At 60.5% G+C, this 57671-nt stretch carries 49 protein-coding genes and 1 tRNA gene (1 of these 50 running past the window's edge); 25 read left to right on the top strand and 25 right to left on the bottom strand.

The annotated features are described in order from the left end of the window. Positions 1-518, top strand: partial view of a phosphoribosylamine--glycine ligase gene (gene purD, locus FNU79_RS12060; RefSeq protein WP_143721081.1) — the 3' end only. 742 nt of this gene lie to the left of the window's left edge; 518 of the gene's 1260 nt are visible here — the last part of the coding sequence; its start codon lies off the left edge, out of view; its stop codon occupies positions 516-518. Positions 519-529: 11 nt separating this feature from the next. On the opposite strand, the gene FNU79_RS12055 is transcribed toward purD, so the two are convergent. Beyond that, positions 530-1003, bottom strand: coding sequence for a hypothetical protein (locus tag FNU79_RS12055; protein ID WP_143721080.1), 474 nt, complete (start codon positions 1001-1003; stop codon positions 530-532). A 119-nt stretch (positions 1004-1122) separates the two neighbouring features. On the opposite strand from FNU79_RS12055, the gene FNU79_RS12050 reads away from it, so the two are divergent. The 8 genes from FNU79_RS12050 (at position 1123) to FNU79_RS12015 (ending at position 9504) form a co-directional block, all read left to right on the top strand. Further along, positions 1123-1204, top strand: a tRNA-Leu gene (locus tag FNU79_RS12050). 46 nt (positions 1205-1250) lie between these two features. Continuing rightward, positions 1251-1481 carry a preprotein translocase subunit SecG gene (secG, locus tag FNU79_RS12045; protein WP_124869383.1) on the top strand — a complete coding sequence of 77 codons (231 nt, stop codon included), beginning with the start codon at positions 1251-1253 and terminating at the stop codon, positions 1479-1481. A gap of 282 nt (positions 1482-1763) precedes the next feature. Continuing rightward, on the top strand, positions 1764-3521 hold the full coding sequence (locus FNU79_RS12040; RefSeq protein ID WP_143721079.1) for an ABC transporter substrate-binding protein: 1758 nt from the start codon (positions 1764-1766) through the stop codon (positions 3519-3521). A 94-nt stretch (positions 3522-3615) separates the two neighbouring features. After that, positions 3616-4596 (top strand): ABC transporter permease, encoded by a 981-nt coding sequence (locus FNU79_RS12035; protein WP_143721078.1) that lies wholly within the window; start codon positions 3616-3618, stop codon positions 4594-4596. Positions 4597-4650: 54 nt separating this feature from the next. After that, entirely contained in the window at positions 4651-5772 is a 1122-nt protein-coding gene (locus FNU79_RS12030; protein WP_143721077.1) for an ABC transporter permease, read from the top strand. Between the two features lie 151 nt (positions 5773-5923). After that, positions 5924-7060: an ABC transporter ATP-binding protein gene (locus tag FNU79_RS12025; protein ID WP_143721076.1), complete on the top strand. Its 1137-nt coding sequence runs from the start codon at positions 5924-5926 to the stop codon at positions 7058-7060. Between the two features lie 26 nt (positions 7061-7086). Beyond that, the gene (locus tag FNU79_RS12020) at positions 7087-8085 is read left to right on the top strand and encodes an ABC transporter ATP-binding protein (RefSeq protein ID WP_185974701.1); all 999 of its coding nucleotides are present in this window, start codon (positions 7087-7089) and stop codon (positions 8083-8085) included. A gap of 138 nt (positions 8086-8223) precedes the next feature. After that, entirely contained in the window at positions 8224-9504 is a 1281-nt protein-coding gene (locus FNU79_RS12015; protein WP_143721074.1) for a DUF4139 domain-containing protein, read from the top strand. 81 nt (positions 9505-9585) lie between these two features. On the opposite strand, the gene FNU79_RS12010 is transcribed toward FNU79_RS12015, so the two are convergent. From FNU79_RS12010 to FNU79_RS11980, 7 genes are all read right to left on the bottom strand, one after another. Beyond that, complete coding sequence (locus tag FNU79_RS12010; RefSeq protein WP_143721073.1) at positions 9586-10431, bottom strand: SDR family oxidoreductase; 846 nt, start codon at positions 10429-10431, stop codon at positions 9586-9588. A 258-nt stretch (positions 10432-10689) separates the two neighbouring features. Beyond that, positions 10690-13050, bottom strand: coding sequence for an ATP-dependent DNA helicase RecG (gene recG, locus FNU79_RS12005; RefSeq protein WP_143721072.1), 2361 nt, complete (start codon positions 13048-13050; stop codon positions 10690-10692). Between the two features lie 65 nt (positions 13051-13115). Further along, positions 13116-13475: a hypothetical protein gene (locus FNU79_RS12000; RefSeq protein ID WP_143721071.1), complete on the bottom strand. Its 360-nt coding sequence runs from the start codon at positions 13473-13475 to the stop codon at positions 13116-13118. Between the two features lie 108 nt (positions 13476-13583). Next, positions 13584-13769, bottom strand: a complete 186-nt coding sequence (locus tag FNU79_RS11995; RefSeq protein ID WP_143721070.1) for a hypothetical protein — start codon at positions 13767-13769, stop codon at positions 13584-13586. A 7-nt stretch (positions 13770-13776) separates the two neighbouring features. After that, complete coding sequence (locus tag FNU79_RS11990) at positions 13777-14091, bottom strand: hypothetical protein (RefSeq protein ID WP_143721069.1); 315 nt, start codon at positions 14089-14091, stop codon at positions 13777-13779. A gap of 10 nt (positions 14092-14101) precedes the next feature. Then, the gene (locus tag FNU79_RS11985; protein WP_143721110.1) at positions 14102-15904 is read right to left on the bottom strand and encodes an ATP-binding protein; all 1803 of its coding nucleotides are present in this window, start codon (positions 15902-15904) and stop codon (positions 14102-14104) included. 56 nt (positions 15905-15960) lie between these two features. Next, entirely contained in the window at positions 15961-17010 is a 1050-nt protein-coding gene (locus tag FNU79_RS11980) for a DNA double-strand break repair nuclease NurA (protein ID WP_143721068.1), read from the bottom strand. Between the two features lie 94 nt (positions 17011-17104). On the opposite strand from FNU79_RS11980, the gene FNU79_RS11975 reads away from it, so the two are divergent. Both FNU79_RS11975 and aroA read left to right on the top strand, forming a co-directional pair. Continuing rightward, positions 17105-17689 (top strand): DUF1572 family protein, encoded by a 585-nt coding sequence (locus tag FNU79_RS11975; protein ID WP_225430040.1) that lies wholly within the window; start codon positions 17105-17107, stop codon positions 17687-17689. A gap of 52 nt (positions 17690-17741) precedes the next feature. Further along, positions 17742-19100, top strand: coding sequence for a 3-phosphoshikimate 1-carboxyvinyltransferase (gene aroA / locus FNU79_RS11970; protein WP_143721067.1), 1359 nt, complete (start codon positions 17742-17744; stop codon positions 19098-19100). Positions 19101-19117: 17 nt separating this feature from the next. On the opposite strand, the gene glmM is transcribed toward aroA, so the two are convergent. From glmM to FNU79_RS11955, 3 genes are all read right to left on the bottom strand, one after another. Then, on the bottom strand, positions 19118-20443 hold the full coding sequence (gene glmM / locus FNU79_RS11965; protein ID WP_143721066.1) for a phosphoglucosamine mutase: 1326 nt from the start codon (positions 20441-20443) through the stop codon (positions 19118-19120). Between the two features lie 116 nt (positions 20444-20559). Then, positions 20560-24120 (bottom strand): hypothetical protein, encoded by a 3561-nt coding sequence (locus FNU79_RS11960; RefSeq protein ID WP_143721065.1) that lies wholly within the window; start codon positions 24118-24120, stop codon positions 20560-20562. 397 nt (positions 24121-24517) lie between these two features. Next, positions 24518-25801 carry a replication-associated recombination protein A gene (locus FNU79_RS11955; RefSeq protein ID WP_143721064.1) on the bottom strand — a complete coding sequence of 428 codons (1284 nt, stop codon included), beginning with the start codon at positions 25799-25801 and terminating at the stop codon, positions 24518-24520. Positions 25802-25863: 62 nt separating this feature from the next. Here FNU79_RS11955 and FNU79_RS11950 point away from each other — a divergent pair, with 62 nt between their 5' ends. Then, positions 25864-27042 (top strand): DUF885 domain-containing protein, encoded by a 1179-nt coding sequence (locus FNU79_RS11950; protein WP_143721063.1) that lies wholly within the window; start codon positions 25864-25866, stop codon positions 27040-27042. Positions 27043-27125: 83 nt separating this feature from the next. Further along, positions 27126-28019 carry a 1,4-dihydroxy-6-naphthoate synthase gene (locus tag FNU79_RS11945; RefSeq protein ID WP_143721062.1) on the top strand — a complete coding sequence of 298 codons (894 nt, stop codon included), beginning with the start codon at positions 27126-27128 and terminating at the stop codon, positions 28017-28019. A 122-nt stretch (positions 28020-28141) separates the two neighbouring features. Here FNU79_RS11945 and FNU79_RS11940 read toward each other — a convergent pair whose 3' ends face one another. From FNU79_RS11940 to acnA, 4 genes are all read right to left on the bottom strand, one after another. After that, positions 28142-28492, bottom strand: a complete 351-nt coding sequence (locus FNU79_RS11940) for a type II toxin-antitoxin system PemK/MazF family toxin (protein ID WP_143721061.1) — start codon at positions 28490-28492, stop codon at positions 28142-28144. Next, positions 28489-28737, bottom strand: coding sequence for a hypothetical protein (locus FNU79_RS11935; RefSeq protein ID WP_143721060.1), 249 nt, complete (start codon positions 28735-28737; stop codon positions 28489-28491). The genes FNU79_RS11940 and FNU79_RS11935 overlap by 4 nt, the downstream gene beginning before the upstream one ends. A 121-nt stretch (positions 28738-28858) precedes the next feature. Then, complete coding sequence (locus tag FNU79_RS11930) at positions 28859-29656, bottom strand: DUF3825 domain-containing protein (protein WP_143721059.1); 798 nt, start codon at positions 29654-29656, stop codon at positions 28859-28861. Between the two features lie 69 nt (positions 29657-29725). Then, positions 29726-32437 (bottom strand): aconitate hydratase AcnA, encoded by a 2712-nt coding sequence (gene acnA / locus FNU79_RS11925; protein ID WP_143721058.1) that lies wholly within the window; start codon positions 32435-32437, stop codon positions 29726-29728. A 282-nt stretch (positions 32438-32719) separates the two neighbouring features. Here acnA and FNU79_RS11920 point away from each other — a divergent pair, with 282 nt between their 5' ends. Next, positions 32720-34678, top strand: coding sequence for a heavy metal translocating P-type ATPase (locus FNU79_RS11920; protein ID WP_185974696.1), 1959 nt, complete (start codon positions 32720-32722; stop codon positions 34676-34678). A 153-nt stretch (positions 34679-34831) separates the two neighbouring features. Further along, on the top strand, positions 34832-35134 hold the full coding sequence (locus tag FNU79_RS11910) for a hypothetical protein (protein ID WP_143721057.1): 303 nt from the start codon (positions 34832-34834) through the stop codon (positions 35132-35134). 142 nt (positions 35135-35276) lie between these two features. On the opposite strand, the gene FNU79_RS11905 is transcribed toward FNU79_RS11910, so the two are convergent. Beyond that, positions 35277-35819: a hypothetical protein gene (locus FNU79_RS11905; protein ID WP_225430039.1), complete on the bottom strand. Its 543-nt coding sequence runs from the start codon at positions 35817-35819 to the stop codon at positions 35277-35279. Positions 35820-35918: 99 nt separating this feature from the next. Here FNU79_RS11905 and FNU79_RS11900 point away from each other — a divergent pair, with 99 nt between their 5' ends. Together FNU79_RS11900 and FNU79_RS11895 are read left to right on the top strand one after the other, a co-directional pair. After that, positions 35919-37316 carry an acyl-CoA dehydrogenase family protein gene (locus tag FNU79_RS11900; RefSeq protein ID WP_185974695.1) on the top strand — a complete coding sequence of 466 codons (1398 nt, stop codon included), beginning with the start codon at positions 35919-35921 and terminating at the stop codon, positions 37314-37316. A gap of 403 nt (positions 37317-37719) precedes the next feature. After that, positions 37720-40536 carry an EAL domain-containing protein gene (locus tag FNU79_RS11895; protein ID WP_143721056.1) on the top strand — a complete coding sequence of 939 codons (2817 nt, stop codon included), beginning with the start codon at positions 37720-37722 and terminating at the stop codon, positions 40534-40536. Here the strand turns inward: FNU79_RS11895 and FNU79_RS11890 are convergent. Beyond that, on the bottom strand, positions 40533-41444 hold the full coding sequence (locus tag FNU79_RS11890) for an ABC transporter permease (RefSeq protein WP_143721055.1): 912 nt from the start codon (positions 41442-41444) through the stop codon (positions 40533-40535). The genes FNU79_RS11895 and FNU79_RS11890 overlap by 4 nt on opposite strands. After that, positions 41441-43444: an ABC transporter permease gene (locus tag FNU79_RS11885; protein WP_143721054.1), complete on the bottom strand. Its 2004-nt coding sequence runs from the start codon at positions 43442-43444 to the stop codon at positions 41441-41443. Before FNU79_RS11885 ends, FNU79_RS11890 begins: the two co-directional genes overlap by 4 nt. A gap of 88 nt (positions 43445-43532) precedes the next feature. Here FNU79_RS11885 and ndk point away from each other — a divergent pair, with 88 nt between their 5' ends. After that, positions 43533-43949 carry a nucleoside-diphosphate kinase gene (gene ndk, locus FNU79_RS11880; RefSeq protein ID WP_143721053.1) on the top strand — a complete coding sequence of 139 codons (417 nt, stop codon included), beginning with the start codon at positions 43533-43535 and terminating at the stop codon, positions 43947-43949. A gap of 89 nt (positions 43950-44038) precedes the next feature. Here ndk and FNU79_RS11875 read toward each other — a convergent pair whose 3' ends face one another. Then, positions 44039-44557, bottom strand: a complete 519-nt coding sequence (locus tag FNU79_RS11875; RefSeq protein WP_143721052.1) for a P-loop NTPase family protein — start codon at positions 44555-44557, stop codon at positions 44039-44041. A 49-nt stretch (positions 44558-44606) separates the two neighbouring features. On the opposite strand from FNU79_RS11875, the gene pyrE reads away from it, so the two are divergent. From pyrE to FNU79_RS11855, 4 genes are all read left to right on the top strand, one after another. Next, entirely contained in the window at positions 44607-45188 is a 582-nt protein-coding gene (pyrE, locus tag FNU79_RS11870) for an orotate phosphoribosyltransferase (RefSeq protein WP_143721051.1), read from the top strand. Between the two features lie 83 nt (positions 45189-45271). Continuing rightward, entirely contained in the window at positions 45272-46993 is a 1722-nt protein-coding gene (locus FNU79_RS11865) for a sensor histidine kinase (protein WP_143721050.1), read from the top strand. Further along, positions 46990-47916, top strand: a complete 927-nt coding sequence (locus FNU79_RS11860; RefSeq protein ID WP_143721049.1) for a hypothetical protein — start codon at positions 46990-46992, stop codon at positions 47914-47916. The genes FNU79_RS11865 and FNU79_RS11860 overlap by 4 nt, the downstream gene beginning before the upstream one ends. Then, a complete protein-coding gene (locus FNU79_RS11855; protein WP_143721048.1) occupies positions 47913-48569 on the top strand; it encodes a response regulator in 657 nt (218 codons plus the stop codon). The genes FNU79_RS11860 and FNU79_RS11855 overlap by 4 nt, the downstream gene beginning before the upstream one ends. Before the next feature lie 19 nt (positions 48570-48588). Here FNU79_RS11855 and FNU79_RS11850 read toward each other — a convergent pair whose 3' ends face one another. The 4 genes from FNU79_RS11850 to FNU79_RS11835 form a co-directional block, all read right to left on the bottom strand. Beyond that, the gene (locus tag FNU79_RS11850; protein ID WP_225430038.1) at positions 48589-49830 is read right to left on the bottom strand and encodes an acyl-CoA dehydrogenase family protein; all 1242 of its coding nucleotides are present in this window, start codon (positions 49828-49830) and stop codon (positions 48589-48591) included. A gap of 131 nt (positions 49831-49961) precedes the next feature. Beyond that, positions 49962-50447: a GreA/GreB family elongation factor gene (locus FNU79_RS11845; protein ID WP_124869484.1), complete on the bottom strand. Its 486-nt coding sequence runs from the start codon at positions 50445-50447 to the stop codon at positions 49962-49964. A gap of 219 nt (positions 50448-50666) precedes the next feature. Beyond that, entirely contained in the window at positions 50667-51446 is a 780-nt protein-coding gene (gene lepB / locus FNU79_RS11840; protein ID WP_404825790.1) for a signal peptidase I, read from the bottom strand. Positions 51447-51513: 67 nt separating this feature from the next. Beyond that, positions 51514-52626 carry an MFS transporter gene (locus FNU79_RS11835; RefSeq protein ID WP_143721047.1) on the bottom strand — a complete coding sequence of 371 codons (1113 nt, stop codon included), beginning with the start codon at positions 52624-52626 and terminating at the stop codon, positions 51514-51516. 93 nt (positions 52627-52719) lie between these two features. Here FNU79_RS11835 and FNU79_RS11830 point away from each other — a divergent pair, with 93 nt between their 5' ends. Further along, complete coding sequence (locus FNU79_RS11830; protein WP_124869490.1) at positions 52720-53052, top strand: hypothetical protein; 333 nt, start codon at positions 52720-52722, stop codon at positions 53050-53052. A gap of 130 nt (positions 53053-53182) precedes the next feature. Next, positions 53183-53560: a VOC family protein gene (locus FNU79_RS11825; protein WP_143721046.1), complete on the top strand. Its 378-nt coding sequence runs from the start codon at positions 53183-53185 to the stop codon at positions 53558-53560. Positions 53561-53641: 81 nt separating this feature from the next. Here the strand turns inward: FNU79_RS11825 and FNU79_RS11820 are convergent, their stop codons facing one another. Then, on the bottom strand, positions 53642-54778 hold the full coding sequence (locus tag FNU79_RS11820) for an AI-2E family transporter (protein ID WP_143721045.1): 1137 nt from the start codon (positions 54776-54778) through the stop codon (positions 53642-53644). Positions 54779-54913: 135 nt separating this feature from the next. On the opposite strand from FNU79_RS11820, the gene FNU79_RS11815 reads away from it, so the two are divergent. Next, the gene (locus FNU79_RS11815) at positions 54914-55669 is read left to right on the top strand and encodes a ribonuclease HI (RefSeq protein ID WP_143721044.1); all 756 of its coding nucleotides are present in this window, start codon (positions 54914-54916) and stop codon (positions 55667-55669) included. Between the two features lie 81 nt (positions 55670-55750). On the opposite strand, the gene lysS is transcribed toward FNU79_RS11815, so the two are convergent. Continuing rightward, entirely contained in the window at positions 55751-57325 is a 1575-nt protein-coding gene (lysS, locus tag FNU79_RS11810) for a lysine--tRNA ligase (RefSeq protein WP_143721043.1), read from the bottom strand. Positions 57326-57671: the final 346 nt, after the last annotated feature.

Genomic DNA, 57671 nt, shown 5'->3' with positions numbered 1-57671 from the left:
TGGGCATGGCAAAGGAAGGACGGCCTTACATCGGCGTGCTGTACGCGGGCCTGATGCTGACCGAGAGCGGCCCCAAGGTGGTCGAATTTAATGCCCGCTTTGGCGACCCCGAAGCCGAGGCCGTTTTGCCGCTGCTGCGCGGCGACCTCGCCCAGATCGCGCTGGCCTGCACGCGGGGCGAGCTGAGCGCCGAGCAGGTCACCTTTAGCTCAGACGCCAGCGCCGTGATCATCCTGGCCGCGCCGAACTACCCTGGCGAGCCGGAAAAAGGAATCGCGCTGAGCTTGCCCACTCCCTCTGAAGGCGAGCACCTCTTTCAGGCGGGTACAGCTATGCGGGGTGGGCAGCTCGTCAGCAGCGGGGGGCGGGTGCTGGCTGCCCAGGCCTGTGCGCCGACGCTGAATGCCGCGCTGGGAAAAGCCTACCGCTTGGCTGAGGCGGCTGCCTTTGAGGGCGCTCAGCTGCGGCGCGATATCGGTGCCCGCATTGGAGCCAAGCCCGACACGCTCTCCGAATAAAGCGGCCAACCCTATTTGAGCTTGAAGGCAATCAGGAAATACGGCTGCTTGGCTTTGCCGGTGAAGCCCGCGTTGGAGTCGTCGGCAGCGCTGATCATCACCCTCCAAGTGATTTGACCTTTGCTGAACGTCGCGTCAGCCCGCTGCTTACCGAATAGGGGCGCGAGTCTGAAAGGCTGCATATCGTCAAGGTAGCCTTTGGCCTTGAGACCAGCTTTGATGTCTTTTTCTAAGGTCTTGAGGTTTTTTTCGGCCACCCAGTACAGCTCATAGGTGCTGATGGTGCCCATGCCTTCGGCCAGCTTGACTTGCTGCTGGCGCATGGCCGCGTAATCTGCGCCGCACTCGGCGCTGAGATAAGTCGGAAGGGGCATCAAGCCGCCCAACAGTTTGCCCGGAGCCGTGTCGCATTTGGCCGTTGCCAGACCCAGTGCGGCGAAGACGCTCAGCGCGAAGGCCGTTTTAGAAATCATCAAATGATTCACGCCGCCCAGTTTACTTCTAACGCCTGGGCCGCCAACCCCCCTCAGCAGTTGATTTTTGGCCGCTGCACTGCTAGCATCACGCTTGCCTTGCTGAGACGCTCTCAGGTAGGCAAAGAGTCGCCGGAGTGGCGGAATGGCAGACGCACTTGACTCAAAATCAAGCGGGAAACCGTGTGGGTTCGACTCCCATCTCCGGCACCAACAGGTTTGAGAATTCTCTGAAATCAGTTTTATCCCAAGGAACCAAATGACCGCACTGCTCTCCATTTTTATTGCCCTGTTCGCGCTGATCTGCATTGGCCTCGTTTTCTTTGTGCTGCTGCAAGTGCCCAAGCAAGCCGGTTTGTCGGCCAGTCTCGCCTCGGGCGGCGATTTGTTCGGCGGACGCGGTGTAGAAGGTGGTTTGATCCGCATTACCAGCATCTTGGGCGGCTTTTTCATGCTGCTGGCGCTCTTGATCTCCATCTTGTCGCACTGAGCTACAATTCACCCAAACTTTACATCCGGTTTCCGCAAGGGGGCTGGATGTTTCGTTTGTTAGCTTTGTATGCTGCATGACTTTACATAAGTCATTTTGCTTAGCGCTTATAAGCCATTTGCTTGACCTGAGTCAAAATTCGCGCCTATAGTACGGGCGCTACCGTTCCTTGCCTTTGTCAGCCCGCGTTCCCGGTCTTGACATTCACAACGCGTGCTTGCGGCAAGGCCAACCAACCACGGAGCACTCGGCCCCGACCTCACTTTCCCAAGGAGAACTCCAATGAAGAAATTTCTGATGTTTGCCGCACTCACCTTAGGTGCCGCCAGCGCTGCTCCGTTTGTCTACCCTGCTGCCTGGTTCGCTGACCCGGTCTCACAGGCTAAGTCGGGCGGCGAGGTGAGGGGTACCACCCTCAGCGATTACAAAACGCTCAATCCGTTTACTTCCGCTGAAGCGAACAGCCTGCCTCAACTTATGGGCGATTTGACTGCGGGCCTCTTTCAGCAAGACCCCACCAGCGGCGAATTCATTCCGTTTATGGCCGCCGCCATGCCGACGGTCAGCAACGGTGGCAAGCGCTTTACAGTCAAGATACGGCCCGACATGAAATTCAGCGACGGTCAGGCAATCACTGCCGACGACTGGGTAACGACTTACAAGATCGACGTTGACGACAAAGTGGGCAGCAACGCCCGCGACAGCTTTTTCCTCAACGAAAAGCCGATCACCGTCAAGAAGATCGACGCCACCACCTTGCAGTTTGATTTCCCAGCGGTGAGCGCCAGCGCTTACTCGATCATGAGCTACGCGCCCTGGCCCGACCACGTGTTTGGGCCGGTCTACGCCAAGAGCGGCGCGGAAGGCATCAAGGCGATGTGGGGCATCAGCGCCGATCCCAAGACGATTGTTGCGCCGGGGGCCTGGATCATCACCAGCTATCAGCCGGGCCAGCGGGTCGTGCTGAAGAAAAATACTTACTATGGCCAGTGGGTTCACGACAGCGCCGGGAAGCCCCTTCCGTATCTCGATACGTACAGCATCCGCATCGTCAAGGACTTGAATGCCGATCTGGCGGCTTACCTGTCGGGACAGACCGACGTCTACGCTCCCACCAAAGCCGACGACCTCGCGCAGATCAAGAAGGCCATTGACGGCGGCAACCTCAAGTCAGTACTGGTTCCCAATGTCGGCCCCAACTCGACCAGTTCTTGGATTGTCTTTAACTGGAACAAGTCGGATGATCTCTTCAAGCAAAAAATTTTCCGCGAAGCCAAGTTCAGGCAGGCCATGAGCCACATCGCCAACCGTGAGGGCATGATTCAACTGGCGCTGGGCGGCCTCGGTACCCCGGTGTATACCAGCACCTATCCGGTGTTCAAGAATTACCAATTCGCCGATACGCCCAAGTTCGAGTACAATCTGGCGGCGGCCAGCAAGCTGCTCTCGGACATCGGCTTCAAGAAGAAGAACGCGGCCGGCTACTTGGTGGACGCCAGCGGCAAGGAACTGTCGTTTACCCTCGCCACCAACTCCGGTAACACAGTGCGCGAGCAGCTCGGCAGTATCTTCCGCGACGAAGCCAAGAAGGTGGGCGTCAAGGTCAACTTCACGCCGATTGATTTTAACAACTTGGTTGATCAGCTCACCTCCAAAGGTGCCAACCGCCCCTTCGACGCCATCTTGCTGGGTCTGTCTGGCGGCACCAACATCTGGCCCTACGGTACAAATGTCGTGCCCTGCGGCACCAACCTCCACTCGTACAATGCCCCTGCCAACGGAGCTTGCCTGACGCCGCAGGAAACCTTGATGACCAAGCTGTACTACCAAGGCGACCAGACCTTGGACGTGGCAGCCCGCCAGAAGATCGGCCAGCAGCTCTCTAAGGTCGAAGGCCAGTTGCAGCCGGTGATCTACTTGGTCGGCACCAACTACCACGTCAGTTACACCAGCCGCCTGGGCGGTGAGTACAAGCGCAACCTGTGGGATGCTTACTACGGCACACGCCCTGGTGTGTTTGTCACCACCTACATCAAGTAATCCGTAACGAGCTGTGACCTCCGGGGGCCGTTCGCATCCGCGAATAGCCCCCACTGCATATCGAACCGCACCCTAAAGTAAGAAGGAGCCGCCATTGTTAGTTTTCCTGCTTCGCCGCTTTCTCAACTCCATTCCCACTTTGATTTTGGCCAGTATGCTGATTTTCTTTGTCATTCAGCTCGCTCCCGGCGATTTCTTGACGCCTGCCCGGCTCAATCCGGCCATCTCACCCCAGCAGCTTGAAAATCTGAGACGGAGCTTTGGCCTAGATCAGCCGCCTATCATTCAGTACTTCACTTGGATCAAAAATGTGGTGCAGGGCGATCTGGGACTTTCCTTTCAGTACCAGCAGCCGGTGCTGGCCATCGCTTGGCCGCGTATTCTCAACTCGCTGTACTTGGTGGCGCTGTATTTGGTGCTCTTTTACGCCATCGCTATTCCGCTGGGCGTTTACGGAGCGGTCAAGCAGTACACCCTGGGCGACAAAATCAGCAGCGGCGTGATGTATTTCTTGCTGGGCTTCCCCAGCTTTTTTCTGGCACTGATCGTGCTTTACGGCATCGTGCAGCTTCGCTTTGCCACCGGCTGGGCTATTCCTACCGGCGGCATGACCAGCGACAACTACAGCACGCTCGGCGCGTTCGGGCGGTTCTGGGACATCTTCAAACATATTCTCTTGCCCGCTCTGGTGGTTGCGGTGGGCGACGTAGCAGGTTTTACCCGCATCCTGCGCGGACAGATGCTCGAATACCTGCGGGCCGATTTTGTCAGAACGGCCCGTTCTAAAGGCGCGAGCGAGTTCATAGTGATTTACAAGCACACGCTCCGCAACGCCATTATCCCGTTCGTGGCCGGACTCGGCGGCCAGCTGCCTGCACTGATCAGCGGCGCAGGATTCGTCGAAGTGGTGTTCGCTTATCCCGGCATCACACCGATGCTGCTCGACTCGATCAATGCCCGCGATCTTTATCTGATTGCCGGGTTTAATATTTTGACAGTGGCCCTGCTGATCATCGGCAACGCCGTCAGCGACATCTTACTCAGCGTGGTCGATCCGCGCATTCGCTATTCGTGAGGGCGGGTTTTAAGAAATGACACACGTTTTTTCAATCACTTCAGGGAGCCAGCGATGACCACCGCCGCCACGCCCACCAAGGCGATCAACAAGAATCAGGGTCAATTTGCCATTGCTAAGGAGCAGTTCAGAAAAAACGCCACCGCCAAATTCGGCGGCGTCGTGCTGATCTTGCTGTATCTGATGGCCTTGTTCGGTGGTTTTTTGGCTCCCGACGGTCTGTCAAATTACAGCACCACCAATCTGACGCCATTTCATCCGCCCACGCCCATTCATTTCACTTCAAACGGCGGCCTCTCCCGGCCATACGTTAACAACTACACCCAGCAGCTCAACATGAACACCTTTGTCAATGAGTATAAAGCGACCAAAGAAAAATGCCCCATTTATTTTGGGGTGCGGGGCGAAACTTACAAGATCTTGGGCTTCATACCGTCCAATTTGCACCTTTTTGGCACTGGCAATCCGGTTTGCAAAGTGTATTTATTTGGCGGCGACGCACTGGGCCGCGATCTGCTTTCCAGGACGCTCTACGCCTCGCAAGTCTCTTTAACGATTGGCGTCCTCGCCGTTTTGATCGCTACCGTGATCGGCATGGCAATGGGGGCTATTTCCGCTTATTTCGGCGGCGTGGTCGATAACTTGATTCAGCGCTTGATTGAGGTCATCGCTTCTATTCCTTACCTTTTTCTGGTGATCTTGCTGCGCTCCATTTTTCCATCAGACCTCAATCCTATCTTGGTCCTTTACGTCATTTTAGGAATTCTGGCATTCATCAGTTGGGGGGGCCTGGCCCGCGTGGTGCGTGGTCAACTGCTCAGCGTCCGGGAGCAGGATTATGTCTCGGCGGCGACGGCATTGGGTTCATCGAATGGCCGGATCATGTTCCGCCATATGCTGCCGTCCATGACCAGTTACCTGATTATCAGCTTGAGTCTGGCGATTCCCGGTTACATCCTGCTGGAATCTGGCCTTAGCTTCTTAGGCATCGGCGCAGTAGAGCCATATGCGTCTTGGGGCAGCCTACTCAGTCAGGCCCAGGAAGGCGGCTTCGCGTCGATTACCCAGCGGCCCTGGGTGCTTATTCCCGGCTATTTCATCGTGGCGACAGTGATGTGCTTCCAACTGCTCGGTGATGGCCTGCGCGACGCCCTAGATCCCCGCAAGCGCCAGTAAGGCGTAGATTGCCGCCGATGTTACGGAGTCTCGCCATTTAGCGCTATGATGCCTTCCACCTCTTTCTCCTTGTAGCCGAGGAAATCCAAGAAATTTGACGCCAGCTGTTGTTCGGTTTACGGCCTTTTCCCTTCCTTGCCAAGGAGCCTGCATGACCCTGACCAAAAACACCTCCGCGTCCCACAAACACGCCGACACACTGCTTTCGGTAACAAACCTCAAGACGTACTTTTTTACCGACGACGGCGTGGTCAAATCGGTCGACGGCGTGACTTTTCATATCGCTAAAGGCGAGACGCTGGCCGTCGTCGGCGAGTCCGGCTCCGGCAAAAGTGTGACGAGCCTGAGTGTCATGCGCCTTATTCCTGTGCCGCCCGGCAAGATCGTCGAGGGCGAGATGCTGTTTACCGGCAAGGATGGCCGCACCACTGACATTGCCAACATGAGCGAAGCCGAGATGCGCAAGATTCGCGGCAACGACATCTCGATGATCTTTCAAGAACCGATGACCTCGCTCAACCCGGTCTACACGGTGGGCGACCAGATTGCTGAAGCCGTCAGCCTGCACCAAAACAAGAACCGCAAGGAAGCCATGCTGGTGGCCACTGACATGCTGCGCCTTGTCGGCATTCCGGCCCCTGAAAAGCGGGTCAATGAGTACCCCCACCAGATGTCCGGCGGGATGAGGCAGCGCGTCATGATCGCCATGGCGCTGTCGTGCAATCCGGCGCTGCTGATTGCCGATGAGCCGACCACCGCCCTCGACGTGACGATTCAGGCTCAGATTCTGGATTTGATGCGCAAGCTGCAAAAAGAAATCGGTATGAGCATCCTCTTTATCACCCACAACCTCGGCGTGGTGGCGGAAATGGCGGACCGCGTGGTGGTGATGTACGGCGGGCGCGTGGTCGAAGAAGCCGATGTCAACGACATTTTCCACGCGCCGCGCCACCCCTACACCATGGGGCTGCTCAACTCGATTCCCCGCGTGGATCACGAAGCCGAGTACCACCCCGCCGCAGGCCAGAAAAAAGAGCGGTTGGAGGCCATTCCCGGTAACGTGCCCAATCCGCTGAACTTGCCGCCCGGCTGCGCTTTCGAGCCGAGGTGCAAGTTTGCCATTCCCGATTGCAGCAAAGCCGTGCCTGCTCTAGAAGACACGGGCGGCGGCCACATGTCGCGCTGCATCCGCTGGAAAGAATTTGATTCCTTGATCACCACCGGACAGGCCCAAACGATGGACATCAGCGCCGACGGTACGGCGACCCGCACCGGAGGCATGCTGTGACCGCTAACTTAAATAAACCCGCTAGCATCCCCGGAGCCGTTGTCGGTGCTGCCGCCGCACCGCTCTTGAGCGTGCAGAACCTGGAGAAATACTTCCCCATTCGCGGCGGGCTGCTCTCGCGGGTGGTTGCCAACGTCAAGGCCGTCAACGACGTGTCGTTTCAGCTCGCCAAAGGCGAAGTGGTGGGCCTCGTCGGCGAGTCGGGGTCCGGCAAGACCACGGCCGGGCGCGCCATCTTGCGCCTCATCGAGCCGACCGGCGGACAGGTCATCTTCAACGGCACCGACATCACCAAGCTCGGCAAATCCGAGATGCGCGATTACCGCCGCCAGATGCAGATCATCTTCCAAGATCCGTTTGCCAGTCTCAACCCGCGCATGACCGTCAGCGACATCATCGGCGAGGCGCTGGATATTCACAAGCTGCATCAAGGATCGGCCCGCGCCGACCGAATTTCCAGCTTGCTGCAAAAAGTGGGGCTGCGGCCCGAGCACATGCGCCGCTACCCGCACGAGTTTTCCGGCGGCCAGCGCCAGCGCATCGGCATTGCCCGCGCTCTGGCGGTTGATCCCAGCTTCATCGTGGCCGACGAGCCGGTGTCGGCGCTCGACGTGTCGATTCAGGCGCAGGTCGTCAATCTGATGCAGGACCTTCAGGAAGAGCTGGGCCTGACCGTTCTGTTCATCGCCCACGATTTGGCTGTCGTGGAATACATCTGTGACCGGATTATCGTGATGTATCTGGGCCGGATCATGGAGATTGCCACCAGCCGCGAACTCAACCGCAACCCCAAGCACCCCTACACCGAGGCGCTGCTCTCCGCCGCTCCGGTGCCGGATCCGACCATCAAGCGCCAGCGCATCATCTTGGAAGGCGACATTCCCAGCCCGATCAACCCGCCGAGCGGCTGCGTCTTCCGTACCCGTTGCCGCTACGCCATTGCCGAGTGCGCCAACGTGATCCCGGAGCTGCGCGAAGTCTCGCCGGGTCACTTCAAAGCCTGTATTCGGGACGACGTGCTGTAAGACCCTTTCAAACAGCACAGGGAACGTCAAGTCAAAACAGCAGAGGCTGAGCGAGAAAAAAGCGCTCAGCCCTTTTTTGTGGCTTGCCCGTCAGCTCTTCTCACGCCTCATCAGGAAAAGTATCGCAAAGTACAAGCTATGAATACGATCAGCAAAGCCGTAACTGTCATAGGCGCTCTCGCGCTGAGCAGCGCCCATGCCACCGACCTGCGAATTTACCAAAACTTCGGCGAAGTTCGCACGCCAGTCACGGCCAGCGCCACGGCCTTTCAAGTCGACTTGCCCGACAGCGCTTGGAGCAACCTGATTCCCGGCACGCTCGACTTGGAGGGCCTGCCCTACACCCAAGCGGTGCAGATGCGCGGCGTGAGCTGGCTGACGAGCTTGGAAGGCAAGACTGTGACCCTGCGCGAAGCGAATTTTGCTGGCCCAGACAAAACCCAGACCGTGACCCTGGTTCGCGCCGCCGATTTGCTGATCAAAGACGCCAGCGGCCAGTACCGCAACGTGGCCTACAGCCAGCTCAGCTTTCCCACACTGCCGCCGCTGAACGCCCAGCAGCCGCGCCAGAGCTTGGTCTATACCCTGACCCAGACCGGCAAGGGGACGCTCAGCTACCTGACCCGCGCCCTGAGCTGGACGCCGCGCTACACCCTCAAAACGTCGGGCAGCAGCGCTTCGCTCTCGGCTCTGGCCGACATTCGCAACAACGCCGACCAGGTTTACAACGTGACCGCCACCGAGCTGCTGGCAGGGCAAGTGGACGTTCAGGACGCCCGGCCAGTCATGTACGAATCGCGGGTGGCGGATATGGCCGGCGCATCCGCGCCTATGCCCGCGCCCAAAGTCGGAGCGCTCGGCACCGTCAATGGCCTTTACCGCTACGGCCTGGACTCGGCCTTCACTTTGCCGGCCAACAGCACCTACACCTTGCCGTTCTTAGCGCCCAAACTGAGCACCTTTGAGCGCTACGCCAGCTTGAGCATGTACTTCGACACCCAGAAAAGCGCCGGCACGCTCAACCGTTCGTACCGCTTCAAGGCCGACCAGAACTTGCCGGGCGGCCAACTGACCGTGCGCGAAGACGGGCGCATCTCGGGCCAAACCAGCCTCGACGAAACGGCCAAAGGTGAGAATGTGGAGTTCAGTCTGGGCCGCGACCCGGATGTCCGCTACACCCGCAGCGTGCAGACCGTCAGCAGCACCAAAAACGGCGGCACCTATAAAGTCACCTACACCTTCGAGAGCAGCAAAAACCGCCAAGTCCGCGCCGAAATCAGCGAGCAAATCGGCGGGCGCAAAGTCGTCATCGACGGCGTGACCAAGGCCAATCAGAGCGTTGCCGAGCTGCGGGTAGACGTTCCGGCGGGCGGCAAGGCCAGCAAGAGCTTTACCGTGGTGATCGACAACACGCAATAAAACCAAGATGAAAAGAAGAACGGAAGAAGCGGGGATTGCCCCAGTTCTTCCGTTCTTCTTTGCTTACAGGCCAAACTGGCTTTACAAATAGCTCTCCGACAAGGCCCACAGCCGTTTTCCTGCCGCGTCGTCGAGCGCCTGAGCAGCGGGCTGAGCGATTTGGCTTTTGTTGAAATACAAGCCCGATTTGCCGGCCACGTCAGGGCTGGAGGCCAGATAAATACTGGTCTGTGCGCCCTGTTCATCGTTGATGGCCAGCGCCGAGGTCATGTTGAGCAGTTTGCCCATACCGGAATTGTTGCGGCCAAATCCCGACGCCACGAAGCCGGGGTGCAGAGCGTTGACGGTGACGCCAGATTCACGCTCGCGGTAAGCCAGCTCGCGGGTAAACAGTACATTGGCCAACTTGCTTTGGTTGTAGGCTCCCCAAGCGCTGTATCCAGTTTTGAATTCAGGGTCTTGCCAGCGGATTTTGCCGCCCGCGTGCGCCGAGCTGGAGACGTTGACAATGCGCCCCCGACTAGCCCGCAGCAGCGGCAGCAGCTCACGCGTGACGATGAAGTAAGCGAGGTGGTTTAAGGCCCACGTCATCTCGATGCCTTCTTTGCTTTCTTGCCTGCGGTCATAAATCGCACCGGCATTGTTGATCAGCACGTCCAGCTTGCCCACCCGCTCGGTAAATTCACGGGCCATCCGGGCGGCTTCGGGGCGAAGGCTCAGATCGGCCAGCAAGTGCCCCGCCGCGCCGATTTCCTGCGCCACGGCGGCAGTTTTCTGGGCGTCGCGCCCCACGATCCACACTTCAGCGCCCTGCTGAATCAGGTCGGCGGCTGTCGCTTTGCCCACACCGTTGGTCGCGCCAGTGATTAGCACCGTTTTGCCGTGCATGGGTTTGGATGAAGTTGGCTGCACTTGAGAAGAAGTCATGTCGCTTATGGTACGGCCTGAGCACCCCGCAAACCTTCGCCGTTCACACACGCGCCGCGAAATTCTCAAACCAAAAAGGAGGAGCCGCGTCCAACCTCTCGGCTGAACACGGCTCCCACTGCGCGGCAGACTTCACTCGGCCCACACTTCTGCGCTGTTGAGAACAGTGTATTAACAAAACGTCACAGCCGCGTCACGGCCTGATGAAGGACAGCGGAGCCAGTGCTCACGCAACCTCAATGAAAGTGAGCAACCAACTCAAATGACCTCGCGGTAGGCCACCTGATTGCTGCGGGCCTGCAGCTCCTCGCGCAGCCCGCTCAGGCGCGGGTGCTTGAGCGCCGGATCGTGGCTGAGAATGTGTTTGGCCAGTTCACGCGCCCGCTCGATGATTTCTACGTCGCTCGCTAAGTCGCCCAGCTTAAGATCGGGAATGCCACTCTGCCGGGTACCACGAATTTCGCCGGGGCCACGCAGCTTTAAATCCGCTTCAGCGATCACGAAGCCGTCGGTGCTGCCCTCGATGATCTTGAGGCGCTTGCGGGTTTTTTGGGAATATTCGCCCGCCACCAGCAGGCAGTAACTCTTGGCACTGCCCCGCCCGACGCGCCCGCGAAGCTGATGAAGCTGTGACAGCCCGAAGCGCTCGGCATTTTCGATGACCATGACCGAGGCGTTGGGCACGTCCACGCCGACTTCAATCACGGTGGTGGACACCAGAATGTCAAACGCCTGCGCCCGGAAGCGCTCCATGATGGCGTCCTTTTCAGCAGCGGGCATTTTGCCGTGAAGCAGGTCAATTCGGGCTTCCGGCAAGATCACCCGTAGGTCGTCAGCAAGTTGGGTGGCGGCCAGCAGCTCCAGGTTTTCGTTTTCTTCAATGAGTGCCGTGACCACGAAAGCCTGTCTACCCTCACGGAGCTGGGTCATCACGAAGCCGTAAGCCTGCGTGCGGTGGGTGTCTTGTAGGAGTTTGGTTTCGACGGGAGTGCGGCCCGGCGGCAGCTCATCGATGATGCTCAGCTCCAAGTCGCCGTAAGCGGTCAGCGCCAAGCTGCGCGGAATCGGGGTGGCCGACATCACCAGCACGTCGGGGCGGCCCGCCAGCAACTTGCGGCGCTGGGCTACGCCGAAGCGGTGTTCCTCGTCCACCACAGCGAGGCCCAGATTGGCCCAGGTCACGTTTTCCTGAATCAGCGCCTGAGTGCCCACCACGATGTCCACCAGACCATTGGCAATGGTGGCCTGCATCTCGGCTTTTTGCTTGGGAGTCAGCGCTCCGATCAGCAGGCCCACCCGCACGCCCAGCGGCGCGAGATACGCCTGCATGTTGACGTAGTGCTGCCGCGCCAGAATCTCGGTGGGGGCCATCAGTGCGCCCTGGTAGCCGTCCTTGAAGGCCAAATACAGGGCGCAGGCGGCCACCGCCGTTTTGCCGCTGCCCACATCACCCTGCACCAAGCGGGCCATCTGCTGCTCGCTGCGCATATCGTCGGCAATTTCGTAGAGGACTCGCCGCTGCGCTCCGGTGAACTGGAACGGCAGGCCCGCTTCAAAGTCCTGCATATCGCGGTCGGTGGCGGTAAAGCGCTTGCCCAGCAGCACCGCGTCTTCGCCTTGCAGCAGCATTCGGAGTTCCAAAAACAGGTATTCGTCAAAACGCAGACGGTAATCGGCCCGCGAGAGGTGGGCCTCGTCGCTCGGGAAATGGATACCTTGCAGGGCGTCGGTGAGGTCAGTCAGGTTGCACTGCTTGCGCCAGTGGCCCGGCAAATAATCACCGTCGTCGCTGCGGCTGAGCGCCATTTGCGCCGACTTGCGTAAAAAGTCTTGGCTGATCCCGTCTTTGCCGTCGTAGACGCCCACGATGCGGCCAATGCTGATGCTGCCGGAAGCTGAGTTGCCGGAAGAACTGTCCAGCGTCTCCATGTATTCCACGCCGAGTTGCGCCGACTTGCCGAAGCGCTTGACCCGCCCGGTCAGAATCAGCTTGGCTCCCTCGCGCAGGTTCTTTTCGACCCACGGCTGATTAAACCAGGTCGCTTTGATGCGCTCGCCGCTAGAGGTCTGCAGCACCGCGTTCAAGATTTGCATGCCGGGGCGGGGGCTGGTGCGGGTTTTGGAGATGAGCACGCCCGACACTGTGGCTTTCTGGCCGTCCTCGATTTCGGCCAGCGAGGGCAGAGCGCGGCGGTCTTCGTGACGGCGCGGGTAATTGTGCAGCACGTCGCGCAGCGTTTGCAGGCCCAGAGCACTCAGCTTCTTGAGGCCGCCGTGTCCCCAATCGAGCTGGGCCAGCGGTGCACTGGGGCCAAGCCGACTTCCCGCAGGCGCGGCGGGCAGTTGAGGGTCCTGGCGGGCCACTTTGGGCAGGCTGGACGGTCTGGGTGGGCCGCCTTGAAGTAAGTTCAGGGCCGCTTCTATAGCCTCCTCACGCTCGGCGAGGCTCAGGTTGTCGTAACCGCGCAGCGCCTCGCGCACTTTAGGAAAGGGGCCAGCCAACGGGCCGTCCATCAGTTTTTCCAGGCCGCCCGCTACCGCTTTGTTCTCAAAGCCGCGTAAGCGCTCCAACTCTAAGGGCCGCCGGAGTTTGTCGCGCAGTTCGGGCAAGGTGGGCATACGAAGCGCAGTCTAGCGGGGAAGAGGCAGGGTAAATGGCAGCCGCGGCGTTAAATTACTCCCACTCAGTCACAGTTGCCAGTAAAGCAAAAATATAGGGATATCCGTTGGGCCAGTTCTGCTTGCAGTTTGTTGACCAGCTTGCCGTCGCCGCCCATTCCCATCACCACCGCTGTCGCGCGGGGCTGAGTGCCGATACACGTCACGGCCACGTATACTCCCGACTTGCTGCCCGACACTTCCACGCCCGGCGTGAACCGAATGCCCTTGTAGCCCAGATCGGAGAAACCGTCTTTAGCAAAACGCAGGCAAGTGCTAATACGTTCGGCCTTGGTTGAGGTAGACGTCCAGTACAAGTAAGAGGCGTCGGCGCTGCTGGTCAGTGAAAGGGTCACAGCAGCGATCAGGATCAGGATTCGGCTCATAGCGCACCTCCGAAGCGGGGCGCATGGTGGAGGTGCGCCTGCCTCGTCCACCATTGAATCCGTTGGGGCGTCAAACGCTCGTCAAAGAGCTGTTAAAGAAAGGCAAACTCAGCTCTCAACCCATGCAATCAAAGCCGAGGAAATCATCCCTCGCTGGTACCGTGGGGGGTGCTCGGCCAACTTCTGCGGCGCAGGCCAGCCGAGTTCGGCGCAGAGGATTTGCAATTTGGCAAGTGAAAGTGGATGCGGCACCCACACCGAACCGCGCTCCAAGTCGTATTCCACTATCAACACCTTGCCGTTAGGGTGCAGCAGCCCGCGCAAGCGCTCCAGCGTGGTGCCTTGGGCTTTGGGCGAGCAGCAGGCCGTCTTGCGGGGGCAGGGGCGGCAGAGCGGTGAAATTGGCTGTCAGGGTTTGAATGGGTGCGCCGCCTACAACAGCTGAAATTTGACTCAGGGCGCGGGCATCGTTGTTTATCGACAGCACCGCACTGCTTGGCCCCAGTAAAACCGAGAGTGCTGCCGCGAAGGTGCCACCGCCTGCACTGAGATCGGCGCACGCTTCGCCTGTCTGCACGGCTTGGCGGATGAGGTTTTGAGCGTCGGCGACGAGCACCCGTTCGGCCTCAGTCCAGCCAGTCCGCGCCGACTTCAGCCACTTCCCTGCCCGCATGCTCGTCGACCTCGTCGCTGCGGGTGGCCCACGCCGGAAACGGGTAATTGATCAGCACCGGGTTGGGAATATCCGGCTGAGACACCAGCATGGTGCCGGGCTGCAAGATGCCGGCGCGGGCGCGAAAGCTCTGCGGCAGGAAGCGGTACTCGGGCCGCTCGGCCTCGGCCAAGTCTAGGCGGCCCACCACCCGGATGGCGGCGTTGGACACGATGCGCCGCTCCACTTCACTGGCGGTTTGCTGAGCGCCGATAAGGATGATGCCGAGGCTGCGGCCACGCTCGGCAATGTCTAGCAGGACGTCTTTAATCGGGCTGGAATCGTCGCGGGGGGCGTACTTGTTGAGTTCGTCCAGCACCACAAACACCGTGTCCTGGCGGCCGTTTTTTTCCTTGTATTCAAAGAGGTCGCGCAGCATCACGCCCACCACGAACATCTGGGCCGGGCCGGAAAGGTTGTGAATGTCCACCACGCTCAGCTGATAACCGCCGCTGATCAGGTTGGGTCGAAACTTCTCGGCTTGCTGGGGGGTCAGGTCGCCGCGCACCAAAGGCGTCAGGTGCTTTTGCACGCCGCGCAGCCGCCGGATAAAAGCACGCAGCGTACCCGGCGACTGCTTGAGTACCCACTTGGGATCGCCCTCGCCGTCATTTTGATCGATCAGTTTGTATTCGAGGTAGGAAATGAGCTGCCCGAAAGTTTGGAGGCTGACTTTGCCCAGCGCGTCAAACTGAATATCGTCGGGAATCTCCTCAGACTGCGCCGGGTCCCAATCGGAAACCAGCAGAGCCGCACCTGTACTGTCAGCCGACAGTCGGGCCAATTTTTCCTCGATATTACCGATGACAAAGCCCAGATTGAGGCTGCTTCCGGCGTCGGAAAACACGTAGGGCAGCATCCGGCGCTGGCAAAACTCGCGCAGAGTAAAGACGAACGGCGTGACTCCCTCGGCGCGTTGATCCACGTGCGGGACGATGGCCGCGCCGACCGCACCGGCACGCGGTGGGGCCAGAAACTGCACGTCGCGGAAGGGTGACATCGGCAAGCCCAACAAGCTGTAGCGGTCGGCAGTCAAGCCTTTGGCGGCGCGGGCTTCAGTCTCTCTTTCTACGACTTCGTTATTGGGTTTATCCAAAAACAGCAAATCTTCGCCCTTGACGTTAAAAATAATTGCCTTGCCGCCTGCCGACCCGGCTTGCCGCCCATTTTTCTTGAGGGCCACTTTGTCCATCACGCCACTGCGGAAAATAGAATGCAGTAAAAACAGCGCGTAAGTGGTTTTGGTCGCCACACCCGAAATGCCGGAAATGTTGATGTGACCGCCAGATTCGCCGTTGATGAAGCGGAAATTGAGCGGCAGAATTTGACCATCGGCCAGCAACCCGGCAGGAAAGGCAGCTTCTTTCATCTTGTCGGCGCTGAGGGCCATCTCTAAAGCTTTGCCGCGTGCGTGCTGCACGATGTCGCCGGGCTGCGGCGGAATGAAGTCTTCGGGACTGACCCGCGTCACCAGCACCCGCGCCGCATAACTTACCGAGGCGGGCAGCACTCCGGCCACGATGTCTTCCACGTCCGATTCGAAGGTAACGCCCTCGTGCCGCTTGCGGACATTGTCCACCAGGCCGTAAAAGTCAACCGGCTGGCCGTTGGGCTTCATGGTCTGCACCACCACCAGATCGTCGAGCTGCACACTCGCGCCCGGCGACACCGAGAACCAGAAAATGGTGGGCGTAGCGTCTTCAGTGCCCAGCACCATGCCGATGCGTTCAGGCGGCGTGGGGGAAATGGGGCCGTCTAGAGAGAGATTGCGGGTCACGCCACCACCCCCAATTCCCGCGCCAAGTGACTTCTAATCCGCCGGGTCACCAAGTCCAGACTGCCCATCGCCCGCCCCATCGCCTGCTCAAGCGCGGCAGTGGGAATCAAGTTTTGCGGAGCGCGGGCGTCTTTGTGCGGCTGGCTGGCGAGGCGGCATAGCAGCGACCCCGACAGGTTGGCAATGTCTTGCACGGCGCGGGGCACGAAGTCGGTGTCTTCGGGCGCGTGCATCTCCAAGCGCATCACTCCGGCCAGCGGGTGCTGATAAAAGGGAGCTTCAGACAGCCGCACGTACCAGGTAAAGCGCTGCTCACGGCCCTGAGACTGCGCCAAGCCGTTGTCACCCACTGCGAAGCGCAAAATCGGGGTGCGCTCGCCGGGTCTGAGTTCGCTCAGCAGGCCAATCCGGTCAGCGCCGAGGTAATCGGTGTGCAGGGTTTTGACGCAGCCCACCACCGCGCTGCCCGCCGTGCCGATCCTGACCGGGCCATCTTGCAGCACCAGCGTATCGGCTAGGGCGTTGACATCGGTTTCATCTAAAGGCAAAGCCGAAGCGAGCTGAGCGGCCAGCGTTTGTTCGCCTGCCAGCATCAAACGCTGCACGGCACTCTTGGGGCCTTCGAGTTGAGAACCGGCGAAGCTGTGGGGCTGATACTCCAATGCGCCCGTGTGCGGGTTGCGCGGCGAGAAACGGGAAATAGGCATCCGGCCCTCAGCTTCGTCGCTGTAGGCCAAAATGCGCTTGGCCTCCACGTTCAGCAGCTCGGCTTGGCGCGTGCCATGCGGACACAAATCCACCGCACCCACCACGTAAGCCCCGAAGCCCGCCACGCTCAGTTTGCCGTCGTCGTCGACCAACAAGCGGGCTTCCATGCGCGGTTTGCCGTCAATGGTCAGCACCCGCTTCAGGCTTTCCGGCACTGGCTTTTGATTGATAGCGGCCCAGCGCGGCGTTTCGGCGTCGTACACCAACCCGGCAAAGGGTTTGAGAGTGAGTTGGCCGTCTAAAGTGTCCACTGGCCAGGGGTCAAGGCGAATCTGCATGAAGGCATTCTAACGGCTGGGGCTTGGGAGGTTCTGTTGGGAGCAGAATAAAGCAACCTGCCTGCTGGCCACTACGGGCCGCTACACTGAACAGGTGAGCCAATCCGACGCCGACTTGCCACTCGCCGAACTCTATCTGACTGATCTGCGTATCCGAATGCGCGGCCTCAAAACGCTGGGCGAAGGAGCCCTACGGCAGCTCGGCGACAATGACTGGCACATAGCTTTGGTCGAAGAAGGCAATTCTGCCGCCGTGTTGGTGCAGCATCTCAGCGGCAATATGCACTCGCGCTGGGCAGCGCTCCGCAGCGGCTACCGCGAAGGGCAAGACGGTGAAAGCGCTGGGCGCAACCGCGACGCCGAATTCGAAGAGAGGACGCTGAGCGCTCCCGAACTTTGGACGCTTTGGAACGCAGGCTGGGCCGCTTTTTTGGACGCCGTCGACCACCTCTCCCCCACCGACTTGATGCGCCCGCTCACCATTCGCGGCGAGGCCCACACGGTCTTGGAAGCCTGTCAGCGGCAAGTCGCGCATTACAGCGGCCACGTCTACCAACTGATCTTCCTGACCAAAACCCTGTGCGGCGCGGGCTGGCAAACCCTATCGGTGGCGCGGGGCCAGTCGGCGGCCTTCAATGCGGCCATGTTCAGCAAAGAGGAGCGGCAAAAGCCCACTTGAACGTCTGCTCAAGCCGCCCAGCCCTGCGCCGCTCAAACGCTACCCTGAAGCCATGACTGCCCCCCTGCCCCACGCCCACGCTGACGGAATGCCCGACACCTTCGACGTGCTGGTGCATCCGGCCTCCGAACTGCGCGGCACCCTCAGCGCCCAACCCAGCAAAAATTACACCACCCGCTACCTGTTGGCCGCCGCCCTGACCGACAGCACCACCAACGGCCCGGTACGCGTCATCGGCGTGGCCACCAGTGAGGACGCTGCCGCCATGTTGCGCTGCCTCGCTGACTGGGGCGCGGGCATAGAACTCGTCGGCGACGACGCCGTGATTCGCGGTTTCGGCGCACATCCCAAAGCGGGCGTGACCCTCAACCCCGGCAACGCGGGCGCAGTGGCCCGTTTCCTGATGGGCGCGGCAGCGCTGACCAGCCACACCACCTTTGTCACCGATTACCCCGACTCGCTGGGCAAGCGGCCCCAGGGCGATTTGCTCGAAGCCCTGGCCCGTTTGGGCGCGGGGGTCAGCAGCGACGCGGGCAAACTGCCTATCACCATCAGCGGCCCGGTGCGCGGCGGGATGGTAGAGGTCAGTGCCGAGCGCAGCAGCCAGTACGCTTCAGCGCTGATGTTTCTGGCTCCCCTGCTGCCCAGCGGCCTAGACTTGAAACTGACCGGCGACATCAAGAGCCGCGCCCCGCTGCGCCAGACCCTAGATACTTTGGCGGCCTACGGCATTCAGGCGTCGGCCAGCCCCGACCTCAGCCGCATCCGCATCGCGGGCAACCAGCCTTACCGCGCCGAGCGGGTCATGGTGCCAGGCGATTATCCGGGATCGGCAGCGATTTTAGTGGCGGCGGCGATTTTGCCTGGCGAAGTGCGGCTGAGCAATTTGCGCGAGCAAGACTTGCAAGGCGAGAAAGAGGCGGTGGCCGTGCTGCGCGAAATGGGCGCGGATATCGAGCGTTCAGGCGACACCCTGACGGTGCGCGGCGGACAACCCCTGAGTGCCGTAACCCGCGACGGAGACGGCTTCACTGACGCAGTACAGGCTCTGAGCGCCGCTGCCGCTTTTGCGGGCGGCACCACCACTTGGGAAAATGTCTTTACCCTGCGCCTCAAAGAATGCGACCGTATCTCGGACACCCGCCGCGAGCTGGAAAAACTGGGCCTGAGTGTCAGCGAAACCGAAAACAGCCTCAGCATCAGCGGCGCAGCGTCGCTGGCGGGCGGCATCACCGTCAACGGGCACGGCGACCACCGGATGATTATGCTGCTGACCTTGCTGGGCCTCCGCGCCGAGAAGCCCCTGCGAATTACCGGAGCGCACCACATCCGCAAAAGCTATCCGCAGTTCTTCAAGCACTTGGAGGAGCTGGGGGCGAAGTTTGAGTACCTCAAAACGGACACGAAATAGAGGATTGCAGACTCAGCTCAATCCCCGATCCCCTCGATCACGCTGACTAGGTGGCGGGCCAATTCATGAATCTCCTCGGCGTCTTGGCCTTCCACCATCACCCGCACCAGGCTTTCAGTGCCGCTGGGCCGCAAGTTGACTCGGCCCCGGCCCGAAAGCTGCACTTCAGCGGCCCGCACAGCGGCTTGCACCTGTGGATCACGGCTGATGGCCTGCTTGTCCTTGACGCGCACATTCAGCAGCGTCTGAGGAAACATCACCAGCTCGTCGTGAAGGGCGTCTAAGGTGGTGCCGAGCTGCCGCATGGCCTTGAGGGTCAGCAGCGCACTCAGCACTCCGTCTCCGGTGGGCGAAACATCGAGGAACAGAATATGGCCGCTTTGCTCGCCGCCGAGGTGCAGCCCTTTGGCCTGCATCCGCTCATGCACGTAGCGGTCGCCCACGGCGGTGCGCTCGAGGGCCACGCCGCTTTCTTGCAACATCACTTCCAGCGCCATATTGCTCATGATGGTGGTCACGACGCTGCGCTCCCCTCTGGCACGCGCCGCCAGCAGCAGCATGTGGTCACCGTGAACCTCATTTCCGCGTGAATCCACGAACAAACAACGGTCAGCGTCCCCGTCAAAGGCCACGCCCAGATCGTAAGCCCCACTCTGAACCAACTGCTTGAGGTGGGCCAGGTGGGTGCTGCCGCAGTTGTGGTTGATGTTGCGCCCGTCGGGGTTGGTATACACCGCAAACACGTCCGCGCCCGCCGCTTGAAAAATGCGCGGGGCAATCCGGTACGCTGCGCCGTTGGCACAGTCCATGGCGATTCGCAGGCCCGATAAATCCGGCGCTTGCGAGCGCAAAAAGCTGGCATACAGCCGTTCGGCCTCGGTGTAGTTGGTGACACTGCCCATCTCCACGCCAGTCACGGGCGATAAGCCTTCAAGCTGGCTCATCTGAGCTTCCATCTGGGCTTCCAGAGCGTCGCTGAGCTTTTCCCCGGTGGCTCCAAAAAATTTGATGCCGTTGTCCTGGTACGGGTTGTGCGAGGCGCTGATGACCACGCCCGCGTCGGCTTGCAGCTCGCGGGTCAGGTAGCTCACGCCCGGAGTGGGAAGCACGCCGAGGTGGGTCACATTGACGCCTCGGCTGGTCAGTCCAGCGGCAAGGGCGGCTTCCAACATGTCACCGCTCTGGCGAGTGTCTTTGCCGATAACTACGCTGGCACGCGGGTTGCGGGCACGCAGCACCTCGCCTGCCGCCGCGCCAAGCTCCATGACCCATAAGGGCGTTAAGGGAAATTCACCGGCTACGGCACGTACTCCGTCGGTGCCAAAGAATTGACGTTGATTCATGAGTGCCATGATAGCGGACGCTCACTCAAAGACTCTCAGCTCGCCGAGACCATACTGAAGGCACAAAAAAACCCCCAATGAAGGGGGCTTTGAAAAAGAGCGGAGCTGAAGTGGGTTTAGCGGCCCGTCTTCTCGCCGTAGAAGTTGTAAGCACCAGCGGTATCAGTGACGATACCGGTGATCTCGTCATATACGGCTTTGAGGGGAACCTGGTTCGCATCAGTAGGATCATTGATCCCATCAACGTTGAGGTAGCTGTAGGTGCTGCTATCGTAACCGCGCGTCCAGAACAAGTTATTCAGCAGATCGCTGTTGACCTTGTAGAACTGATTAGCGGTGCTCAGGTCACCCAGCTTGAGCCAAGGGGCCGCAGTGGGGATACTGTTAGGATTCAAAACCGTGACTGGGGTGGTCGAGGCGGAGTTATCGTTGGCGAAGAAACCGTCGTTCAGGTTACGCGAGTCAGCGCGAATCTGGAACAGATTGCTGTCGAACACGATAGCCTGACTACCGTTCTGGCGCACCAAGCTGGGATCACCGAGCTGGAAGGTATTGATCGTCGCGGTAGAGGGCTTGGAGTTCAGGTAGGTCAGTACCTTGCCCCAGTCGGTACGGTCATAACCGCCGAACCCAGTAACGCTGTTGAGCTTGTCATAACCGGTGCTCGTACCACCACTGGTCGTGACGATAAAGCCGTTATTGGTGGCCGTGCCGTTGACCGCCAACGACAACACTGCGTCTTCGCTCGGCAAGGTCTGGCCGGGGAGAGGGAAGATCAGAGGCTTACCCGCGTCAGCAAGGGTGGTGTTGTTGGTATTGACTGGCGTGATGAAGCGGCCAGAGTTGAGGCCCAGGTTGGCGGCGCGGTCAAAGCGGTAGCCGTCCGACAGACCCAGAGAAGGGATGTTGAAGGGAATGGGCAGGCCCACGCCACCGCCGAAGCCACCGGTGTTGGTGTTGGTGCTCCGGGGAATAACCTGCACGCCGCGCGTCAGTACCGTAGCGTTACCGGCACGGTCAACCACCACAACGTTGATGTTCATGGGCTGGATACCCTGATCGCTTACGGCGGGGTACAGCGCGTTCCAAGTGGCATTGTTGCCCACACCCTGCTGACTGCCGTCGCCAGCTGTCAGTTCAAGGCCCTTGTATACGCGCTGGATCTCAACCGGAGCGCCAACGAAGCCATTGTCGCGGCTGCGATTTGCTTGCTCGCGCCCAATGTTGCTCTTGGTGGTGTAGTCATTCCAGAAGAGGAGGTTGGCATAGACACCCGAGGTTGCATCGCTCGCCAGGGTTTCAATGCTCTGGGGCGAGCCGCTCTCGACGACACCAGTCGCAGTGAAGCGGTTGAAGGTGACCGTAGGGTCGGTGTTGTCGATAATGACACTGGCCGGAGCGCAGTTGAGAGGCAGGTTACCCAGCGCGTCGGTGAACGAGTTGTAATTGACCGTATGAGCGCCATCACCAATCGGGTTAGTGTCGAAGCTGGTCGGCGGGATGGTGATGCTGTTGAGCAAGCCGTTCACAGTCTGAGCACCATTGGTACCAACAGCAATCTTCAGGCTGCCGATATCCACGTGGAACGGCATACCGAGGTCAAAGCCGATGCCTACATCCGTGATCTTACCAGCGTCAGGACCCAAATCCTTGCCACCGATAGCAGCAACGTCACTGATGTACTTGTAGGGATTGGTCGAGGGGAAGGGCAAGGGGGAAACGTCACGTACGGCAATGTTGCTCACGTTGGGACCAACATTGTCGAAGGTGACAACTTGGTACTCGGGGCTGGCCGCTTCGTTGCCAATCTGGTCACGGGTCAACGCGTAAAGGCGGTATTTACCTTCAGCAGCGATGGTTGTGGCTGGATCTGCAGTGATGCTGCCAGCGATCGAGGGAGTGGTGGTTGGTGCACCCGCCGTGCAAGTCGTGGACTTGGTGCTGTTGAAGATCGTGCGGAAGTCTTTTGCCTCGCCGATAGCGAGCTGGGGCGCACTGGCGATGACGCCGAGGTTGCCGGCTTTGAAGGCAAAACGAATCGTTTTAGCCAGACGCACGCCGTCGCTGTCACGCAGGCCGGGAGTCACATCAACCAGTGCCGAAGGCACCAAGAAGTAGCGAATGCTCTCGAAGCCCGAAGGACGCAACTGGGCAACGGTGCTGGTGACCGGTGCGCGACCAAACGGCTGATCCTGAAGGTCGCGGTTGGTGGTGAAGACGTCGATCTTGCCGCGAGCAAAGTTGTTGTTCTGAATGCCACGGAAGTTGCGGATGACATTCGAACCGGCTTGCTTGGCACCCTCGAAATCGGGGCGGGCAGGCTGAGGCGCAGTGTTATCGGCCACAACGCGGCGGAAGAACACCTGGGTGCTGTTGACGCGAACGACCAACCACTCCGGCACGGCCTGGAATTCGCCGAGCTTGGTGCTGTCAAAAGAGGTGGTCACAGTCCTAGCCGTACCGGCAGGGTTGACATCAACATTGAGGACATCAGCGGCCTGAATGTCGTCGTTGGTGGGCACGTCGGTTCCGGTGGTGCGGGCCAAGAGGACTTCCACCTTGGTGGTGCCAGCTGAGGCAGCGTAGTTGACATTTACAGTGCCCTTGACGTAAGTGTAGACGTCAGAGCTGGGGTTGGCGCCCGTCGAGAGACCCTGGCCAATATCGCGCCAGCCGTTGTTGGTGAAGACGCGGGCCGTGATGTCGGTGGCGTCGTTCTTGCTGTCGTCAACCGTACCGTCCGCACCCAGGATGATCTGCTGGGCCGGGTCGAACTGGATCGCGCCAGTGGTCGGGTTGGTGTTGGAGGGAGTAACGTTGACCACGACGCTGTCGCTCACCGCAGCGTTGTTGGCGTCTTTGCCCGACACCGTGATGATGGCAGGGCCGGCAACGTCAGGAAGGGTGATGCTGCAGAGACCGCCGCTCGCTGCGACGTTAGCGTTCACGTTCACACCGTTTACGGTGCAGACAACTCCGGTCAGAGTGCCGGTGACGGCAAAGGTCACCTGAGTTGAGCCGAACGGCACAGTCGCGCCGTTGGCGGGGCTGCTGATCTTGATGCTTCCCAGGGCCGCAGGCGTGCCTACTGCCGTGTAGGTCAGCTTCGCAGTGGCGTCACCGCTGGTCAGGTTGGCCGCCACGCTACCAGTAGGAGCGGTAAAGTTAGCCACATCGCCCGCAATGATGGTGTAAGCATCTTTGGGGAGAGTGATTTTCTCGTTATCGGTAACGACAACGTTGTTGTAACCTGCCACCACAGCGCCCTTGGAATCCTTGATGGTCACGGGGGCTTTAGTCACACCTTCCAAGTCAATGGTCAGAACCGCACTGGTCACCGGCACGACGATAGGACCAGCGTTCTTGGTGCTGGTAAATGTCACAGTCTTGACGCTGGTGGTCAGGTCAACCGACTGGCTGGTCGGGGCGAAGGTATAACCAGTCACAGTAGGTGCAGTGACAGTGTAGGTGCCCTTCTTAAGGTTCGCAGAACCTGTACCGCCAGCAACGTTGATGGTGGTGGTCTCTGTACCTGAAGCGGTAAAGCTACCTGACGACAAATCGCCAGTCAGTTTGACTGTGAGATCGTATGAGCTGACCGTAGGCGTGCTGCCTTGTGAGCAAGATGCCAGAGCAATGATACCGGTGAGGGCCAAAAGGCCAAACTTTTTCTTCATGCTTTCCTCCAGTGGAAAGGGCGGCTTCTCATTGTTGCTCTGTTCGTGCCGAGTGCGTTTGTACGTGAGGAGAGGTTGGAAGCAGTTGCCGAGTTTCCTACTTCTTTCCATATCCCGGTGTACTCACTCACTCCACATCTCCGGCAAGAATGTGAATCCTTAGGAGAGTATAGGCAGGAGGATAGGCAGTGTCAACACAAAAAAACTCGCCGTAGCACGGAATTGAGGCCTACGCAGCTCATGAGATACGAGCAGAAATAGACGTTTGGCGGATAAGAAAGGGCGTCGCCTTCGGTAAAAACATGTCCCAGCTCTAGAGAGCCGTAGCCGCGCCAATCCATCTGAGAGTCACCTGGCCCGCGTATCATAAGCAGATAAAGAATAGTCCAAGCTAATCTCATGTTCTGTCTAGGGCTTCTCCATGTGCTTCCCGCAGCTTGCGCCAGCGCTCGGCCATTCTGTTTTCCCAACCTTCACCATTGGGGCTATACAAGTTCAGCTCTACGCCGTGTGGCAAATAGTTCTGAGCAAAGCTGCCCGACGGATCGTCAAAGTAGTAAGCATAGCTTTGCCCGTAGCCTTGTGAGCGCATCAGAGCGGTGGGGGCGTTACGAAGGTGCAGCGGAACGGCCAAGCTCTCGCCTTCCCGAACGGCGCTCAGAGCGGCTTTCCAAGCCGTATAGACGCTATTGCTTTTGGGAGCCAGCGCCAAATACACCACCGCCTGCGCCAGTGCCAAATCACCCTCGGGGCTGCCCAGAAACTCGGCAGTGTCGCGGGCAGCGACGGCCAAGCGCAGGGCTTGTGGATCAGCGAGGCCGATATCTTCGGCAGCCATCCGCACAATCCTGCGGGCCACGTACAGGGAGTCAGCGCCGCCTTCGATCATGCGGGCCAGCCAGTAAAGCGAGGCGTCTACGTGGCTGGCCCGCACCGATTTGTGCAGCGCTGAAATCAAGTTGTAGAAATCTTCGCCGCCCTTGTCCATCTGCGGCAAGTGGCGGCCAAACGCCTCAGTGACGGCCTCCGGCGTGATCGGTTCGGCCAGCGTGGAAGCCACTTCCAAAGTGCTGAGCGCCCGGCGAGCGTCGCCGTCAGCGAGGCGGGCCAGCAAGTCCAGCGCTTCGGGCTCGGCGGTGACGTTGGGCAGGCCACGCGCATCGCTGAGCGCCCGTTCCAGCAGGCCGCGCACGTCTTCAGGCGTCAGCGCTTCCAGCACCAGCGTTCTGGCGCGCGAGCGCAGAGCCGGATTGACTTCAAAGCTGGGGTTTTCGGTGGTCGCGCCAATGAGGGTCAGCAGACCGGATTCGACGTGCGGCAGCAGGGCGTCTTGCTGGGCCTTGTTAAAGCGGTGAATTTCGTCGAGGAAAAGAATGGTCTTTTGGCCGCGCCCACGCAGCCGCTCGGCCTCCACGGTGGCCTCGCGCACATCCTTGACGCCTGCCGAGACAGCGGAAAGAGCTATGAAATGCGCGTCCACTTCTGCGGCCATGAGACGGGCCAAAGTGGTTTTGCCGACGCCGGGTGGCCCCCAGAGAATGAAGGAACCCAGCCGCTTGGAAGCCAGGGTGCGGGTCAGCGGTTTGCCTGGGCCGAGCAAATGGCGCTGGCCGACGACTTCCGCGAGGGTGCGTGGGCGCAGACGCTCAGCGAGGGGAGCGGGCGGATCAAACAGCGTCATCCATGAATGGTAAAGGAGCCTGCGCTGCTCAAAAGGAGTTAAAGGAAGGCTATCTTTTGCTTATGACTTCTCTACAACCTGACGACCTCGCCCGCCGCTACATTCGACTGGCCCATCATCTGGACGCCCACTCGCCCAGTTTTATTGACGGGTACGGCGGCCCCGCCGAGTTGGCAGACCGCACGCTGCGTCCGGTTGCCGAAGTGAAAGCCGAGTTGGAAGCGCTGCAAGACGACGTTCAGAACGAGCCCGACGCCACGCGCCGCACTTTTTTAGAAGCCCAGACGCGGGCCATGCACACCCTTGCCCGGATCTTGGGCGGCGAGAAGTTGCCTTACGAAAAAGAAGTGCGCGGCTTATACGGTATTGACCCCGTACGGGCCGATCTGAGCGAGTTGGACGCCGCTTTGAGGGAACTCGACGCCGCCTTGCCGGGTACGGGCCGCCTCAGTGAGCGCGAAGAAGCAGTGCGGGCGCGGGTGACGGTTGAACCTGAGAACCTGCTGCGGGTGGCCGAGCCGATTGTGACGGAGTTGCGGCGGCGCACCCAGCAGCAACTCGGCTTGCCGGACGGTGAAAACTTCAGCATTGGCCTGGTCAACAACCAGCCCTGGGGCGGATACAACTGGCCGCTCGGCAACTTGCAAAGCCGAATTGACATCAATACTGACTTGGCGGTAGCGCTGACCAGCTTGCCGGATTTGATGGCCCACGAAGGCTATCCGGGCCACCACACCGAACACGCCACCAAGGAAGCCGAACTGGTGCGCGGGCGCGGTTGGTTCGAACACAGCATTCAACTGATCAACGCGCCGGAATGCGTCGTCAGCGAGGGAATCGCCATGAACGCCCTCACCGCCGTGATGAGTGAGCAAGAAGTCGGCGAGTGGCTGACGGGAGAACTGGCCAGTGTGGCTGGGCTTGAGCCGGAAGCGGTGCAGGCGGCTCTCCATCTGGCGCGGCTCAAGGAAAAATTCAGCAGTGTTTCCGGTCACGCGGCGATGATGCTGCATCAAGACGGAGCGAGCCAGCGCGAGGTTTTGGACTTTTTTCAGCACTACGGCGCAACCGAGGAGCGGGCGCAAAAGAGCTTTGATTTTATTGCCCAGCCGACTTTTCGGGCCTACATCTTTACTTACAGCGTGGGTAGTGGGCTGGTGCGCCAAGCGGTGGAACGCGGCGCGGTGACGTTCAGAGAGCTGCTGAGAGAACCGAAGACGCCGAGTGACTTGCGAGTTTAGAGCGGGTTTGGTGCTTGGACGCTCACTCACGACTGCTCCTCTCCATCCCATTTGCCCTCCCCCACTCGGCGTACTTTAAAGCCATGACTTCTGCTTCCACCGACCCCGCCGCGCTCGACCTCGGCTACTCGTTTTGCCCCAACGACACTTTTATCTTTTATGCTCTCTCGCACGGAAAAGTGCCGACGCCTGCGCCCGTGCGCGAAGTGCTGGAGGACGTGCAGACGCTCAATGACTGGGCGGTGGCGAGCCGCTTGCCGATCACCAAAATCAGCTATCGCGCTTACTTTGAAGTGATGCACGATTACGTGGCTCTCCGCAGCGGCGGAGCGCTGGGACGCGGCGTGGGGCCGCTGGTGGTGGCGCGGGAGGAGTTGGGCGACCTCAACGGCAAAACGGTGCTGTCGCCCGGAGCGCTGACCACCGCCGAGTTGCTGCTCAAAATCGTTTACCCCGAGGTCAAGGTGGTGCGGGTGCGCTACGACGAGGTGATGCCCGCTGTAGAACGGGGTGAGCTGAACGGGCAAGCGGTGGACGCGGGCCTGATCATTCACGAATCGCGCTTTACCTATCATCAGCACGGCCTGACCAAGTTGTTGGACTTGGGCGCGTGGTGGGAAAATGAAACCGGCTTGCCGCTGCCACTCGGCGCAATTTTGGTGCGGCGCGACTTGCTGCCTGAAACCCAGTGGGCGCTGAATCAAGCGGTCAAAGCCAGCCTCGAATACGCTTACCAGCATCCGCAGGAACCCAAAGCCTACATCCGCCAGCACGCCCTGGAAATGGCCGACGAAGTCATGCAGGCGCACATCGATTTGTATGTCAACGACTTCAGCTTGGATGTGGGCGACGAAGGCACGCAGGCAGTCACAGAGCTGCACAGGCGGGCAGTCGCAGCGGGGGCGGTGAAGGCGTGCGACTTGCCTTTGTTCGTGGAGCCTGCCGAAGCTGAGGCCCAAGCAGATACGACACCCTGATTGATCAGGCCGCCCTCAAAGCGAGCGCTGGCGTTTGAGTGACCCTCAACGCCAAACATTTCAAGCGGTGAGGGCCGGATATCACGGGGCTGATGCGTGCGCCGAAGTGAGGTACGCCGTATCTAAAATTCAATCCCCAGCGCCAGCAACACGCCCGCTTCTACTTGCTTGATCTGCGCTTCCGGTACTTCACCCAAACACTGCTCCAACTTGTTGCGGTCAAGGGTGGTGAGTTGGTGACAAAGCGCCACCGAGTTGAGCGCCAGCCCGCCCATGCCAGCGGGCAGTGCCACATTAGTTGGGCCTCGCCCTGCCTGTGTCTGAGAACTGGAAATAGGCACCACCATAATGCTTTGCCAGCGTTCGTTTCGCAAAAAGTTGTCGCGCATCAGCACCAGCACGGGCCGTCTGCCGCGTTGTTCGCTGCCGCTGCGGGGTTCCAGAACCGCTTGCCAGATTTCGCCGCGTTTCATGGTTCCTGACTGAGCAAGAGTTCAACGCCTGCCACTTCCAGTTCGGTGTCCAGATCAAAAGCTGTACCTGCATATTCGGCAATGTAGGCGTCCAGCTCGGCATTGAGGGCGGCTTGGTGCTGCTCGGCCAGAAAATGCTCAACGGCTTCGCGGGCAAGTTGGGTTGCTGTGGTGCCGTTTGCCTGTGCCGCTTGCATCAATCGGGCGTGCAGCGGTTCACTGAGCGGGAGATGGATGTGCTTCATGCCAGTAGTTTATGCCAGTCGAAAGAGAGCAGGAGGGCTGAGCCTTACTTTGCCTGACCCCACCGCCCCCGCACCTCTAGCCCCCCGCAAAAGCTGAGGCTTGGGCATTTGATCAGGAAAATTAAGGGTTCAACCAATCACGATCTGGTTTAGCTATGAGGCGTGCATTGTTATAAGCCATTTCCATAGTAAATATAGTACGTACCTTGTATATATCACCAACACGATCTGTAACAAATGCTATATCTGGTTTCTCACCGTTCAAAAGATAGCCGGGAAGTAGTAGGTCTATTTTACCCCTGTACCAAATCGGAATCGCTATTTTATAATTTCTCTTAACCATTTTTTGAGCTTTTTGTATTGCGCTGTTCATTAAAGCTATACTGACAAATTGGTTTTCTCTGATTGTGTCTGGAAGGCGATCTTTATTGTCTTCGTATATATGCTCATGACTAATCTCAACTCGAAGCTCAGAGTCATATATCAGACTCGCGAGATTAGTAATATAGTGCGCTATTTCAGGGAGCGGTCTAAATGAATCAAGCAGGTCGGAGTAAGAATCACAGAATCTGTAGAATATCCAATCTTCTGAATTAAGTTTGTCATTCATCCTGAAAACTGCATATATATCCTGTTCTTTTTCTGTCTGTAGGCCAGTATTAAAGCAAGCCATCTGTTCATCGGGTGATATTTTGACCAATTCGAGCTCTTTCAAACGCCTAAATGTATGATCTAAATAATTTTTCAGTATGGGAAAGTCGCCCTTGTAGGGCATAGAAGGAAGATTCCACTGCTCCTTCTGAGCCATATTAGCAAGATACCTAAAGGGCGCGTCGTAATCTTGATCCTTATGTGGAAAAAAAGCAAAGGCGGTCTCCTTATTCTGTTCTTTAGATAGCGTGAAAAGCGATTCATGCATATGATCTCCAAATATGGGCTAACCAAGTCGGTTAGCCCATATTGTAAAAAATTGATTATGACTGAATGCTTACGCTTGTGCGGTTTCGCCTTTCTTCAAAATGCTCCGCAGCACGGTTTGCAGGATGCCACCGTTTTTGTAGTAATCCACTTCAACGGGCGTATCGATCCGGCACTGCACCACGATGTCGCGGCTGATGCCCTTCAAATCGGTGACGGTCACGGTCACGTCCTCGCGGGGCTTGAGGGTCGCGGGCAGGTGGAAGTGGAACATTTCCTCACCCGTAATACCCAGCGAGTCGGCGGTGTCGCCATTTTTGTACATCAGAGGCAAGACGCCCATGCCAACGAGGTTGCTGCGGTGAATGCGCTCAAAGCTCTCGGCAATCACGGCCTTGACGCCCAGCAAGAAAGTGCCCTTGGCGGCCCAGTCGCGGCTGCTGCCCATGCCGTAGTCCTTGCCCGCCAGCACCACCAGCGGCACGCCCGCAGCTTTGTAAGCCACCGAAGCGTCGTAAATGCTGGTCACTTCGCCGTTCAGGAAGTTGGTGGTAAAGCCGCCCTCGGTGCCGGGCGCGAGCTGGTTCTTGAGGCGGATGTTGGCGAAGGTGCCGCGCGTCATGATGCGGTCGTTGCCGCGCCGTGAGCCGTAGGAGTTGAAATCCTTTTGGGTCACGCCGTTGTCGATCAGGTACTTGCCGGCAGGCGAGGACGCGCCGAAGCTTCCAGCGGGGCTGATGTGGTCGGTGGTCACCGAGTCCGACACCTTCACCAGCACGCGGGCGCTGGCAATGTCGCTGACTTCCTTCACGCCGTCAGCCAAGTTCTCAAAGAACGGCGGGTTCTGGATGTAGGTGCTGTCCTCGTTCCAGTTGTACAGGTCGCCGCCCGACACCGGAATGGCGTTCCACTGGGCGTTGCTCTGCTCGATGCCGTCATAGATCTTCTTGAACATCTCGGCGTTGATGGCCACGTCCATGACTTGCTGAATCTCGGCGTTGCTGGGCCAGAGGTCTTTGAGGTAGACCGGATAGCCGTCTTTGCTGGTGCCGATCACGCCTGTGGCAAGGTCGATGTCCACCGTTCCGGCCAGCGCGTAGGCCACCACCAGGGGCGGTGAAGCGAGGTAGTTGGCACGGATGTCAGGGTTGATGCGCCCTTCAAAGTTGCGGTTGCCCGACAGCACCGAGGCGGCCACCAGATTGCCTTCCTTGATGGCGTCCACGGTGGCTTCCGGCAGCGGGCCGGAGTTGCCGATGCAGGTCGTGCAGCCGTAGCCGACGGTGTTGAAGCCGATCTGGTCGAGGTAGGTTTGCAGGCCCGCCGCTTCCAGGTACTCGGTCACCACACGCGAGCCCGGAGCCAGCGAGGTCTTGACCCAGGGCTTGCTGTCCAGTCCCAACTCCACAGCTTTTTTGGCAACAAGGCCCGCCGCGATCAGCACGCTGGGGTTGGAGGTGTTGGTGCAAGAAGTAATCGCTGCCAGCACCACCGAGCCGTGCCCAATCTGGTAGCCGGTGCCAGTGATGGTGCCTTTTGCGCCCAAAGTCTCGGCGGGCAGCTCAAAGCCCCGCTGCTTGATGGGAGCCAGCAATGCCTCGCCAAAGACAGGCTGCATGTCGGTCAGCGCCACGCGGTCTTGCGGGCGCTTGGGGCCGGACAGGCTGGGTACCACGCTGCTGAGATCCAGCTCGATCATGCTGCTGAACACCGGGTCAGGCGTTTCGTCGGTGCGGAAGAGGCCCTGAGCCTTGCAGTAAGTTTCCACCAATTCCACTTCGTCGGGTAGGCGTCCGGTGCGGCGCAGGTAGCGCAGGGCTTCCTCGTCCACCGGGAAAAAGCCCATGGTCGCGCCGTATTCGGGAGCCATGTTGGCAATCGTGGCCCGGTCAGGCAGCGTCATGTTGCTCAGGCCCGCGCCGTAGAACTCCACGAACTTGCCGACCACTCCAGCTTTACGCAGCATCTCGGTGACGGTCAGAGCAATGTCCGTGGCGGTGACGCCTTCTACCGGCTTGCCGCTCACCTTAAAGCCGACCACTTCCGGCATCAGCATGTAAATCGGCTGGCCCAGCATCACCGCTTCGGCCTCGATCCCGCCGACGCCCCAGCCGACAATCCCGATACCGTTGATCATGGTGGTGTGCGAATCGGTGCCGACAAGGGAATCCGGGTAGACGACAATGCCGTCGTCTTCGGGGCGGCTCTGCACGCCTTTGGCGAGGTATTCCAAGTTGACTTGGTGAACGATGCCCGAAGCGGGCGGCACCACGCCGAAGTTGTCGAAGGCCTGCTGGCCCCAACGCAGGAACTCGTAGCGCTCGTTGTTGCGCTCAAATTCCAGCGCCATGTTGTGAAGCAGGGCCAAGTCGGTGCCGTACTCGTCGACCTGCACGCTGTGGTCAATCACCAAGTCCACCGGAATCAGCGGGTTGATCTTTTTGGGATCGCCGCCCAAGCTGACCATCGCGGTCCGCATAGCGGCCAAGTCCACCACCGCAGGCACGCCAGTAAAATCCTGCAAAATCACGCGGGCAGGCTTGAATGGGATTTCAATTTCCGCGTTGACCGGCTTCCAACCCGCGACGTTCAGCACGTCTTCTTGACGCACGTCATAGTCGTTGGCTTCGCGCAGCACGCTTTCGAGCAGCACTTTGACTGAGAAGGGCAGCTTGTCTACGTCATAGCCGCGCTGTTTGAGGGTATCTAACTTGTAGTAGTAGACCTTGCCGCCTTCACCTTCACTCAAGACTGCGCGTGCGCCGAATAGGTTCTGTGCCATTTGCGTTCCTCCTTGCCCAGTGGGCGAATGGCTTCATTATAGGTCAACACGGCGGTTTTCCGGGCGTCACCCGCGCAGTCACGGGATTCAAGTCAGTAACTACTCTAGGGACAACACAAGCAAATGTGGGACTCGACTATGGAGCGGGCCTGTGTTCCGCTCTCCCCCGCTCTCTATCCTGACTTTTCCGCTCAGGATGGAGCGTTGAGTTTGGGAAGGCAGGCGAGTAGAGTTGGCTTATTGGGAATCGTTTCTATTAGGGATTCTCTGATAGGAGGCTCCATGACCACCCCCAACACCGCGACACCAAACCGTTTTGCCGCGCCGGCACGTCAACCCCGCTTCAACCTCTCGCCCGAACTGCGCTTTGCCGTCATGATGACCGGCCTGACCTTGGTGGGCCTGCTGGTGGGCGCGGCGGGGCAGTACCTTCTCAAGCAGCCCGTCATCATGTGGGTCGGCTACGTCGTCGCCTACTTGGCCGGAGGCATTCCCGCCGGGCGTGAGGCGCTGCACAGCTTGTTCGTGGAAAAAAAGCTGGACGTGGACTTACTGATGGTGGTGGCCGCTCTGGGCGCGGCGAGTATCGGGCAGGCGGCGGACGGCGCGATTTTGCTGTTCTTGTTTAGCCTCAGCAACACTCTCCAGGACTGGGCGATGGGCCGCACCAAGCACGCCATCAGCGCCCTGATGGACCTGAACCCGGCGGGAGCCACCCTGCGCCGTGACGGACGCGAGCGTTGGTGCGAACTGGGAGACATTCAAATTGGCGACATGCTGATCATCAAACCCGGCGAGCGAATTGCCGCCGACGCCCGCGTGACACTGGGACAGACGGCGGTGGACGAGTCACCCATCACCGGGGAGAGCTTGCCGATTGACAAGGCTGTGGGCGCAGAACTCGCTTCCGGCACGGTCAACCTCAACGGCAGCGTGGAGGCGGAAGTGATTCGCCCGGCGGGAGACAGCACGCTGGCCAAGCTGGTGGCGCTGATGGAGCAGGCCCAGACGGCCAAAAGCCGCACCGAGACCATCACCGAGCGCTGGGAAAGCCCATACGCCACAGCGGTGTTGGTACTGGTGCCGCTGGTGTTCGTGCTGCTGCGCTACGGTTTTAACTTGGGAGTAGACACTTCGTGGTACCGCGCCATGACCTTCATGGTGGTGGCCAGCCCCTGCGCGGTGGTCATCAGCACGCCCGCCGTGATGCTCAGCGCCATGGCGGCGGCAGCACGCGGCGGGGTGCTGTTCAAGAGCAGCGCGGCCATGGACACCCTGGCCCGCGTCAACACCGTCGCCTTCGACAAGACTGGCACCCTGACTCAGGCAAAGATGACGGTGGCCCGCATAGTGGCCGACGACGAGGCGGGGGCACTAGCCCTAGCCGCCGGACTGGAAAGCCACAGCGAACACCCGATTGCACAGGCCGTGGTGACGGCGGCGCGGGCGCAGAACGTCTCGTTCGCCGCTGTCAGGAACGCGCAGGCCATCCCCGGCATGGGCATTGAGGCCGAGCTGGACAGTATTGAACTGGGCGGTGTTGAGCAGGGCAGTGTTGACAAAGTCTGGGCCGGGAACCTCCGCTTGATGGAGCGGGAGGGAGCCAGCTTGACACCCGCTCAGGACGCTGCCCTGCGCGAGCTGAATACCGAAGGCAGCAGCACCGTGATCGTGGGCGTGGGAAGCCGCGTGATAGCCGTGATGGGCGTATCCGACACCCTGCGCCCCGGCATTACTGAGGCCATCGCGGGCCTGCGGGCGGCGGGCGTGGAGCATCAGGTGATGCTGACCGGCGACAAAGCGGAAGTGGCACAGGCCGTGGCCCACCATATCGGCCTGACCGAGTACCGCGCCGAGTTGTTGCCTGAAGACAAACTGCGGATCATGGGCGAGTTGACCGGCCCGCTGGCGATGGTTGGCGACGGCGTGAACGACGCCCCCGCTCTGGCCCGCGCCGATCTGGGTATCGCGGTGGCCAGCGGCACCGACGTAGCCATCGAGAGCGCCGACGTGGTGCTGATGAAAAACGACCTGGGCAAACTGGCAGGCGCAGTCAAACTGGCTAAAGACGCCCGCCGCACCGTGATTCTCAATCTGGCTTTTGCCTTCGGAGTCATTTTGATCATTGCGCCACTGGCAGTGGCCGGACACATTCCCCTTCCGCTGGGCGTGGTCGCGCACGAGGGCGGCACCGTCTTCGTGGTGTTCATGGGGCTGCGGCTGCTGCGTCACCGACTGTGAAGCGCTCTGCTGCAGAAAGCGGGACGTGAAGCAAGCCTCAAGCCCGGCGGGCACGCCCTGAACAGGCGTGAGGTAGGCTGAAATCAACCCAGTTCTTATCCAACAGATCGCCTACAGCACGCCACCGAATTTGAAGTTCAGGAGGAACCGAGCATGGACGAAGGCAAACCCAGCAGCACGCCGCCAGCCAGCACTGCAGAAGCCCGCGAGATGGAGGCCTTGAAAGACAAGACCGTTCCTGCCAGCGACGACAAGGCCTACTGGCAGCAGACCAGCGATGAGGGTGTTCAGGTGAGCAGCCAGACCGCTGCCGATACCCAAGCCGCTGCGCCTGCACCCGGCAGCATTCCCGAAAAGCCCGTGACCTACGGCAGCCTCAAAGACGGGATGACGCCCAGCGGAGCCACCACCGACCCCAAGGGAGACGCAGGCAAGCCTAAGCTGGGCGACAACTGAGCCGTTAGCGCCGCTTTCTTCTGGTTTGAAATCAGCCTGCCCTCTCCACAACCTTGAACGCTCAGTCCCAAAGCAGAAGCTGAGGGGCCGGGCGTTTCTGATTGCACATAGCAAGGTGTCACTCCGACAACGCCGCCCAATTTCACAGACCGCAGGCCCGGTCGAGCAGAAAGCGGATTTCGTCGCGGCCCAGTCGGCGCGTCGCCAGTGGCAGATCGGTGGGCAATACAGCTTTCTCGCCCGGCTTCGGCACAAACTTAAACTCTGGGCGCACGATCAAATCGCGGCTGCGGGTAAACGCCAGCACGAAATTCAGGCGCAGCGTGTAATGGGTGTTGAGCAACTCGCGCAGGGGTAAGTTGTCGCCGCCGAGCAAGGCGATCAGCGCCGGATGTGGGTCCAGGCCGTCTTCCAGCGCTTCCGAGAGCCGCGCTTGATCGAGCAGCAGCGCCGCGCCTTCTAGGGTGTGTCCGGCAATCCGCCTCCGGCAAGCTTTTTCACTGTCGCCGCGCACCAAGCTCACCTCGCGCTCCGCCCGCGACGCCGCTGCCAGATAACGCCAGAATTGACTGAGGCTGCTGTAAGTCGCCAGCCCGAGGTAGCCGGCCGGTTTGCTGAGCAGCGGCTCGGTGGGACGCAATAGACTGGGTAGGGGCGGCGAACTGGGTAGGCGCAGCGAAGTCACCGCCCGATGCTACCGCTCCAGTGGCGCGTTAAGAGTCACTCAATGAGTCAGTATTTCTAGACTCAGTCTAAATATTTCCCCTGAGGCACAATAGAGAGCATGACCAAAGCAGCAGAGCCAGTTCAGGTTGGCACCGTTCAGGGCGGCGATTTGACGCAACTTCTTTCCCAGCTCGATATGAGCAAGCTCGGCGCACTCGCCAGCAAAATTGATCTGGCGGGGCTGCTCAACGCGGCGGCCAAGATGGATGACAAGCAACTTGGCCAGCTCAGCAAAGCGCTGGGCGTGGGCGGCAAGGCACAAGAACACAAGAAGCGCGAATTGCCCGCGCCTGACGGCGATTTCTTCGGCCTGCTGGACACCGTGACCGACGAGCAACGCGGCGTGGCCCTGCAAGTGCGCGAGTTTATGCACGCTGAAGTGGCCCCGATCATGAACGAATACTGGAACCGCGACGAGTTCCCGCGCCAGATGATCGACGCGATGCGGCCGCTGGACTTGCTGAGAAAGGTCTGGAACGAAGACGGTACCCGCAAGGCCGACGCCACTGTCATGGAAGGGCTGATTACTTTGGAAGCCTGCAAGGTAGACGTGTCCACCGCCGTCTTTTTTGGCGTTCACGCTGGGCTGGCGTTCGCTTCGGTGGCGCTGGGCGGCAGCGCCGAGCAAAAAGCCGAGTGGCTTCCCAAGATGCTGGACCTGAAGGCCATCGGCGCTTTTGGTTTAACCGAACCCGAAGGCGGCTCACAGGTCAGCCAGGGCATGCGCACCACCTGCCGCCGCGACGGCGATGCTTGGGTGCTGAGCGGCCAGAAAAAGTGGATCGGCAATTCCACCTTTTCCGACTTCACGGTGATCTGGGCACGCGACGAGGACAGCAACGAAGTGCGCGGCTTTATCGTGCGGGCCGGAACGCCGGGCTACAACGTAGACAAAATTCAGGGCAAAACGGCGCTGAGAATCGTGGAGAACGGTTTGATCACGCTCACGGATTGCCGCGTGCCCGACGCAGACCGCTTGCAAGAAGTCAAAGGCTGGCGCACCACCGCCGACGTGCTGCGGCTGACCCGTGCGGGCGTGGCGTGGCAGGGCGTGGGATGCGCGATGGGCGCGTATGAACTGGCCGTCAAGTACAGTCAAGACCGCCGGCAATTTGGCAAGCGCATCGGCGAATTCCAACTGATTCAAAACCATCTGGTGCACATGCTCGGCAACGTCACCAGCATGTTTACCATGTGCCTGCGCCTTTCATACATGGCCGATCACGATTTGATGCAAGACGAACACGCCGCTCTTTCCAAAGTCTTTACCGCTGCTCGGTGCCGCGAAACAGTAGCGGCAGCCCGCGAAGTCTTTGGCGGCAACGGTATTTTGCTGGAAAACGGCGTGGCCAAGCACTTCGCCGACGCTGAAGCCATTTACAGTTACGAAGGCACCAACGAAATCAATACTTTGGTGGTCGGACGGGCCGTGACGGGGCTGAGCGCGTTCGTCTAAATGAAGTGAATCTGAATTCCGCTTGAGAATGGGTCAGTAACGACTCGCTTTGAGCAGCGCGGCGATAAAGTGGAGCAGTCAGTTCCTCATGTATCGCTGCGCGTTTTTTTCATCTCCACTAAAAACAAGAAAAGAGTCAGGCCTCAAAAAGACCTGAGAATAAAAGTAGATTTGAGTTAATTTTCCCTACCCACTCTAAAAAGTGATGCTTCAATTCAAAATTAATCTCAACTTGTTGCTGACAGAAGGCTGTAAATTTTCAGCATCAAGTTTTTCTCTGCTGCTCTCCAAGTAACCCCTTTTCACCAAAATCACTTCGATTACGGTGCTAACTATTTCGCTGGGTTTCATTGACAAATTGGAGTTATGAAAATGTGAGGCGCGGCTGGGATACTGTTTAGAAATGAAGCCAAGCCAACCAACCCCTCAGCAAGCTGCGGCCCAGCGCTTCGGCTCTGAACTGGAGCAACATAAACGGGCGCTGCAGCTGCTGGACAGGGTTCGGGAAACGCTGACGGGAGCGCCGGATTTGCCGAGCTTGTTTCAGGAGGTGACCGCCGCCATTCAGCAAGTCGTCGGGTATCCGCTGGTGAGCATCGCGCTGGTTGAAGACGAGCAGATCAAGCCCCAAGTCAGCCTCGGCTACGACACGGAGGGAGTGACCTATTCCACCGATTTCGGCATCATTGGCCGCGTCGCCCGCAGCGCCCAGGCCGCCTTGGTTCAAGATGTCAGCCAGGACGCCGATTATCAGGTCTACCACCCCAGAGTGGTAAGTCAATTGTGCTTGCCGTTGTTTGACGGTCAGCAGGTCGCGGGCCTGCTCAATATCGAAACCACCGACTTCGTGCTGGGCGAAGAAGATTTGCGCTTGATGCAGATTCTCAGCCAACACCTCAGCAGCGCTCTGAGGCGGGTGCGGCTGGACATGAAAATCAGGAAAGCCCGCCAACACGACCAGCACTTGTACGCGCAGATTGCCCGGCAAGCCAGCGAGTTGGCCTTGCTGCACCAAGTCCGCAATGCCCTGAGCCGCGAGGTCAGTGTAGACAGCCTTATTCGGGCGGTGAACACGGCCATCATCGCGGCGTTCGGGTATACCCAAGTCAGCATTTATTTACTCGACCCAGCGGCTCTACCCGAACCCTGCTTAGTGCTGCAACACCAAATCGGCTATCACACTGTGCTGCACCGCATCCCGGTGTCTACGGGCGTGGTGGGCCGGGTCATCCGCACCGGCAAGGGCGAATTGATCGAAGACGTGCGGCTCGAAGCCGCCTTTGTGGGAGCCATCGGCAACACCACCAGCGAGGTGACGGTGCCGCTACGGGCACACGGAAAAGTGGTGGGGACGCTGAACGTCGAGAGCGTCGACGGCGTGATCCTGCATCAGCGCGATTTGGAATTGATGAACGAGGTCGCCGCGCAAGTGGGGCAAGCGCTGGAGCGGGCGCAACTGCTCTCAGCCGTCAGCCTGAGCGAGGCCCGCTACCGGCTGCTGGCCGAGAGCATGACCGACCTGGTGTGCCTGCACGCCCGGGAAGGCCAACTCACCTATGTCAGTCCGTCGGTCACTGCGCTGCTGGGCTACCTGCCCGAAGACATGCTGGGACAGTTCCCCGATGAGTTTGTGCATCCTGACGATCACGAAAAAATCAAGAATGCCATTTTGCAAACGCCGTCGCCGCAATTTGATCTGTTGCGGCTGCGGCTGCGCCACCAGCAAGGCCACTGGATCTGGTTTGAAACCAGCAGCGCCCCGACGCAGTCTGGGGACGGTCAGTGGCAATCGACTTCCCGCGACATCAGCGAGCGCCACCACATTGAGCAGCAGCTGGCCTACGAAGCGCGTCACGATTCGCTGACCGGGCTGGCCAACCGCAGCTTGTTTGAAGGCCGTTTGCAGGCCTGCTTGGAAGAAGCCCACCAAACAGGCAACACCAATTACGCCGTTTTATTTTTGGATGTCGACCGCTTCAAGGTCATCAACGACAGCTTGGGCCACCGAATCGGCGACGACTTGCTGCGGGCACTGGCCGAGCGGCTGGCCGCCAACATACCGCCGAACGAACTGCTGGCCCGTTTAGGCGGCGACGAATTTGCCATTTTGCTGTGTCACCACGCGGCTGACGCCGAACGCCTCGCCGGCCGCCTGGCCAAAGCGCTCAGACAACCACTGAAAGTCGGCAGCCACGAATTGCGCCTAAGTATCAGCATCGGCATCGCGCCGGGCCGGGCCGAGTACACCGAAACCAGCGACGTGCTGCGCGACGCCGACCTCAGCATGTACGAAAGCAAGCACCGTCAGCGCACGCGGGCCAGTTCAGCTTACCGGGTGTTTGACCGCAGCTTGCATGAGCGTGCCCTGCGGCGGCTGCACATCGAAGCCGAACTCGGCGCGGCCATCGGGGCGCGTCAACTGCACCTGTTTTATCAGCCGGTGGTGCAGCTCAGCAGCAACCGTATCTTGAGCTTCGAGGCGCTGGCCCGCTGGCGGCACCCTGAACTCGGTAACGTGCAGCCCAGTGAGTTTCTGAGCGTCGCCGAGGAAACTGGACTCATCTGGCCGCTGGGGCAGTGGGTCTTGGAAGAAGCCTGCCAGCAGCTCAGCACTTGGCAGCGTCAGCAACCTGAGCGGCCCCTGTGCCTCAACGTCAATTTGTCGCCGCATCAGTTTCAGCAATCCGACATCATTCGTCAAGTGCAGCGGGCCATTCGCAAAAGTGGCTGCGCGGCGCACGGCCTCAACCTTGAAATCACCGAGGGAGCCATGCTGCACGCCAGCGCCGCCCAAACCATCACCGCCCTCAGGGAGTTGGGGCTCGGCGTTCAGGTGGACGATTTCGGCACCGGCTACTCTTCGCTGGCCTCGCTGCACCGCTTTAACCTCACTGCCCTGAAAATTGACCGCAGTTTCGTGGAAAATCTGGGGAGCGATCCGGCCAGCCAGGGCATCGTGCAGGCCATTTTGAAGTTGGCCGAAGCGCTCAAACTCGACGTGATCGCCGAGGGCATCGAAACACCTGAGCAGCGCCGCAGTTTGCTGGACTTGAACTGCCAAGTTGGACAGGGCTATTTGTTCTCGCCCGCCGTCAGCGCCGTGGAGGCCACCAAACTGTGGCAGCGTTGCAACAGCGGCGACGCGGCAAACGAAGGGGGAGCTGCACCAACCCAGCGCAACTCCCCCACACTTTCTACCGCACGGCCCAAGCCTTCTTAGTCCAACGGTTTGCCCACCGCTTTGGGAGCGCGGCTGCGGCCCGTAAAGATCAGGGCCAGCACGGTGATCAGGTACGGCAGCGCCTGTACCAGACTGCCGGGCAACAAATTGCCGCCGCCGAGCTGAATGGAGAGTGCTTGCAAAAAGCCGAAGAGTAAAGTGGCCGCGAAAACCCCCAGCGGCTTCCACTGCCCGAAAATCAGCGCCGCTAGCGCGATAAAGCCCGCGCCCGCGCTGATGTTGCGCACGTAAGAATCCAAGTTGCCGATGCTCAGAAAGACGCCCGCCGTGCCCGCCAGCACCCCCGACAAAATCACGGCGCTGTAGCGCATGGCCTTGACATTGACGCCCATGCTCGACGCCGCGCCGGGATGCTCGCCGCTGGCCCGCAGGCGCAGGCCGTAAGGAGTGCGGTAGAGCACGTACCACGTCACGGCCACCGTAATCAGCGCAAAATACGCTGGCGGGCTGAATTTAAGGTCGCCCACACCCCACAGCGGCAGCGCGTGAATGACCGGGGGACTTTCAGTGCTGGAGCCGTAGAGGGCCGTTAGCACCACCGCCGGTACGCCCGTGGCCAGCAAGTTGATGGCGGTGCCGGAGATCACCTGATCGGCGCGGTACTTGATGCTGAGGACGGCGTGAATCCAGGCGATCATGCCGCCCACCACCATGCCGCCGAGCCAGCCCACCCACGGCGCAGCGGCCCCGAGCGGCGCGTCGAGTTCTTTGGTGATGATCGCGCCGGCCAAAGCGCCGAAGATGATCAGCCCCTCCAAGGCGATATTGACCACGCCGCTGCGCTCGGAGTACAGCCCGCCCAGCGCGGTGAGCAGCAGCGGCACGGTGGAGCGGATAAAAATACCGGCGAACGTGACGCTGAAAAGCGTTGCCAAGAATGCGATCACGACTTCCTCTCCTTATCGGGGTTTTCCTCGGCCACTGGGTCGCCGCCCAGCATGTCTTGGGAAATCACTTCGCTGCTGCGGCCCACATTGGGCAGCGGGGTCGAGGCTTCGCGGGCCGCTTCACTCGGCGAAAGTTTGCCGCCCCCGTCCGAGCCGCCAGCGTCGGCAGCCTTGACCAGCGTGGGCGGCGGCGGATCGGTGATGCGGCGGCTCAGGAAGCCTCCCGCCGCGATAAACAGCACGATCAGGGCCTTGAGCACCGTCACGATGTCTTTGTTGACTTTGTCGAGCACCCGGTCAACGTTGACACCGCCGGTGTCCACCGTGCCGAAGAGGATGGCAGCGGCCACCACTCCGCCGGGCGTGCTCTGGCCCATCAGGGCCACCGCTATGCCGTCAAACCCGACGCCGACCGGCATGTTGCCTTTGAGGCGATACTCGTCGAGCGCTCCGCCCATGGTGTAGTGGGTCGCGCCGAGGCCGATCAGTGCACCCGACAAGGTCATGGCTAAAATCACGTTTTTGCCGACGCTGATGCCGCCGTACTCGGCAGCTGCCGGACTCAGGCCCACCGCCCGCAGCGCGTAGCCCGCCGAGGTGCGCCACAGCAGCACGCCCATCAGCACGGCGCACACCAAGCCGATCAGAAAGCTGGTGTTGAGGCGGCTGGTGGTAAAGCTGCTGGTAATCGGGATGCCCAATGAGTTCCAAGTCAGGAAACCGACGATCACAGCAGCCGCCAGCCCAATCCACAGCCGCGCCTTGACTTGCCGCAGCCCGTAATAGACCCCCCCGAAGGCCAGCAGCGCCAGAATCGGCCCCATCGAAAAATAAGTCACTTCACCGCGTGTAAAACTCAGCAGATCGGCAATTGGCGCGAGCCTTGCCCCCGCCTGAAACTCGTTGCTCTTGGCCTCGAAGCCCTCGGCTTTAATCGGAAGGTTGTAGGTTTTGCCCAAAAAAGGAAACGTGGACGAGCCGATCAGGAAAATAAAGATGGCCGAGGCGATGTAGTTGAGCATGATGGTGTTGATGACTTCGCTGGAGCCGAACCGCGCTTTGAGCAGGCCCGGAATCGCGCCCCAAAGTGCTCCGCCCGCTGCGGCGGCCAGCACCGTGGCGGGCAGCAACAAGACGGGGGGCAGCGGCGCGTAGACGCCCACCAGCATGGCCCCGATGCCGCCCATGGTCAGTTGGCCGGGGCCGCCGATGTTAAAGAGGCCCGCCCGGAAGCCGAAGGCCACCCCCAGCCCCGCGAAAATCAGCGGCGTGGCGATTTTGAGCGAGCTGAACAAGTCCTGCACATTGGTCACAGGGGCGAACAAGGTGGTGTAGACGTACCAGACCACGTCCAGTTTGCCGGTGAGGAGTTCGCCCAGCGCCAAAGGACGGTCTAGGCCGCTCGGTACCGGCTGCACGATCAGCACCACCACCGCGCCCACCGCGATGGCCAGCGCAATCGCCGAGACCGGCACCAGCAACCCGCGCAGGCGGTTAAGGAAGTCCCAGGCGCGCGGATACATGCTCAGGCCCGCGAACAGGGTGACGGCTCCGGCCAGCACCGGCAAGAACAAGCCCAAATGCATTCCGCCGGATGTCCAAGGAATGCGGCGGGCCCGCACGCCCTTGGCCACCAAATCGGCCACCGCCGCGTCCAGACCAGCATTGAAGATGAGGATGGCGGCAATGCCCAGCACCAGCGCCGCCGCGCCTGCCAGCCACAGCCAAGAAGCGCGGCGCACGGCGGCGAAGATGGCCGCTGCCAACACCAGCACCGTCACCCAGCCCAGCGTCAGGGCCGTGCTGACATTCGGCAGATTTTCAAACGTGCCGCCGACATAGTTGATCAGCCCGCTGGGAAAGCGCTGGAGCAGCGACTGGGCGTTGAAATTGCGGCTGAGGGTGCCGTAGGGAAACAAAAACAAGCCGACGAATGCCAGCCCGGTAAAGATCAGGCTTAACCGGGCTGCCAGCGGCGAGGGCCGCGCAGAATCAGACATCTCACCATTCTAAGGGGCGACCAAGCGCGAATGTCAGATTCGCCGCCTTTGGCTCCCACGCCCACTCAACTGCTACACTGCCCCAGCTATGGAACGAACTTTTGCCATGATTAAACCCGACGGTGTTCGCCGGGGTCTGACCGCCGATATTCTCGCCCGCATTCAGCGCAAAGGCTACCGCTTGGTGGGCCTCAAGCAGATGGTCATTTCGCGTGAAACCGCTGAAAATCACTACGCCGAACACAAAGAGCGCCCCTTTTTTGGTGAGCTGGTCGAGTTCATTACCGGCGGCCCAGTGGTGGCGATGGCCTTGGAAGGCGAGAACGCCATTCTGGGCTGGCGCGGCATGATGGGCGCGACCAACCCCGCCAATGCCGCACCCGGCAGTATCCGCGCCGACTTCGCCACGACCACGGGCGAGAACGTGACCCACGGCTCCGACAGCGCCGAAAGCGCCGAGCGCGAACTGGGCCTGTTCTTTAAAGCCGAAGAACTGCTGAAGTAAGAAAGAGCGTTTGTAGACTGTAGAAAAAGATGAGAGGAAGTCGCCCGCCGGATTGGGGGCGGCTTTTTTCGTTTCAGTACTGGGCCGTTTCAGCAGTTTGCCAGAAACGTCTGCGCTTCCTCGTCGCTCCGCAACACCACCACTTCCAGATGGGGCGCGGCCTGTAACTGCTCGAGTTGCTGCTTGCCCAGTTTCGGAAATGTCCAGATGAAGCGCAAAAAGGCCCAGTCCAGCGGCTCTTTGCCGAGGTCCTTGGCGTCGGGGCGGCGCTTGAAAACGGCCCGTGTAATGGCCCGCCGCAGACACAATCCCCTCGGATAAGCCAGCACGATAGCGGTGTCGGCCCGCTGCGCCCGGAGATGGAGCGTACCCGCGTAATTGCCGTCCAAAATCCAGCGCTCGACGCTGACGGCCTCACCCATCTGGGCTTGCCACACCTCCGGCGGCGGCCTGACCCAACCGGGCCGCCAGTACAGATCGTCGAGATGGGTCAGCAGCAAGCCGGTGCGCTGGGCGAGTTGCCGCGCAAAAGTGCTTTTGCCCGCGCCGGGGCTGCCGACGACCATCACGCGCTGCCTGACTCGGGACTGCACGGCTCGGGGCTGCATAGCTGTAGTCTAGATGGCTCCAATCTAGCCGCGCCGCTATACTCCCTCCATGTCTGAATCTTCTCCCCCACTCGACGTGCTGGCCCTCTACAAAGAGGCCGGAGCGCTGCACGAAGGCCGCTTCCTGCTGGCCTCGGGGCGGCACTCGCCTTACTTTTTGCAGTCCACCACTTTGCTTCAGTATCCCCAGCACACCGCCGTACTCGGCGCGGCGCTGGCGGAGAAACTCAAGGCCGCAGACCCTAAGCCCGATTTCGTGATCGGCCCGGCGATGGGCGGTGTGGTGCTGGCTTACGAGGTCGCCAAAGAGCTCGGCACGCGGGCGCTGTTTGCCGAGAAAGACGGACAAGGCGGCATGAAAATCCGCGAGGCGTTCAGCGTTATGCCGGGGCAGACGTTTGTGGCGGTCGAAGATGTGCTGACCACTGGCGGCAGTGTGCTGAAAGCGGTGCGGGCCGCCGAAGCTTACGGCGCAGTCTGCCTCGGCGTGGCCTGCCTCGTCGACCGGCGCAAGGAAACGGGGCCGCTGGACGGTTATCCGCTGACCTCGCTGCTGGAGCTTTACTTTGAAACCTACCCGCCGGATGAAGTTCCGGCGTGGCTGGAAGAGCGGGAGCTGCAAGAGATTTGAGCGCCAGCCTTTTGCCGCTGCTCTCCATCCTCTCCACCTTTCTAACGACGCCCCGCTGCACCCTTCTCGCCTAAGCTGAGGGCATGATCTCCAGTGCTGCTCCGCCGCGTGGCGGGTACTTCGCCGAACTCACGGCGGCGTCCACTTACCGCCACCTGCTTTATTTCGCCCTCGCGGCGCTGCTGAGCGTGGTGATGGCCATAGCGTTGGTGACGGCAGTGGTGGGCGCGGCGCTCTCTCCGCTGCTGCTGGGCGTGCCGCTGCTGCTGCTCGGCGGCTGGACGCTGGGCGGGCTGGCTCAACTCGACAGAGTGCTGGGCGCGGCCCTCTTGGGCGTCAACCTCAGCCGCCCCGCTGCCGTGCGCCCCAAAGGCTGGTGGCCTTGGCTGCGCTGCCGCCTGACCGAAGCCAACACCTATAAAATTTTGCTCTACAGCGTGGCCAAGCTGCTGTTTATGGCTCTCGGCGGCGTTTGGCTGCTGCTCACCCTCGCCGGCGGGCTGGGCTTGGTAGTGGTGCCCTTTTTGCTTTCCACCTTTCCACAACTCCATGTGCCGGTGGTGCTGGGCACGCAGGCCTACACGCTCGGAGGCGCTTCGGGCGTGCTGCTCTCGCTCATCGGCTTTTTTGTGGTGATGCTGGGGATCAGCGGCCTCAATCTGCTGACCCGTGCTTGGCTGCTGATCAGTTACGGCCTGCTCACCGAGTACGGCGAAAATGCCTCGGCGGTGCGCGAAGTCGCCGCGCTGCGCGAGGGCGCGGCCACCGTCGCTTTTGCCGGCAGCTTGGAAGAAACGCTGACCAGCTTGCTGCGGCTGTCTATGCCCGCCACCACCGCCCAGAGCGCCCACATCACCGTCGGGCCGCTGCAATTGAGTGAAGGCCCGGCGCGGCTCCCGGCTTTCCTCGGCACCAATACCGACTCCGACAATGCCAACGCCGAGTATGGACGCGACACCTTGCAGCGCACGGGGGATCTGCACGTCTTGTCGCTGGCCCTCGCGCCGCGCGGGGAAGTGCTAGGCCGACTCCAAGCCGTCTACAGCACCTCACCCAGCACCCGCGAAATGCAGTTTTGGGCTGCCGTCAGCGACCAGGCCGCCAGCGCCGCCCACACCGCCCGCCTGATTGACCAAGCCCAGACTCAGGGCAGCGAACAAGAACGCGCCCGCCTCGCCCGCGAGCTGCACGACAGCGTGGCGCAGGCACTCTACGGCGTGTCGCTGTCTACCCGTACCGCCCGCGCCCTGCTCGAAAAAAACCCCGCTAAAGCCGCCGAGAGTCTGGACTTTGCCCTGAGCCTCGCCGACGGAGCCAGCGCCGAGATGAAGGCCCTCTTGTTTGCCCTGCGCCCCGACGCGCTGGAAGAAGGCGGCTTGGTGCCGGCCCTGACCCGTCTCGCCGAGATGCTGCGGCTGCGCTACCAATTGCAAGTGGAGCTTGTTGCCCCCACCGAGCCGCCGCTGAGCATCAACATCAAAGGCACGCTCTACCGCGTGGCGCAGGAAGCCACCCACAACGCCGTCAAGCACGCCCGCGCTGAGCAGCTCAGCCTCAGTCTGCTGCTCAGCGGCCCCGCCGACGACACGTGGACGCTGGAGGTGTGCGACAACGGCGTGGGCTTTGATGTGACCCAGACCCGTGCGGGCAGTTTGGGCCTCAAAAGTATGCGTGAACGGGCCGCTTTGATCGGCGCAATTTTAACGCTGGACAGTGCGCCGAATCAGGGCACGCGGCTGACTTTGCAGGTGCGGGCTTTGCCAGTGCAGGCTTTAGAAGCGCGGGCCCCGCAGGTCAAAGCGTGAATTCGGCTTTGCCCGCGTGGCCGCTCTCAGCGGCGCTGCTGCGCTTGTCGGTCACGCTGGGGGTGCTCTTTTTGCTGGGGGTGGGTTTTGTCTTTAGCCTCAAGCCGGTTGATCTCAAGCAGCTTGAGGCCCAGATCTCACGCGTGGAGCAGCCGCTGGGAGCCGCCGAGCGCCTGAGCCTGACGCTCGCGCCCGACCTCAGCCAAACGCTGATGCTCAGCGGCAGCGACGCGCCTGGTCTGAGCGCCGAACTGAGCGCCAGCCGCGAAGGCGATCTCAAGCTCAGCGCTGCGCCGCTGCTTAACCGCCTGCCCAGTGACCGCCTGCCCAACTCAGCACAGACGCCTCAAAAAGAAGTGGCGCTGACCCTCAGCCGCACCTGGCGCGACTGGCCGCTGCTGATTCAACTCGGCGGCCAAAACGGCTTGGCGGGGCATCTGAAAGTGAAGGTACCTAAAGACGTACCGCTGCGCCTGAATGTGCAGCAGCCTGCCGATCAAACCAGTCTCGACTTGCAGCGCCTCAAGCTTGAACGCCTGACCTTCAGCAGTGCGCGTGGCCAGTGGAACGTCACGTTGCCGGAGAGCGGCCAGCCCGACCTGACCTTCAAAACTGAGGACGGCGTCTTGACGCTGATACTGCCGGAAGGCACCGCCCAGAGCACCCTCAGCGCCGCCAGCGTCAGCGGCCAGACGGTGCTCCGCGTTCCGCTGACGGCGCGGGCCGATTTGACTGTCAAGCAACTCGGCGGGGCCACAATCAACCTGCCGCCCAGTTTCCGAGAACTTGATTCCGCTGGGAGCGGGCGGGACTCGGCCCGGGTGCGCCACTACCTGCAAGAGGGCCAGCCTGACGGCCCTCAACTCACCGCCACGCTCAGCCTCACGGGCGGCTCACTGACCGTAAAAGGAGTTTCACCATGACCCAATCCCACACCAACGCCCCTACCATTCGCCTGCTCCTGGTGGACGATCACGACGTGGTGCGCCAGGGCCTGAAGATGTTCTTGTCGCTCGACGAAAGCCTGGAAATCGTGGGCGAGGCCCGCAACGGCGCGGAAGCGGTGACGGAAGCCGCACGGCTGCGCCCCGACGTGGTGATTATGGATTTGATGATGCCCGTTCTCGACGGCGTGCAGGCCACCCGCCAAATCCGCGCCGCTCAACCGGAAGTGGAAGTTTTGGCCCTGACCAGCGCCCTGGAAGAACACAAAGTCAACGCCGCTATTCAGGCCGGAGCCAGCGGTTACCTGCTCAAAGACGCTTCCAGCGACATGCTGCTGACCGCCATTCACCATGCGGCCAGAGGCGAGGTCTACTTGCATCCCGAAGCGGCCCAGCGCTTGGTGCTCGACTTCCGCAGCCCCGAGATGCGCGAACACCTCACCGCCCGCGAAGTGCTGATCTTGCAACTGATGGCGCGGGGCCATAGCAACCGCACCATTGCCGGGGAGTTGAGCGTGGGCGAACCCACCGTCAAAACCCACGTTTCGCGCATTTTGGGCAAGTTGGAGCTAGAAAGCCGCACCCAAGCCGCCGTGTACGCGCTCAAGGCGGGGATAGCAAAGTTGGAATGAGCGGCAGACTTTTTTGACTTCAAGGCACCTGCGTTTCTTTCCCCACTTCTTCGAGCAGTGCCCCGCCCAGCCGCTCAAAGGCTTCGGCGTCGGTGGGTGGGTGGGTCAGGCCCGCTCTGGCGTCGCGCAGGAGGCGCTCGAACGGCAAATCCGGCGAGAGGGCCGCGCCGCCCACCACGCGGGCCGCTGCGTCAGTGGCGCTCACGGCGGCGTTGGTACACAGCGCTTTGGCAGCGGCAAGGAGTGGCAAACTCTCGGCGCTCGGGTCAGCTTCAAAGCCTTGAGCGGCCACTCTCAGCAGGGCGCGGGCGGCGGTGAGATCGGTTCCGATGCGCCCCACCGCCTCGCGCACACGCGGCAAACTCGCCAGCGGCTGCCCCAGCGCGGTGGGCACGCGGGTGCGGGCGTAGTCCAGCAGCGCAGCGAGGGCCGCCGTGCCCACGCCCAGATACGTTCCGGCCAGCGCCGTCCAGAACCAAGCCGGATGCGCCGGATGCTGCGGCTGTCGCTGAAATTGCGGCGCGATCACGTTGCCCACTGGCACCACCACGCCGCTGAAATACACATCCTGAGAACCGCTGCCGCGCAGCGAGAGCGCGCCGCCCCAGGTGGACTCGATCCGCACGCCCGGGGCGGTAAGTTCCACCAACACGCGGGCGATCTGCTCGTCGGGCGTGCGGGCCGTGACCAAAGCGAAATCCAGCGCCCGCGCTCCGGTGGCCCACGTTTTGTGGCCGCTGAGCAGATAATGCCCGCTCTCTTCGCCCTGCGGCTGCAAAGCGGTTTGCGGTAAGCCCCCGCGTGAGGGCGAGCCCAGCGCCGGTTCGCTGGCCAGCGCGTTGACGAGTGCGCCCCGCTGCACAGCGGCCCGGCCCAGCAGCGTCAGCAACTCCAGCGGCAGGCTGCGGGCGGCAAACGCGCTGCCCAGCACCTGCCCAGTCATGGCCAGCACCAAAGCCAGCGACGCGCCCGCCGCGCCGAGCTGCTCCTGCACCCAGCCAAATTCGCTGAGGGTCATACTCAGGCCGCCCAATTCATGACCGTCAAAAGCAGCGGGCACACTCAGCGCCGCGTAGCCGCTGGCTTTGAGGGCGCGGGCGGCAGCGGGCGTTACGTCCTGGGCCGCTTCACATTCAGCCAGGTGGCTTTGAATAGCCAATACGGCGCGGGCCGTGACTGCCCGGATTTCGGGGCGCGGCCAGTTGGTCAGCAAAGCGTCGATGCTTAAGACAGGGGCTTGCTCTTTTGGTGTTTGCGACACGCTGCCAAGCCTAACCCAGCTCAGGCCGCAAAAAGACGCCGCATGAACGTTTCGGCGTCTGGTTTGAAGTCAAGGTGTAAGGTTTGAACGTCGTAAGGGTTGGGAACAGCCGTTCGCTCCCTCAGTCCAGCCTAATCCAAGCTCTTGATCTTGTATTTCATCTGCTTGCCGCTGTCCAAATTGACCACGAAGCTCTCGCCTTTTTTGCGGCCCAACAACTCGCGTCCCACCGGGCTGTCATCGCTGATTTTGGGCAAGCTGCCGCCGCGCATGGTGGCTTCGGGGGCGCTGACGAGCTGCACTTTCATGTCCTGCTTGGTGGCCTCGTTGTACAGCACCAGCACGCTGCCGAGTTCCACTTTGCCGGTGTGTTCGTCGCCGTTGATGAGGGTGGCGCGGGCGAGGGTGTCTTCAAATTCTTCTATTCGCGCTTCAATCATGCCTTTTTCGCGTTTGGCATCTTCCAGGCCAGTGTCTTCAAAATCGGCGCTGGCTTCCATCTGTTCTTGCAAAATGCGGGTTGCCTCGGCCAAGCGGACTTGCTCCTGATCCAAGCTGCGCTGAAGACGCTCGAAACCTTCTTGAGTCAGTTTGATCTGTTTGTTTTCTCCGGCCATACATCCTCCGACGGACACACCCGCTGCCATCAAGCGGCAGATGCGGAAACGGTACATACGAAAAGGGCGTAACGGTTGACTTGAGGCTGACTTTGAAGCGGGCGTCATTCTTCCACATGGCAGCGGCGTGGGCAAGAATTGCCAAAGCATAGTCTGAGAACGCTCAGAATGGAACACCCTGCCCCGTCAACGGTGACTGGGTAGAAGTCAAATTACCCCTCAGGGCAGCCGTTCAAACGCCGCTGGAGGCCGCAGCAACCGCAGATTGAGTTCAGTTTTGCCTGTGTAGGTGACGTGATCTTGGGGCCGATAACTGGCCGCGCAGTCGTACTTGGCGTCTATCTGGCGCATCACCGGCCACACCACCGCCGCCGCCCGCCCCGCGATGTCGCGCAGCGGCACTGGCCCGAATAAGCGTGAATCTTCGCTGCCGCCCGCCGTGCGGTTGTCGCCCATCACAAAATATTGCCCCGCCTTCAAGGTGATCTGCGGCGTGACTTGGCCCAATGCTTCATCCACGCGGGCCGCGTTGGCGAGCAGGCTGCCCGTATCCCAACAGCCCTGAGATTGCCAGTACGCCGAGGTGAAACGCTGACTGAGGAGCGCTCCATTGAGATACACCTCGCCGCCCGATACCCGCACCGTATCGCCCGGTAAGCCGATCAGCCGCTTGACCAGAAAGGGGCGGTAGCTCCCCAATCCTGAAAACGGCGGCCCAAAAAATGATTTGTTCAGGCTCTGCGTGGGCGGCTTGAAGATCAGAATGTCGCCGCGCTTGAAGTCGCCGATACCGAGTTTGTGCAGCCAAGTTTCGTATTTGGGAATGAGGAGGCGCTCGTGGTGGCGCAGCGTGGGCATCATGCTGGCTCCGTCCACCCCGACCAGCGTGCCCACCAACTGAGTCAGCAGCACGGCGAACACCAGCGGTTCTGCCCACGACCAAGCAGCCCGCCAATTCGTCAGCGACGGATCCCTCTTGACTATCAGTTTCTTATACACAACTAATGACTATCAGAAGCTGATATTAGAAACAAAAGAAAGGCCCAACTTTCCCAGCGTCTCCTGCTTAGTGATTGCTGCCGACTTCTCGGCGCACCCACAATACCAATGCGCCCAGCAGCAGCGCGTCGGCGACCACCGTGAGCGGAACGGCCTGCACCCCAAAGCGGGCCACCAAAACGCCGATCAGCGCCGAGAACACCGCGCCGCCCAAGCTGCCCGCCGTAAGCATCAGCGGCGCGGCCCGCACTGGATTGAGCGAAGTGAACCAGGTCAGCAGCGTCGAGAAAATGGGAGAGATGCCCAGGCCCACCACCAAGTAACCCGCCACTGCCAGCGCCGGAACGGTGATCAGCAAACTGCCCAAGAGCGCCAGCGCCGCGCAGACCAAAACCACCCGGAAAAAAGGCAGGCGGGCCGCGAACGCCGCAAAGCCCAGCCGCCCCGCTGTGAGCGCCAGCCAAAACAAACTGGTCACTGCTTCTGGGTGCGGGTTGCCGATGGCGGCAAGGTGGGTGGTGGCCCAACTGCCCAGCCCCGCTTCAATGCCGACATACGAAAAAAACAGCAGACCGAACAAACCGACCCGTCTGGGACTGACTTTGCTGAGGGCCAGTTCGGCAGGCTGCGCGGGCCAGCTTCGCACGCTCCTGAGCGCGAACGTCAGGCCGAGGGCCAGCAGCGCCAGCAACATAAACGGGCCGGGGTAAGCGCCGAAGCCCAGCGCCAGCAGCGGCGCGGCCACCGAACCGATGCCGAACATGGCATTGATCAAGCTGGCCGGCCCCGCGCCCAGTGTGGCGAACGCCGAATTAAACCCGCCCGAGAGAAAGCCGAAGCCCAAGCCCGTCAGCAGTGCGGCCAAGAGCATCAGCGGCCAGATGGGGGCCAGCGAGAGGCCCAGTAGCCCCAAGGCGAACACAGCGCTGCCGATCATCACTGCGGCCCTGAGCGGCAAACGGGTCAGCAGTGCGCCGAGCAGCAGCGGCCCCAAGGCGCTGCCCAAAAAGTGAGCGCTGCTGACGCCCGCCACAGCCGCCGTAGTTACCCCAAAACGCTGCTCAAAGTCCGAGAAGGCCGGGCCGTAGGCCGCCTGAATCAGGCCCAGCAGCAAAAAAGCCGCGAAGCCCACCCCAAAGAGGGCCGGGTCGCGTTTGGTTTTGGTGGGCGTCAGGCTCATCAGCCAACGAGCCTAGCATGAAGCGCCCAAGCGTGAACACCGCTTAAGGCTGCCCCTCAGCTCCCGGCCCAGCGCCGGCTTTAAGCTAAGCGGATGACTGACCGTAACGAAAGAACAGATGGCCGTTTGGGCGAAGTGGTGGACGAAGGCACCACGCCGGAGCTGCTCGAAGAAAAAAATATTGCCGAAGATTTGCTGCGGGCTGACGTCAAAGCAGACCGTAAAAATCCCAACGATCAGCCGGGCTTTGACGACGGGCGCTTGGGCGGCTTTGATTACGAAGACCGCCAAGGCCAGCCCAACGACGAAGGCGAAGGCAGCGACGCAGCGGGCAAAGAAGAAGGCGGCATCGGCACCGAGCGCAACGGCGGTGTGGACGGCGGCCCAGCCCGCACCCACCCGCTGCCGGGCAAAGACGGCAAATAAGCTCCCAAAATTTCGGGCTCTCAGCGCATAAATTTGACACCGCCCGTATATCGCGCTATTGTTTATTCACAACCGCTCGAAAGGGCGGATTTTTTATGCCTGCTCACTTGAGCCGCGCTAAGCTGGCGGGATGAACGCCCCACAAGCCAGCCTCAAGCATGTTTCTTTTCTGACTGCTAACGCCGACGCCGTAATCGCCTTTTACCTTTTGCTGGGCGCAGAGTTGCAAAAAGATTTGCGTACCAGCGAAGGCTTTCGTCGGGTGGTGCTGGGCTTTGCGGGCGGTGGAAAGCTGCAATTTTTTGAAGCAGACACCGAGTTGCCGCGTCCGCATCCGGCTTGGCAAGAACACATTGCGCTGCACGTCAGCGACCTGAGCGCCAGCATTCAGCAGCTCAAGGAGCGGGGCGCGGCGTTCAGCCGTGAACTGACGCTGAGTCCCAGCGGCAATCCGATGGCCTTCGTACTCGATCCAGATGGACGGCAAGTGGAGTTGCTGCAAGCCTGAGCTGCGGAGGGAAACCACAAAAGCGCGGAGCCCCGTTTGGTCATGGGCTCCGCGCTCAGGTTTGAGGTGGCTTGGTGCTGGCTAAGGCCCGTCTTTATACACCCGGCTGGGATAGTAGTATTCCTGCAGCAGCAGTTTGCCCAGCGCGGCCAGCGGCACAGCCAGCAGTGCGCCGGTGATGCCCATCAGCGTCAGGCCAGTCAAAATGGCGATGATGACCGTCACAGGATGCAGATTGGTGGTGCGTCCCAAAACCATGGGCGAGAGCAGGTGGCCTTCGATTTGGTTGGCGACCACAAAGACCACCACCACCACGATGAGTTTCACGACGCCGCCTGCCGAAGCCGCCAGCAGCAGTGCCGGAGTAATCCCGATCACCACGCCCAGATACGGCACGACGTTGAAGACGCCCGCGATAAAGCCGATGGCAGGCGCACTGGGAACGCCTGCGATGCTCAGCGCCACCCCAATGAAAATGCCCACGAAGGCCGCGATGATCAGTTGGCCCTTGAGATAGCCGCCCACCGCCTGTCCTACGTTTTTGGAGAGATCAAGGACAAATGGCTGCCAAGTACGCGGAAAAAGGCGCAAGAAATTGAGGCCGAGCTTGTCGTAGTCCAGCATCATGTAGATGCTCATGATCAGCACCGCGAAGGCCTCGCCAACGATACTGGCCACGCTCAGCACGCCGCCGAACAAAGCGCCGCTGTTGGCCTTGAGATACGGCAGCACCGTATCAATGTAAGGCTGAATGTACTGCTGCAAACCTGCCGCACCGTTTTGGCTGATTTTGGTGATTTGGTCCCGGACGCTGGAGAGCGGCGGAAAACGGTCGGCCAAGTTATTGAACCACGGCTGAGTCAAGAACTCTTTGGTCAGCGCTGGAAGCCGCTGAATAAGATCGCTCAGCTGATTGAAAATGGTGACCAATAGACCAGAGGCCAGCACGATCAGCCCGAAAATTAAGACGACGGTCAGCAGTACGCCGATCGCGCGGTTGATCTTGCGTTTTTCTAACCACACCAGCATCGGATGAGCCAAGTAGGCGATGATATAAGCGATAACAGCCAGAACAACGATATGGGAGACGGATCCTAAGACGAGGTAGGCCAGATACAGCAGCAGTAAAAAAGTGGCGGCCCGAATATAAGGGTTGCGCCAAATGGCTTGAAAAGCGTTATCGCCCGAAGGCTGGCGGGAAGGCGGTTGGGGTAACAAGGGAAAGTCCTCCGAGCGCCATCATACTGGAGGGCTGACTGGCAAATGGGGCCGGGGCAAGCCACAGTGCTCAGCGCGGCATCCGTCATTTGGCTGACGAACGCTTAGGCACTCAGGCCTTACCCTAGAGACGCAGTGAATCACGCTTACGTAGACGGAAGTTTTGATGACGGCGCTGAAACGGGTCAGGCCGGACGCAGCGGTTTCGGTATCGTGCTGATTATGCCGGGCCAGTTGCCGCAGCACCTGTACGGCCGCATGGAAGCAGGTGACAACAACGCCGCCGAACTGCGGGCGGTGACCGAGGCTCTTCGCCACGCCCCCACCGGAGAAGCCCTGACGGTACATACCGATAACTTGAGTGTTCTCTCGGCGATTCGGCGCGGCAGCCGCAGTATCCGCCAGCACGAAGAAGCGGTGCGGGTGCGCGGGGAAGCCGAGGCCCGCCAGATCGAGCTGCACCTGGCGCGGGCCAGCCGCGAGCGCCGCCACATGCAAACCGCCCACGCGCTGGCCAACGACGCCCGTCTGGAGCGCAGCAGCACGGCTGCGCCCAGCCCCCACGCCGAGGTCAATCTGTCCCACGCGCCTTGGCGCGACTCGGCGGTGGTCACGCTCAGGCGCAGCGGCGAGCGGGTCAGCGCCGAAGTGCCGCGTGAGCCGGACGATCCCCTGGCCCGCAGCGTGAGGGCGCTATTGGTGGCGGTGCAGTTGGCTTCACCCGGTGAGACCCTGATCGTTTCTCACGCTTCCAAATTGGCGGTGGCCCTTTGGCAAAATCCCAAGCGGGCCTTACTGGGCGCGGCACAAGAGCACTTGATGACGGCGAGGGAGCACATCAAGCTTCACAACATCCAGCTCTTCTTTGAGCGGATAGATGGAGAACGCTGAATCGAGATTTCGCCCGCGTCGCCCGTTTGAGCCAGAGGCAAACCGGGTTGCCCGAGTCTGGCCCAGCACTCTCAAGACCGTTCAGCTCGGCGCGGCTTCCGGCATGCCCTGATCCGGTGGGGTCTGCTGCGCCGCGTCCGGCGTGCCGTCTTCGGGTTTGAGCAGCGGAAAGAGCAGCACGTCGCGGATGCTGTCTTTGTTGGTCAGCAGCATGGTCAGGCGGTCAATTCCCATCCCCATTCCGGCAGTCGGGGGCATTCCGTATTCCAGCGCCAGCAAAAAGTCCTCGTCTTGCTCGTGGGCTTCGTCGTCGCCCGCGTCGCGGCGGGCCGTCTGGGCTTCAAAGCGGGCGCGTTGATCGAGCGCATCGTTGAGTTCGGAGTAGATAGGGGCGAGTTCAAAGCCTGCCACGTAGAGGTCGGCCCGCTCGGCCAGCCCAGCGCGCGAGCGGTGCGCTTTGACGAGCGGACTGATCACCAGCGGCATATCGGTGAGGAAGGTCGGGTTGATCAGCTGCCCTTCCACATACTCGCCGCCGAGTTTGTCAAGCAATTTGTAATCCGGCACTTTGCGAAATTCAGGGTGCTTACCATCACTCCAAACCCGCAACTGAGCCAAATCCAGCGGGTCGAAGTCTAGCCCTGCCGCTTCTTTGAGGGCTGTTACGAAGTCCAGGCGCTTAAACGGCAAACTGAAATCCACCGTTTTGCCTTGATACTCGATCACCGGTTGGCCGTGAATCTCGATAACCAAGCTGTGCAGCATCTGTTCGACCAACTTCATCATGTCGTTGTAATCACCGTAAGCAAAATAAGCTTCCAACATGGTGAATTCGGGATTGTGGGTACGGTCGATGCCCTCATTGCGGAAGTTGCGGCCAATTTCGTAGACTTTCTCAAAACCGCCCACCAAGAGGCGCTTGAGGTAAAGCTCTAAACTGATTCGCAGAGAGAATTCGTGTGACAAAGCATTGTGAAAGGTCTTAAAGGGCTTGGCTTCTGTTCCACCGGGCACCGTTTGTAGATTTGGGCCTTCCACTTCCATAAAACCATGATCGTCAAGGTAATGCCGAATGGCCCGCACGATCTTTGAGCGGGTGCGGTAGGCGGCACGGCTTTCGGGATTGATCATCAAATCCACGTAGCGGCGGCGGGCACGCAGTTCTTCGTCTTGCAAACCGTGAACTTTGCTGGGAAGTGGGTGCAGGCTTTTGACCAGCGGTTGCCAATCCTGCACTTCCAAAGTGAGTTGCCCCGTCTTGGTCACGAACGGCACACCTTTCACGCCGATAATGTCGCCCAGATCGATTTTCTTGGTGGCGGCGAACTGCTCAGTAATTTTTTTGCCGAAATACAGTTGAATGGTGCCGCTTTCATCTTGAAGATCAGCAAAAGCCGCGCCGCCCATGTGCCGAAACAGCATGACGCGTCCGGCCAAGCTGCTGACTTCGTCGTCCCAGCGCTCGCCGTGTTCACCGCTGGGGTGAGCGGTCAGGAGGTCAGCGGCGTGGTGGGTCTGGGGGTAACTGTACGGGTGCGTTTCAAAACCGGCCTCGGCAAGGGCGGCTTGGTTGTTGAGGCGGGCAATCGTCTGCTCGTGCAGTTGGCGCTGGGGCTTATCGTCAGGGGTGGGAGCAGAAACGGCTACATCGGACATAAAGCCGAGTATAGAGCGCCCCCGCCGAGCAGGAATACAGCGCAAGCTCGCCTGCCGAGTACAAGCCCGCACACCGAGAAAATTTCTAAACCGCTTTGTAAACCCTGCTACTTCTCCCCTGCCCCATTTCGGTGGATGCTGCGCCCATGAAACTCAACGACGACCTGCTGCTGCTCAACCTGACCGCCGACTTCGGGAGCGGCCCCAGCTCGCTTCACCCCGTCCTGATTCTGGACGACGAGGCCGGGCGTATCTGATTAGCGGCTTGTAGAAGGTCAGCAGCGCAAGGACATCAAGACGTCGACGGGATCCTGACCCCGCAGACGGGCGGTTTCCACGGTGGACT

This window comes from Deinococcus detaillensis, from assembly GCF_007280555.1.
Classification (GTDB): domain Bacteria; phylum Deinococcota; class Deinococci; order Deinococcales; family Deinococcaceae; genus Deinococcus; species Deinococcus detaillensis.
Note: the sequence above shows the minus strand (reverse complement) of the source record. Positions and strands in the feature narration are given on the sequence as shown.

What these genes read in the sequence shown, in the direction of transcription:
- FNU79_RS12015 (WP_143721074.1), top strand. Translation starts at nt 8,224, where the DNA reads ATGAATACGATCAGCAAAGCCGTAACTGTCATAGGCGCTCTCGCGCTG.
- FNU79_RS11935 (WP_143721060.1), bottom strand. Translation starts at nt 28,737, where the DNA reads ATGAAGCACATCCATCTCCCGCTCAGTGAACCGCTGCACGCCCGATTG.
- FNU79_RS12010 (WP_143721073.1), bottom strand. Translation starts at nt 10,431, where the DNA reads ATGACTTCTTCTCAAGTGCAGCCAACTTCATCCAAACCCATGCACGGC.
- FNU79_RS11835 (WP_143721047.1), bottom strand. Translation starts at nt 52,626, where the DNA reads ATGAGCCTGACGCCCACCAAAACCAAACGCGACCCGGCCCTCTTTGGG.
- FNU79_RS11930 (WP_143721059.1), bottom strand. Translation starts at nt 29,656, where the DNA reads ATGCATGAATCGCTTTTCACGCTATCTAAAGAACAGAATAAGGAGACC.
- FNU79_RS11895 (WP_143721056.1), top strand. Translation starts at nt 37,720, where the DNA reads ATGAAGCCAAGCCAACCAACCCCTCAGCAAGCTGCGGCCCAGCGCTTC.
- acnA (WP_143721058.1), bottom strand. Translation starts at nt 32,437, where the DNA reads ATGGCACAGAACCTATTCGGCGCACGCGCAGTCTTGAGTGAAGGTGAA.
- FNU79_RS11885 (WP_143721054.1), bottom strand. Translation starts at nt 43,444, where the DNA reads ATGTCTGATTCTGCGCGGCCCTCGCCGCTGGCAGCCCGGTTAAGCCTG.
- FNU79_RS12000 (WP_143721071.1), bottom strand. Translation starts at nt 13,475, where the DNA reads ATGAGCCGAATCCTGATCCTGATCGCTGCTGTGACCCTTTCACTGACC.
- FNU79_RS11985 (WP_143721110.1), bottom strand. Translation starts at nt 15,904, where the DNA reads ATGGTGCTGGGCACTGAAGACGCTACGCCCACCATTTTCTGGTTCTCG.
- FNU79_RS11945 (WP_143721062.1), top strand. Translation starts at nt 27,126, where the DNA reads ATGACTTCTGCTTCCACCGACCCCGCCGCGCTCGACCTCGGCTACTCG.
- FNU79_RS12030 (WP_143721077.1), top strand. Translation starts at nt 4,651, where the DNA reads ATGACCACCGCCGCCACGCCCACCAAGGCGATCAACAAGAATCAGGGT.
- aroA (WP_143721067.1), top strand. Translation starts at nt 17,742, where the DNA reads ATGACTGCCCCCCTGCCCCACGCCCACGCTGACGGAATGCCCGACACC.
- FNU79_RS11980 (WP_143721068.1), bottom strand. Translation starts at nt 17,010, where the DNA reads ATGCAGATTCGCCTTGACCCCTGGCCAGTGGACACTTTAGACGGCCAA.
- FNU79_RS11830 (WP_124869490.1), top strand. Translation starts at nt 52,720, where the DNA reads ATGACTGACCGTAACGAAAGAACAGATGGCCGTTTGGGCGAAGTGGTG.
- FNU79_RS11950 (WP_143721063.1), top strand. Translation starts at nt 25,864, where the DNA reads ATGACTTCTCTACAACCTGACGACCTCGCCCGCCGCTACATTCGACTG.
- FNU79_RS11825 (WP_143721046.1), top strand. Translation starts at nt 53,183, where the DNA reads ATGAACGCCCCACAAGCCAGCCTCAAGCATGTTTCTTTTCTGACTGCT.
- secG (WP_124869383.1), top strand. Translation starts at nt 1,251, where the DNA reads ATGACCGCACTGCTCTCCATTTTTATTGCCCTGTTCGCGCTGATCTGC.
- FNU79_RS11865 (WP_143721050.1), top strand. Translation starts at nt 45,272, where the DNA reads ATGATCTCCAGTGCTGCTCCGCCGCGTGGCGGGTACTTCGCCGAACTC.
- FNU79_RS11920 (WP_185974696.1), top strand. Translation starts at nt 32,720, where the DNA reads ATGACCACCCCCAACACCGCGACACCAAACCGTTTTGCCGCGCCGGCA.
- FNU79_RS12040 (WP_143721079.1), top strand. Translation starts at nt 1,764, where the DNA reads ATGAAGAAATTTCTGATGTTTGCCGCACTCACCTTAGGTGCCGCCAGC.
- ndk (WP_143721053.1), top strand. Translation starts at nt 43,533, where the DNA reads ATGGAACGAACTTTTGCCATGATTAAACCCGACGGTGTTCGCCGGGGT.
- FNU79_RS12025 (WP_143721076.1), top strand. Translation starts at nt 5,924, where the DNA reads ATGACCCTGACCAAAAACACCTCCGCGTCCCACAAACACGCCGACACA.
- lysS (WP_143721043.1), bottom strand. Translation starts at nt 57,325, where the DNA reads ATGTCCGATGTAGCCGTTTCTGCTCCCACCCCTGACGATAAGCCCCAG.
- recG (WP_143721072.1), bottom strand. Translation starts at nt 13,050, where the DNA reads ATGCCCACCTTGCCCGAACTGCGCGACAAACTCCGGCGGCCCTTAGAG.
- FNU79_RS11960 (WP_143721065.1), bottom strand. Translation starts at nt 24,120, where the DNA reads ATGAAGAAAAAGTTTGGCCTTTTGGCCCTCACCGGTATCATTGCTCTG.
- FNU79_RS11845 (WP_124869484.1), bottom strand. Translation starts at nt 50,447, where the DNA reads ATGGCCGGAGAAAACAAACAGATCAAACTGACTCAAGAAGGTTTCGAG.
- FNU79_RS11940 (WP_143721061.1), bottom strand. Translation starts at nt 28,492, where the DNA reads ATGAAACGCGGCGAAATCTGGCAAGCGGTTCTGGAACCCCGCAGCGGC.
- FNU79_RS11855 (WP_143721048.1), top strand. Translation starts at nt 47,913, where the DNA reads ATGACCCAATCCCACACCAACGCCCCTACCATTCGCCTGCTCCTGGTG.
- FNU79_RS11910 (WP_143721057.1), top strand. Translation starts at nt 34,832, where the DNA reads ATGGACGAAGGCAAACCCAGCAGCACGCCGCCAGCCAGCACTGCAGAA.
- glmM (WP_143721066.1), bottom strand. Translation starts at nt 20,443, where the DNA reads ATGAATCAACGTCAATTCTTTGGCACCGACGGAGTACGTGCCGTAGCC.
- FNU79_RS11875 (WP_143721052.1), bottom strand. Translation starts at nt 44,557, where the DNA reads ATGCAGCCCCGAGCCGTGCAGTCCCGAGTCAGGCAGCGCGTGATGGTC.
- pyrE (WP_143721051.1), top strand. Translation starts at nt 44,607, where the DNA reads ATGTCTGAATCTTCTCCCCCACTCGACGTGCTGGCCCTCTACAAAGAG.
- FNU79_RS11955 (WP_143721064.1), bottom strand. Translation starts at nt 25,801, where the DNA reads ATGACGCTGTTTGATCCGCCCGCTCCCCTCGCTGAGCGTCTGCGCCCA.
- FNU79_RS11900 (WP_185974695.1), top strand. Translation starts at nt 35,919, where the DNA reads ATGACCAAAGCAGCAGAGCCAGTTCAGGTTGGCACCGTTCAGGGCGGC.